Source organism: Marinobacter maritimus, assembly GCF_007671675.1.
GTDB lineage: Bacteria > Pseudomonadota > Gammaproteobacteria > Pseudomonadales > Oleiphilaceae > Marinobacter > Marinobacter maritimus.
Genome location: NZ_VCGW01000001.1, coordinates 1,091,184 through 1,148,854, shown reverse-complemented (window position 1 = coordinate 1,148,854; position 57,671 = coordinate 1,091,184). Strand labels below are relative to the sequence as shown.

General features: G+C 52.1%; 51 protein-coding genes and 1 pseudogene (1 of these 52 only partly in view). 23 read left to right on the top strand and 29 right to left on the bottom strand.

Annotated elements, in window-relative coordinates; translation table 11 throughout:
• Positions 1–128: 128 nt before the first annotated feature.
• Both FFI90_RS05225 and FFI90_RS05220 read right to left on the bottom strand, forming a co-directional pair.
• The gene (locus FFI90_RS05225) at positions 129–824 is read right to left on the bottom strand and encodes an IS3 family transposase (RefSeq protein ID WP_246123351.1); all 696 of its coding nucleotides are present in this window, start codon (positions 822–824) and stop codon (positions 129–131) included.
• 11 nt (positions 825–835) lie between these two features.
• A complete protein-coding gene (locus tag FFI90_RS05220) occupies positions 836–1,144 on the bottom strand; it encodes a transposase (protein WP_222120477.1) in 309 nt (102 codons plus the stop codon).
• A 380-nt stretch (positions 1,145–1,524) separates the two neighbouring features.
• Here FFI90_RS05220 and FFI90_RS05215 point away from each other — a divergent pair, with 380 nt between their 5' ends.
• Positions 1,525–3,159 carry a DUF2235 domain-containing protein gene (locus FFI90_RS05215; protein ID WP_144776832.1) on the top strand — a complete coding sequence of 545 codons (1,635 nt, stop codon included), beginning with the start codon at positions 1,525–1,527 and terminating at the stop codon, positions 3,157–3,159.
• Positions 3,160–3,848: 689 nt separating this feature from the next.
• On the opposite strand, the gene FFI90_RS05210 is transcribed toward FFI90_RS05215, so the two are convergent.
• The 3 genes from FFI90_RS05210 to FFI90_RS05200 form a co-directional block, all read right to left on the bottom strand.
• Positions 3,849–4,223, bottom strand: coding sequence for a hypothetical protein (locus FFI90_RS05210; RefSeq protein WP_144776831.1), 375 nt, complete (start codon positions 4,221–4,223; stop codon positions 3,849–3,851).
• 192 nt (positions 4,224–4,415) lie between these two features.
• Positions 4,416–5,261, bottom strand: a complete 846-nt coding sequence (locus tag FFI90_RS05205) for a hypothetical protein (protein ID WP_144776830.1) — start codon at positions 5,259–5,261, stop codon at positions 4,416–4,418.
• The gene (locus FFI90_RS05200) at positions 5,188–5,400 is read right to left on the bottom strand and encodes a hypothetical protein (protein WP_144776829.1); all 213 of its coding nucleotides are present in this window, start codon (positions 5,398–5,400) and stop codon (positions 5,188–5,190) included. Before FFI90_RS05200 ends, FFI90_RS05205 begins: the two co-directional genes overlap by 74 nt.
• A 147-nt stretch (positions 5,401–5,547) precedes the next feature.
• Between FFI90_RS05200 and FFI90_RS05195 the strand changes: the two genes are divergently transcribed.
• The 5 genes from FFI90_RS05195 to FFI90_RS05170 all read left to right on the top strand — a co-directional run bounded on the left by FFI90_RS05195 (position 5,548) and on the right by FFI90_RS05170 (position 15,460).
• Positions 5,548–6,045, top strand: coding sequence for a hypothetical protein (locus tag FFI90_RS05195; RefSeq protein ID WP_144776828.1), 498 nt, complete (start codon positions 5,548–5,550; stop codon positions 6,043–6,045).
• A 455-nt stretch (positions 6,046–6,500) separates the two neighbouring features.
• The gene (locus FFI90_RS05190; protein WP_144776827.1) at positions 6,501–10,538 is read left to right on the top strand and encodes an NACHT domain-containing protein; all 4,038 of its coding nucleotides are present in this window, start codon (positions 6,501–6,503) and stop codon (positions 10,536–10,538) included.
• Positions 10,539–10,634: 96 nt separating this feature from the next.
• Positions 10,635–11,165 (top strand): 3'-5' exonuclease, encoded by a 531-nt coding sequence (locus FFI90_RS05185; protein ID WP_144776826.1) that lies wholly within the window; start codon positions 10,635–10,637, stop codon positions 11,163–11,165.
• A 50-nt stretch (positions 11,166–11,215) separates the two neighbouring features.
• On the top strand, positions 11,216–14,014 hold the full coding sequence (locus tag FFI90_RS05180; RefSeq protein WP_144776825.1) for a tetratricopeptide repeat protein: 2,799 nt from the start codon (positions 11,216–11,218) through the stop codon (positions 14,012–14,014).
• Between the two features lie 283 nt (positions 14,015–14,297).
• A protein-coding gene (locus tag FFI90_RS05170; RefSeq protein ID WP_144776824.1) for an IS3 family transposase occupies positions 14,298–15,460 on the top strand; the annotation gives its coding sequence in 2 pieces (ribosomal slippage) (positions 14,298–14,553 and positions 14,553–15,460; 1,164 coding nt in all).
• Here the strand turns inward: FFI90_RS05170 and FFI90_RS05165 are convergent.
• From FFI90_RS05165 to FFI90_RS05150, 4 genes and pseudogenes are all read right to left on the bottom strand, one after another.
• Positions 15,453–15,878, bottom strand: a complete 426-nt coding sequence (locus FFI90_RS05165) for a site-specific integrase (protein ID WP_246123349.1) — start codon at positions 15,876–15,878, stop codon at positions 15,453–15,455. The two genes, FFI90_RS05170 and FFI90_RS05165, sit on opposite strands and share 8 nt — an antisense overlap.
• A gap of 27 nt (positions 15,879–15,905) precedes the next feature.
• Positions 15,906–16,648: pseudogene (gene istB / locus FFI90_RS05160) on the bottom strand (IS21-like element helper ATPase IstB).
• 9 nt (positions 16,649–16,657) lie between these two features.
• Positions 16,658–18,205, bottom strand: coding sequence for an IS21 family transposase (gene istA, locus FFI90_RS05155; RefSeq protein WP_144776823.1), 1,548 nt, complete (start codon positions 18,203–18,205; stop codon positions 16,658–16,660).
• A 200-nt stretch (positions 18,206–18,405) separates the two neighbouring features.
• Positions 18,406–18,684, bottom strand: a complete 279-nt coding sequence (locus tag FFI90_RS05150) for a hypothetical protein (protein WP_246123347.1) — start codon at positions 18,682–18,684, stop codon at positions 18,406–18,408.
• Between the two features lie 531 nt (positions 18,685–19,215).
• On the opposite strand from FFI90_RS05150, the gene FFI90_RS05145 reads away from it, so the two are divergent.
• Positions 19,216–19,893: a glutathione S-transferase family protein gene (locus FFI90_RS05145; protein ID WP_144776822.1), complete on the top strand. Its 678-nt coding sequence runs from the start codon at positions 19,216–19,218 to the stop codon at positions 19,891–19,893.
• 7 nt (positions 19,894–19,900) lie between these two features.
• Here FFI90_RS05145 and FFI90_RS20065 read toward each other — a convergent pair whose 3' ends face one another.
• Positions 19,901–20,047, bottom strand: coding sequence for a hypothetical protein (locus tag FFI90_RS20065; protein ID WP_186317911.1), 147 nt, complete (start codon positions 20,045–20,047; stop codon positions 19,901–19,903).
• A 179-nt stretch (positions 20,048–20,226) separates the two neighbouring features.
• Between FFI90_RS20065 and FFI90_RS05140 the strand changes: the two genes are divergently transcribed.
• Positions 20,227–21,630: a PepSY-associated TM helix domain-containing protein gene (locus FFI90_RS05140; protein WP_222120476.1), complete on the top strand. Its 1,404-nt coding sequence runs from the start codon at positions 20,227–20,229 to the stop codon at positions 21,628–21,630.
• Positions 21,631–21,641: 11 nt separating this feature from the next.
• On the opposite strand, the gene FFI90_RS05135 is transcribed toward FFI90_RS05140, so the two are convergent.
• From FFI90_RS05135 to FFI90_RS05125, 3 genes are all read right to left on the bottom strand, one after another.
• Positions 21,642–22,520, bottom strand: a complete 879-nt coding sequence (locus FFI90_RS05135; RefSeq protein WP_144776821.1) for a hypothetical protein — start codon at positions 22,518–22,520, stop codon at positions 21,642–21,644.
• Positions 22,521–22,570: 50 nt separating this feature from the next.
• Positions 22,571–23,593: an SGNH/GDSL hydrolase family protein gene (locus FFI90_RS05130; protein WP_144776820.1), complete on the bottom strand. Its 1,023-nt coding sequence runs from the start codon at positions 23,591–23,593 to the stop codon at positions 22,571–22,573.
• Between the two features lie 298 nt (positions 23,594–23,891).
• Positions 23,892–24,521 (bottom strand): LysE family translocator, encoded by a 630-nt coding sequence (locus FFI90_RS05125; protein ID WP_144776819.1) that lies wholly within the window; start codon positions 24,519–24,521, stop codon positions 23,892–23,894.
• 131 nt (positions 24,522–24,652) lie between these two features.
• On the opposite strand from FFI90_RS05125, the gene FFI90_RS05120 reads away from it, so the two are divergent.
• The gene (locus tag FFI90_RS05120; RefSeq protein ID WP_144776818.1) at positions 24,653–25,462 is read left to right on the top strand and encodes an alpha/beta fold hydrolase; all 810 of its coding nucleotides are present in this window, start codon (positions 24,653–24,655) and stop codon (positions 25,460–25,462) included.
• 25 nt (positions 25,463–25,487) lie between these two features.
• On the opposite strand, the gene FFI90_RS05115 is transcribed toward FFI90_RS05120, so the two are convergent.
• The 4 genes from FFI90_RS05115 to dctP all read right to left on the bottom strand — a co-directional run bounded on the left by FFI90_RS05115 (position 25,488) and on the right by dctP (position 29,748).
• Positions 25,488–26,759: a hydroxymethylglutaryl-CoA reductase, degradative gene (locus tag FFI90_RS05115; protein WP_144776817.1), complete on the bottom strand. Its 1,272-nt coding sequence runs from the start codon at positions 26,757–26,759 to the stop codon at positions 25,488–25,490.
• Between the two features lie 26 nt (positions 26,760–26,785).
• Positions 26,786–28,108, bottom strand: a complete 1,323-nt coding sequence (locus FFI90_RS05110; protein WP_144776816.1) for a TRAP transporter large permease — start codon at positions 28,106–28,108, stop codon at positions 26,786–26,788.
• The gene (locus FFI90_RS05105) at positions 28,105–28,620 is read right to left on the bottom strand and encodes a TRAP transporter small permease subunit (protein ID WP_144776815.1); all 516 of its coding nucleotides are present in this window, start codon (positions 28,618–28,620) and stop codon (positions 28,105–28,107) included. Before FFI90_RS05105 ends, FFI90_RS05110 begins: the two co-directional genes overlap by 4 nt.
• A 72-nt stretch (positions 28,621–28,692) precedes the next feature.
• Complete coding sequence (dctP, locus tag FFI90_RS05100) at positions 28,693–29,748, bottom strand: TRAP transporter substrate-binding protein DctP (RefSeq protein ID WP_144776814.1); 1,056 nt, start codon at positions 29,746–29,748, stop codon at positions 28,693–28,695.
• A 188-nt stretch (positions 29,749–29,936) separates the two neighbouring features.
• Here dctP and FFI90_RS05095 point away from each other — a divergent pair, with 188 nt between their 5' ends.
• The gene (locus FFI90_RS05095) at positions 29,937–31,313 is read left to right on the top strand and encodes an aminotransferase-like domain-containing protein (RefSeq protein ID WP_222120475.1); all 1,377 of its coding nucleotides are present in this window, start codon (positions 29,937–29,939) and stop codon (positions 31,311–31,313) included.
• A gap of 4 nt (positions 31,314–31,317) precedes the next feature.
• On the opposite strand, the gene FFI90_RS05090 is transcribed toward FFI90_RS05095, so the two are convergent.
• Together FFI90_RS05090 and FFI90_RS05085 are read right to left on the bottom strand one after the other, a co-directional pair.
• Positions 31,318–31,935, bottom strand: coding sequence for an ATP-dependent zinc protease family protein (locus FFI90_RS05090; protein ID WP_144776813.1), 618 nt, complete (start codon positions 31,933–31,935; stop codon positions 31,318–31,320).
• Positions 31,932–32,507 (bottom strand): acyl carrier protein phosphodiesterase, encoded by a 576-nt coding sequence (locus FFI90_RS05085; protein WP_144776812.1) that lies wholly within the window; start codon positions 32,505–32,507, stop codon positions 31,932–31,934. The genes FFI90_RS05090 and FFI90_RS05085 overlap by 4 nt, the downstream gene beginning before the upstream one ends.
• Positions 32,508–32,759: 252 nt before the next feature.
• Here FFI90_RS05085 and FFI90_RS05080 point away from each other — a divergent pair, with 252 nt between their 5' ends.
• A complete protein-coding gene (locus FFI90_RS05080) occupies positions 32,760–34,172 on the top strand; it encodes a TrkH family potassium uptake protein (protein WP_144777228.1) in 1,413 nt (470 codons plus the stop codon).
• A gap of 16 nt (positions 34,173–34,188) precedes the next feature.
• Here FFI90_RS05080 and FFI90_RS20395 read toward each other — a convergent pair whose 3' ends face one another.
• The 3 genes from FFI90_RS20395 to FFI90_RS05065 all read right to left on the bottom strand — a co-directional run bounded on the left by FFI90_RS20395 (position 34,189) and on the right by FFI90_RS05065 (position 37,571).
• Positions 34,189–35,493, bottom strand: a complete 1,305-nt coding sequence (locus FFI90_RS20395) for a methyl-accepting chemotaxis protein (RefSeq protein ID WP_144776811.1) — start codon at positions 35,491–35,493, stop codon at positions 34,189–34,191.
• Between the two features lie 161 nt (positions 35,494–35,654).
• Positions 35,655–36,314 carry an alpha/beta hydrolase gene (locus FFI90_RS05070; RefSeq protein WP_144776810.1) on the bottom strand — a complete coding sequence of 220 codons (660 nt, stop codon included), beginning with the start codon at positions 36,312–36,314 and terminating at the stop codon, positions 35,655–35,657.
• Between the two features lie 36 nt (positions 36,315–36,350).
• Positions 36,351–37,571, bottom strand: coding sequence for a 1-acyl-sn-glycerol-3-phosphate acyltransferase (locus FFI90_RS05065; protein WP_144776809.1), 1,221 nt, complete (start codon positions 37,569–37,571; stop codon positions 36,351–36,353).
• Between the two features lie 187 nt (positions 37,572–37,758).
• Between FFI90_RS05065 and recQ the strand changes: the two genes are divergently transcribed.
• Positions 37,759–39,627 (top strand): DNA helicase RecQ, encoded by a 1,869-nt coding sequence (gene recQ, locus FFI90_RS05060; RefSeq protein WP_144776808.1) that lies wholly within the window; start codon positions 37,759–37,761, stop codon positions 39,625–39,627.
• Positions 39,628–39,648: 21 nt separating this feature from the next.
• Here the strand turns inward: recQ and FFI90_RS05055 are convergent, their stop codons facing one another.
• Positions 39,649–40,203 (bottom strand): DUF4442 domain-containing protein, encoded by a 555-nt coding sequence (locus FFI90_RS05055; RefSeq protein ID WP_144776807.1) that lies wholly within the window; start codon positions 40,201–40,203, stop codon positions 39,649–39,651.
• A 238-nt stretch (positions 40,204–40,441) separates the two neighbouring features.
• Here FFI90_RS05055 and FFI90_RS05050 point away from each other — a divergent pair, with 238 nt between their 5' ends.
• Positions 40,442–41,452: an ABC transporter substrate-binding protein gene (locus FFI90_RS05050; protein WP_186317910.1), complete on the top strand. Its 1,011-nt coding sequence runs from the start codon at positions 40,442–40,444 to the stop codon at positions 41,450–41,452.
• A 17-nt stretch (positions 41,453–41,469) separates the two neighbouring features.
• Here the strand turns inward: FFI90_RS05050 and FFI90_RS05045 are convergent, their stop codons facing one another.
• Entirely contained in the window at positions 41,470–43,356 is a 1,887-nt protein-coding gene (locus FFI90_RS05045; RefSeq protein ID WP_144776806.1) for a methyl-accepting chemotaxis protein, read from the bottom strand.
• 114 nt (positions 43,357–43,470) lie between these two features.
• Between FFI90_RS05045 and FFI90_RS05040 the strand changes: the two genes are divergently transcribed.
• From FFI90_RS05040 to selD, 4 genes are all read left to right on the top strand, one after another.
• Positions 43,471–44,991, top strand: a complete 1,521-nt coding sequence (locus tag FFI90_RS05040) for a bifunctional GNAT family N-acetyltransferase/carbon-nitrogen hydrolase family protein (RefSeq protein ID WP_144776805.1) — start codon at positions 43,471–43,473, stop codon at positions 44,989–44,991.
• 116 nt (positions 44,992–45,107) lie between these two features.
• Positions 45,108–45,506, top strand: coding sequence for a hypothetical protein (locus FFI90_RS05035; protein ID WP_144776804.1), 399 nt, complete (start codon positions 45,108–45,110; stop codon positions 45,504–45,506).
• Positions 45,507–45,547: 41 nt separating this feature from the next.
• Positions 45,548–46,201: a helix-hairpin-helix domain-containing protein gene (locus tag FFI90_RS05030; protein WP_144776803.1), complete on the top strand. Its 654-nt coding sequence runs from the start codon at positions 45,548–45,550 to the stop codon at positions 46,199–46,201.
• Entirely contained in the window at positions 46,201–48,477 is a 2,277-nt protein-coding gene (gene selD / locus FFI90_RS05025; RefSeq protein ID WP_144776802.1) for a selenide, water dikinase SelD, read from the top strand. Before FFI90_RS05030 ends, selD begins: the two co-directional genes overlap by 1 nt.
• A gap of 2 nt (positions 48,478–48,479) precedes the next feature.
• Here the strand turns inward: selD and senB are convergent, their stop codons facing one another.
• Positions 48,480–49,454, bottom strand: a complete 975-nt coding sequence (senB, locus tag FFI90_RS05020) for a selenoneine biosynthesis selenosugar synthase SenB (protein WP_246123343.1) — start codon at positions 49,452–49,454, stop codon at positions 48,480–48,482.
• Between the two features lie 207 nt (positions 49,455–49,661).
• On the opposite strand from senB, the gene FFI90_RS05015 reads away from it, so the two are divergent.
• The 3 genes from FFI90_RS05015 to FFI90_RS05005 are packed head-to-tail and all read left to right on the top strand — an operon-like array spanning position 49,662 to position 52,671.
• Entirely contained in the window at positions 49,662–50,537 is an 876-nt protein-coding gene (locus tag FFI90_RS05015) for a putative selenate ABC transporter substrate-binding protein (protein WP_222120474.1), read from the top strand.
• A complete protein-coding gene (locus tag FFI90_RS05010) occupies positions 50,537–51,187 on the top strand; it encodes a phosphonate ABC transporter ATP-binding protein (RefSeq protein ID WP_144776800.1) in 651 nt (216 codons plus the stop codon). The genes FFI90_RS05015 and FFI90_RS05010 overlap by 1 nt, the downstream gene beginning before the upstream one ends.
• A 17-nt stretch (positions 51,188–51,204) precedes the next feature.
• Positions 51,205–52,671, top strand: coding sequence for a PhnE/PtxC family ABC transporter permease (locus tag FFI90_RS05005; protein WP_144776799.1), 1,467 nt, complete (start codon positions 51,205–51,207; stop codon positions 52,669–52,671).
• A 24-nt stretch (positions 52,672–52,695) separates the two neighbouring features.
• On the opposite strand, the gene cls is transcribed toward FFI90_RS05005, so the two are convergent.
• The 3 genes from cls to FFI90_RS04990 form a co-directional block, all read right to left on the bottom strand.
• Positions 52,696–54,126 carry a cardiolipin synthase gene (gene cls, locus FFI90_RS05000; RefSeq protein WP_144776798.1) on the bottom strand — a complete coding sequence of 477 codons (1,431 nt, stop codon included), beginning with the start codon at positions 54,124–54,126 and terminating at the stop codon, positions 52,696–52,698.
• Between the two features lie 63 nt (positions 54,127–54,189).
• Positions 54,190–54,492: a hypothetical protein gene (locus FFI90_RS04995; protein WP_144776797.1), complete on the bottom strand. Its 303-nt coding sequence runs from the start codon at positions 54,490–54,492 to the stop codon at positions 54,190–54,192.
• Positions 54,493–54,550: 58 nt separating this feature from the next.
• Positions 54,551–55,015, bottom strand: coding sequence for a hypothetical protein (locus FFI90_RS04990; protein ID WP_144776796.1), 465 nt, complete (start codon positions 55,013–55,015; stop codon positions 54,551–54,553).
• 133 nt (positions 55,016–55,148) lie between these two features.
• Between FFI90_RS04990 and FFI90_RS04985 the strand changes: the two genes are divergently transcribed.
• The 3 genes from FFI90_RS04985 to FFI90_RS04975 are packed head-to-tail and all read left to right on the top strand — an operon-like array spanning position 55,149 to position 57,349.
• Positions 55,149–56,081: an ABC transporter ATP-binding protein gene (locus tag FFI90_RS04985; RefSeq protein WP_144776795.1), complete on the top strand. Its 933-nt coding sequence runs from the start codon at positions 55,149–55,151 to the stop codon at positions 56,079–56,081.
• A gap of 12 nt (positions 56,082–56,093) precedes the next feature.
• The gene (locus tag FFI90_RS04980; protein ID WP_144776794.1) at positions 56,094–56,855 is read left to right on the top strand and encodes an ABC transporter permease; all 762 of its coding nucleotides are present in this window, start codon (positions 56,094–56,096) and stop codon (positions 56,853–56,855) included.
• On the top strand, positions 56,855–57,349 hold the full coding sequence (locus FFI90_RS04975; RefSeq protein WP_246123340.1) for a DUF192 domain-containing protein: 495 nt from the start codon (positions 56,855–56,857) through the stop codon (positions 57,347–57,349). The genes FFI90_RS04980 and FFI90_RS04975 overlap by 1 nt, the downstream gene beginning before the upstream one ends.
• Here the strand turns inward: FFI90_RS04975 and FFI90_RS04970 are convergent.
• A protein-coding gene (locus FFI90_RS04970; protein ID WP_144776793.1) for an enoyl-CoA hydratase crosses the window boundary here: on the bottom strand, positions 57,346–57,671 show its end. Its footprint extends 457 nt past the window's final position; only the last 326 of its 783 coding nucleotides appear in the window; its start codon lies off the right edge, out of view; it ends in the stop codon at positions 57,346–57,348. The two genes, FFI90_RS04975 and FFI90_RS04970, sit on opposite strands and share 4 nt — an antisense overlap.

Below are 57,671 nucleotides of genomic sequence, written 5' to 3'. Positions count from 1 at the left end.
GACAGGACACTCACGGTGCAGTACAAAGCTCCTATTAGGTCACAAGCGCTAGGCCCGGTAACTCTCGGGGAACACCAGTATTGGCCGACAGGTCAATGCAAAGGCAATTACGCCAATCCCAGCACGGGTCAGGCCAACACGATGTTCATAAGCATAGTAGATTGAGTGTCCCAACAATTTCCCTTCCGGCTCATGCTGGGTACACAGTTCCAAGAGCGCAGATAATCCTGATAGCCCGTTGAACGGTATTGAACACCTCGGTCCGAATGCACAATCAGACCGGGAACCACCTCGCGGCGTCCATAGGCCATGCTCAGTGCATCTGTGATCAGCTGTTCCGTCATGCTCGTATCCAATGACCAACCAACGATCTGACGCGAGAATAAGTCCATCACCGTCGCCAGATATAACCATCGGTCATTGACCCAGATATAGGTGATATCGGTGGTCCATTTCTGGTTTGGTCGCTCGGCAGCAAACTGACGCCACAGCAGGTTGTCAGCGACATTGTTCATCGCCTCTGACGTGCGGCTATATTTAAAAGCCTTGCCATTGCGAGCGCGAATAGACTTCTCCCGCATGATCCCGGCCACGTAATTGACCGAACAAGGAACGCCGGTTTCAGTTAATTCCCTGGCAATGCGTGGGGCTCCGTAGCGCGCCTTGAAGCTGGCATACGTTTCCATGATGGCTGACTCTATCTCCGCCCTTCGTTGATCCTTCAAGCTTGTGGGACGATGCTTCCAGCGATAATAGCCACTGGCTGAGACCTGCATCACCCTGAACATAAGCCGCACGGTATACCACTGACGAAACTGATCCATCAGCGCGTACTTCACTCTTGGGACTTCGCGAAGTACGCAGACACCTTTTTTAGAAATTCATTTTCCTTCCTCAGGGTATCCATTTCACGTCTGAGCTTGCGCATGGCTTCGCTCTCAGCCTTGGAATAATCTACTCCACCAACCGAATTGAACTGCTTGTCTGATAGTCTCTTGAACTGCTGGCGCCAGTTATAGATCTGACCGGGATGAATCTCCAGCTCGCGCGCCGCAGCCGCAGCGGTATTATCCGGTTGATCAGCTCTACGAACGGCTTCCCGGCGGAACTCTTCGGTATAGGCCTGGGTCTGTTTGCGGCTCATAAAACACCTCCGTGCTAGGGGCTACCCTAACTATAGAAGGTGTCTACTGTTCATGGGTAACTCGGGCTCTTAACGCTTCACCCCTTCATTAGGCTTTCTGAAATTATAGGAGGGCACCGCATTTTCATCACAACACCGTTCGTCCGTTGGTTGGTTAGTCTACCCAAGCATAAAGCGGTCTAGCTAATGCGAGGTGCAGCTCGTTGCTGCTTACTTCACTCAATAAATTCTTGCGCATTCCTGCATGCTTTGCTTAGCTGGTTTTAGTGTAGATCTTTCAAGATGCAGGTTTTAGGTCAGGGACTAGAGCTGAGATTTACCTAATCACGCTGTATAGGTTTCGGTGACCCGCCGCCATTAACCAACTGCGTGAGACCATCATGAAACGACTCATCCTGTGCTGCGATGGCACCTGGAATACCCCAGACATGGAAGACAATGGGGTTACCTCTCCCACGAACGTTTTTAAGTTCTATAACCTGCTGGCCAGGCGCGACAGCGATGGCATTGAACAGCGACGGTACTACCAGCCGGGTGTCGGAACAGATGGATTGGTGGACCGCAAGCTAGGCGGTGCATTAGGCATTGGCTTGGATGAAAAGATCAATGACGCTTTTCTCTGGCTTGGTCTCAATTATGAACCTGATGATGAAATCTACATTGTCGGTTTCAGTCGGGGGGCCTTTGTTGCACGCTGTCTGGCCGGTTACTTGGGAAAAGGCCTGATCGACTTCAAAAAAATGTCCGTCGACAAAATTAGAAAGACGTTGAAGACGTGCTATGAAGAGGTTTACAAAGATCGATCGGATGATCCGTGGAATGGGATAAAAGGGGTCAAACTGTTTGATCCGAGCGGCTGGGGCGATAGTCAGGTGCCCATCCGCCTCCCAGAGCGAGCGATCAAGGTCAAATTTGTCGGGGTTTGGGACACGGTTGGGTCGCTGGGAATCCCAGATGACCTTGAACTGGTCGATATGCTTCTTGAGAAAAAGGAACGCTGGGAGTTCCATGACCGTAATCTTGGCTACCATGTCGAAACCGGTCGGCACGCAATGGGTCTTGATGAAATGCGCGCCTGCTTTACCGTTACCCACTGGTCGAATACACGAGCCACCAGAGCTTTTCCTAAACATCCGGACATACTGGAGTCGTGGTTCCCGGGGGTCCACAGCGACATCGGAGGCGGGTACTCCGATGACTCGCTGTCATCAGGAACCCTGTTATGGATGATGGAACAGGCCCAGAAAAAGGAACTTGTGTTCAAAGAGGGAGCTTTGGATTCGGTGAAGGAATGCTACGCCCCCCTTGGCGAAATCCATAACTCCTTTAAAGGCCTATTTGCCTTGCTTCCCTCTCGCCCGCGTAATGTTCCGTGCTTGGAGAAGCCTTCTACCCCGACTAAGGCGACTGTTAAGGTCTCGGACGCGGTTTATCTTCGGCAAGAGATGGTTTGCCCGAAGTTTCCATCTTATCGCCACACGGTCGAACTGGCTCCAGATGAATCGTCGGAACCCGTAGACATTTTCGCTGAGCAAAGATGGAACTACACCGGCCTTTATCTCCGAAAAGGAAGATATTATTTCGAAGGGTCTGGATTATGGATGGACGGTAAAGACGTTTGCGACTGGAAAGGAACGGAAAATGACCAGCACACTTTCGGAGATGGTATTCGATGGGCCGCAGGCTTACTCGGCAAGTTGGAATCGGTCTGGAAGACGGTTACCAATGACGAAAAGGCGGATTTTGCATTTACTAAACGGTGCGAAAACGTCGACTGGTTTCGGATGGTGGGCTGCATTGCCAATGATAATGGCACTGACAAGGATAAAGTCGTGGCACATGACGGTTCACCGGAGAAGCATCAATACATTGACTTGACCGAGCATACGCGGGGAAAAAAACCTCTAGAAGTGAAACATCCTGGATATCTATATGCCTTTGCAAATGATATCTGGGCAAGGTATGAAAACAACGACGGAATCATACGACTCATCGTTCATCGGCTAAAGGTTTGACGTTGACCTGTCGGATTGAGATCACCAATACAGGAAAGCTCACAAGGTCTTTTTGAAAATAGATATGTGACCCAGGTTTCGACGGGGTGTTGGGCGTCGCGATTCGTTAAGAATTCAAACTCAAAAGCCGTCAGCTGCACAGTGTACTCTGCTCAGGGCTCCGTGCTGTTGAAATTTTAAGTTTTCAATGGGCCTAAATTCTGGATTAAGGGCAGGGCGGTTGAATTTGGACTCAAATAAAGCGAGTTAAAAGGTTTTAGTTCTACCCGGTGCCCGTGTGCCAGATTCGGAGCGATGAAGAGGGCGGGGCCCTCTCCATTTGCAGAGTAGATATAAATTATGAGTGGATATTTTCTATTGCTCGTCAATTAGTTGGACGACCACAGAAAGTGCTAAATTTCAGTGACGACAAATCAACAAATTGGATTCGTGGTTCCACGCAAAGAGCTAGAAAAAAACTTAAAGTAAATTCTAGAATAGCGAGCTGATTTCAGTTTCCACACAAAGTACTTAGTAATGTCCGGTACTGACCCTGACCCCGTTTCATTACCGCTCATTGTCAGAAAAATCCGGCTCATCCCGGGTTTTTAGTTTTAATGGTCCGAAATTCTGGGTGGGGTCATTAGGGAGTTGATCTTCGGTTTGAACCCCATCCGCTTGAGCCCTCGGTTTTTGCTCTCCGGATGCAGTTATTCGGTAACCTTAAGACCAGCCTGTTCAAGAATGGAAGTTAAAATTTGACTATGGAATAGTGTAGCATTATTTAAAGTTTCAAACTCAGCTTGATCGTAATCAACAGCGTTTCTTGATGCCTTCTGTCCTACACCATATCCATGCTCCTTTGCTGTTACACAAGGGCCTGAAAAAAATTCCAATCCAGACTCAGGAAAGCTGATGCTTATCTGTGCTCGCGCCAAATCTTCGAGCAACGACCGATCTAACGCATCGAAGTAACCTCCAATCTCGCAAAGCTCCAACCTAGTGAAGGTGTTCGAGCTCATCTCCGATTGAGCCATTGAGGCAATTGGCAGCAGTGAGAGAAAAATAAAAGCGCCGATTCTCATGGAAAACCTCATACTGTTTCAGGCCGAAATCTCTCTGTAGAAGTATTAAATCTAGGCAACAACGTCCTACTGATACCGCGGGAATCCGCGTTAATGCATGCCACAGATGACTTGCCATATCTCAGCCGATGTATATTCATCGAATTTATGCTCAGTCGATTAGGCCCGGTTGAGAAGTTCTTACTCGAGCGCTCAACCTTCGCGGCCCAGATACTGAAGCCTGTAATGCCTGATGACTATTTTCTGATCCTCTACGTTCATTCTCTCCAAGTCCAAGGGGCTTTCGCGACCCGGTGGCAGGTCAATAGCGTCGAAGTTTACTCGCTCCAACTGCATCTCGAATACACTTTGATCGTTGTTTTGATCATAGACGTTCAGCTCTTCGACGTCAGGTTTTCGCTTGTCCAGTGTCGTTCCCATTGCCATTTGCGACTTACCATCTTTCCGTTCAAGAAAGCGCACCACAGCCATTCCCTTGATCGTTTCTCCATCCACCGTTCCTGAGTAATCGTAGAAACCAACCAGCGAGTGAGGGTTGATAACAAACTGTTTTCCAAACCAGATCACTTCAGGCAAACGCGCCTTTTCGATGTCGTTCTGATAGGTGAAGCCTTCAATTTCAAACATAAAATTTTCGTCCGGCCCCGTGATTTTCAGCACGCCGAACTGACGCTCTTTCTTGAATCTCGGGAAAGATACGTACCAGCCACTGAAACCTGCATACTCGTCCTTCACACTATACTGTGAAGATGTCGAAACAGAGGGAGCCTCTTGCTCAGCTTCTTTGAACAGGTCGCTGAAAGTTAACTGTCGCTCTATCATTGGCTTGGCAACCAGTAGTGCATACCGCCAGCAACGTTTTAGCTCTCTCCCCTTGCCTGCTTTATGAAGCTCATTAGCGGTTGAGCCTCCATCGACTGCGTCCTTTCCACTTTGGGATTCCCCGGTAAGGTACTCTGTAAGATCACGGCTCAGGAAAAATGCCAATAGGTCTTGCCGCTCCCAATTGAGCAACGGTACTTGCCAATTTTTGAGCATGCAGGTCTTCTTTCATCCTGCTGGCGGCTCCGTGCCCAGAACCGTTCTTTCGGTAGGCGGCTTCCTGTAAATCGCGCAAAAGATCGGGGTCTTTCACGATCATTAAGTGCTTTTTAAACAGATCGTCGTCTTTGGTCACAGCCTCGTTCCTTGTTAGCGGCGTCGTCGGAATATCAATTGAAACTTTCGCTCCCTCAACTGACCATCTAAAGCGCCGGTTCGGCAATCATTAAGCCAGGACAAGGCAAGACGTCCTGATCCGATGAAGCCATGAAGGAGTGTAGATATGATGTATCATCTGAAAGCCCTCGTTTCCACCCTCGCCGGCCTGATGCTCGCCAGTGCCATCTCCGCCGCGGGCGTTTCCATTAACCACAAGGACGAGCACAAATTTGGCTCTAAACAATACGGCTACGGCCAGGTTTGGCGTGAAGAGGATGGCTCCGGCCAGCTCTACAGCAAATACTCGAATTGCCACCGCTGGGACGGCGACACATACTCCACAATCGCTGTGTTGATGGGTCACGACGGATCCAAGCTGGGCGCTGTGGAGATCAAGGTCGGAATGAGCGCAAAACCCTTTGGCGGTTGCAACGTGCGCGAACTCGACAAACATTTCCGGATCTCACCGGAGCTGGTCAGCCAAATCTCCCACATCGACTTGGTATTCCGGGAACTCAATACCCGAGACGACCAACTCATCGTCAGCGCAATGATCCAGATAATCGAGGAAATACTGAAAGGTGAAACACAGGAGATCAACGGCGTCCATCGCCGTGTGTAACCAGTGACTATGGAGCCGGGGCCTTACCGCCCTGGTTTTTCGTTGTTTGTCCGATGGTCCCCTCGGCTAAGCGTGACACCCCGCGCGTCAAACGGAGGCCTGTTCAAAAGCCTCTGGGCTAACGCTCCCAAGCGCGTGTGAGATCCGACCCTGTTTTTTCTGGATGCCACCGTGGCGGCCCCTATGGTCTGGTGAAACGCGGAGCATTATAGAACGTCCTTTTGCCCGGCTATTTCCAGATCTGGCTGAATCAAGAACGAGGGCAGGTCGAATACCATTCTGGAACGGACTTACTGGCTCTTCGATCACCTCATGCCAAATGCGGCAGGAAGTTTGCCCCAACTAGACGAGAAATCGCGTACTATCACCAGCAGGATGGGTTAGTTGAAGCTCTCTGACCCAAAAAAATCGTCTCCTGAGTATCTGGTGCGGGTCAACACACAATAATGTGCGCTATGAGTTCGCCTTTCTACCTTCCACGCACGCTTTCGAGCAATGACAGGATATTCACTGAAGCAGAGCTGCTGGCTGCTTCGAAATACGTCGTTGTTCTGGCCGAACCCGGCGGCGGAAAAACCGACCTCATGGGAAGCTTTGCCCAACAGATCGGTACGAATGTCATCACAGCGAGTAAATTCGGATATGTAGGGGCAAAATCAAAGTGTGCGCCCCTGGTGATAGACGCATTCGATGAGTTAGCAAAAGTCGACGCTTCCGGCATCTATAAACTTTTAAGCCAGGTTGAGGCGGCTAACCCGACCCACGTCTATATTTCGAGTCGTTCCAGTGAGTGGGACAACGCTGCTACGAGCGCATTCAACGACTTTATCGGGCGCCCACCTCTGGTCGTTAGACTATGCGAGTTCAATGAGGCGGAACAGCGGGCGATTTTTGAACATCACGTAGAAGGAGAGGATTACTCAGTATTTCAAACCGAAGTCGCTCGATTTGATTTAGACGCGCTGCTCCCAAATCCTCAGTTTCTGAAACTTTTTGCTGACGCTTATATCGAGAGCGAAAGACATTTCACTGACAAGCGATCAATCTTCGCACAAGCGGTCGAACGGCTAGCGAAGGAAGCAAACATCAATATAAGGAGACCCAGTCCGACACTTTCGACCGCCCAAAAAGTCGACATCTCGTCGGAAGTTTTCGCCAAACTCTTGTTGTCAGGTTCTGAAGGCGTTGGCACGAGCGAAGCCACTGAAGACCGGATGTATCCTTTGCTGGGGTCATTATTTGGGAGCGACACATCGACTGATGGCATTCTTGCAACTCGCCTTTTTAAGCCTGGCGACAGCGCGGATCAACATCGCCCGGTTCACAAAATCGTGGCTGAATACTGCGCGGCGGACTATCTTACCAAGCGAATCGTTGACCCAACGGACCCTCTAACGCTACCTAAGTGCATGCCTATTATCGCTCCGAACTCCACAGTGAGAGATGAACTCCGCGGGCTGCTGGGCTGGATGGCATCGCTAGGCAACATGCCTGTACAGAAAGCTGCAATCGAACTTGACCCATACGCAGTGCTTGCGAACGGCGACCCTTCCCAGCTTGAACGTTCTTCAAAGCGCCTACTTATATATCGGCTGAGAGAAATTGAGGCCCAAGACCCCCACTTCCGAAGAGGGGATTTCTGGCGCAGGTTCAGTGTTGCAGGCTTCTTCACCCAAGACGTTGTGGATGAGATTAAACCTCTTCTCGTGAATGGCGGTGAAGGACACTTGCGCGATCTGATCCTTGAACTTTTAGCGGGGTCGCCAGCAATCAAGCAGTTAAAAAATGAACTGCGTCAACTCGCTTTAACGCCGGATGAAGGCGAGAGCACTCGTTTGTTGGCAAGTAGGTGTTTGCTCGAGTCAATTGATCACAACCATCACGCCGATCTGGCTGTTCTGATTTTTGAGGCAAGCCATACATCGCTAAGGATGGTAGCTGAAGCTATCGAAACCCTAGGTCTAGAAACATTCAAGCTGACATATCTCGTAGGTTTTTTCCGGGTATGCACAAACCTTTACCCGTGCCACGAAGAGCATCGTGAGCGCACAATAGGTGCCCGCTACTTCGTAAAACGTTTCATCGCAGGTCTGGACTTGGCGACTATCGAGTGGCTCTTAAACGAACTGACCAAAGACCTAGCCTGCAAGTGCGGCAAGAAAGCTTACGAGTGCGATTGCCGAAACGGCATAAGCAAGATCGTCGGGTCAATGCTGGATCGGTACTTCGATCTGGCCAAGCCACCGTTTGATCCAATACGAGTTTGGCGATGGATCGGAAACCTGAACTTCCATGAAAACAAATCCGCTGACCAAAGCAAGACAGTCCAAGTGCTGCAAAAGGACGACGCACTACGCCAAGGAATTATTGGTCATGTATTCGGAAAGTTGACTGACCGTGACCAGATTTTTCAGACTAAGATAGATAAGTTCGACTGGCTCTCGCACTCTGGCCTTTCTTTTCACACCGAAGACTGTCAATTCATAGTGGATCTTGCATTTGAGAGCGACAACCCGGACTTGTGGGCGAGCTTTTTAGCTCACCATAAGTTCCATCGAAACAAGGAAAGTCGAGGCCCAGATAGCCTGCGGCGCCATATGCGCGAGCAAGCACTCGAGAAACCCTTATTCATGCGAGAATGGGCAAGAGCCAACAGTGCTGAAGCGCAATTCCAGCGAGAACACGGAATGATGCGTTTCAGACATTCCCGAAGGGTGAAGCGCCGTCTCAGGAAAGAAGATAATATCCGTGCAGCAAATATTAAGTATGTCCAAAACAACCGGGAGCTTGTCGAAGGTGGGCGTCATTGGCATTGCTTGGTTCGTTTTGCAGAGCTTGTGCTCATGGAGCCAGACAAAATTGAGCACGAGTTTGGCGATGAAACGATTGTTCGGAACGCGCTACGAAACTGCCTCGACTTCATCGCTCCGCACGTTCCCGATTTGCTTGGGCTCGCTAAACTACAGTGTGATTCGAAGTATCAGCACTCGGAGACGATCCTTTATGCGGCTTGCTTGGAGATCATGCGTTTTAAAGGCAACTTGAAAGACATCGATCTTCCGCTCCTGAAAGCGCTAAGAACCAACATTAGCATGGGCTACAGTGCCGTTTCCGAAGAAGACCGTGAACCGCTAAAGACCGAAATTGACCGTCTAATCTTTCCTGATACCGCGAGTGCAGAGGCTTTTCTCCGGCAGTACGTTGAGCCACAGCTGGCCCAGTCGGAATGTTCTCACCCTGAGGTTGGGCTTCTACGCTACGACGAGGCCTTCAGTCATTCGCGCGCCGCGCTATCTGTTGAATGGCTGAGGCGTTTCGATGAGCTTGCTCTTGGGCCAATAGATACGTTATTCGAGGTCGCTGCTCGGTATGGCAATCGCGAAGACCTTAAAAAGATCATCGCGGAGCGTTGCACAGAGTTCATGTCCAACTGGCCCAACCCGACTGGCAGTGAAGATATTGAACAGAAGAGAACATTCTGGCTCGTGCGCGCGTGGTACTTCCTTGACGACGCACCCGAAATATACTGGGACTGGCTCAAAGCCGATAAAAACACTGTGTTCCTTCTCCATGGGCGGTCTGGGCAAATCAACCTTAACGATTATTCCTATTGGCCCAGGCTCGCATCACGCAAGATTGAAGCCATTTTAGAGGCCCTCATTGGCCAATGGCCAAAGGTAGACCTGCCGAACCACTGGGGGACGGAAAGCCCCAAAGAGGAAAACGCATACCGCTTCTTGACCACAGTGATCTGGTCAATGAGCTCAGATGATCCGGATGATGCGATTCCGGTTCTCGACCGGCTTCTTGTCGATCTGCGTTTTTCAGACCTGCACAGGGACTTAAAGAGCATACATGCCGGTCAAGTCAGGAAGAAAGCACTGAGAGATTTCAAACCGCCTACGCCCCAGGAAATTGTAAATCGACTGGACCGCGACGAGGTAGTTACGGTGGAAGGTCTGCGTCAACTCGTGCTCCAAGAGCTCCAAGACTTCCAGAAAGCCATAGATGGTGGAGAATTCAACTCCGCAGATCGCTTTTATGCGAAAGATGATCGACTAGACGAAGTGCGATCTACTGAGATTATTGCTGAACGCCTCAATCTGAGACTTGAGCCGCAAAATATTTCTGTGACACCGGAACATCAGTTAAAGAACGCAAACCGGAGTGATTTCACGGTGTCCAAGTTGATTGGCGGTAAAAAACGACTACTGGTTACAGAGGTAAAAGGGCAGTGGCATAAAGAACTGTACACCGCCGCTTCCGCCCAACTTTACGAACGTTACTCTATCCACCCCGACGCAGAGCAACAGGGTATTTTCCTGGTCATCTGGTTTGGCGCGGAGGAAAAAGTTGCAGGTCGCAAAATACATCCTATTGAGAGCGCCTTGGAGCTCAAACACAACATCGAAGCAAAGTTGCCGCCGGAGCTCACGGGACTAATCGATGTGTTCGTTCTAGACGTTTCTCAGCCAAAACGGCTCAAACAGTGATGCTGTTTCAACTAGTTCAGAAGGTTGCGTGCGTGGTAATTGAGGCGTTTCAAGGAAGTAATGTACATAACGAAGCGGCTATCCAAGGGATAGGCAATGCATTTTGGCTCCCTTCGTCGTCAGTATCTCAATGAAGAAGAACTTGATGAGACTCTTTGGCGACCGACAGTGGTTTTGGTGATAAAAGAACTCCGGTTTGTTTTAGACGAACACGTTAATGCTAAAGGATGGCATAAACACGCAAAGTCGGTCATGGAAAGACACGTAAGTATTCCTGAGGGTGAATCGATCTCAGTGTTGCTTAAGTGGAACAAAGATCTGGAATCGGTTCTTAAACCGTTCGAAATGAATCAGTTGAGGCCGAGAACTATTCACTCGGTAAAAGGTGAGGAATTTTCAGCGGTCTGTGTGGTCACGACTGCACAGACAGTTAAGGGGGTTCTTGACTTTCTCGAGAAAGGAGAGCCCGTTAACAGAGCAGAAGATGCGAGAAAATTATATGTAGGTGCATCTAGAGCCAAGAGGCTTTTGGTTCTCGCTACGCCTAAGAGTCAGGCAAATCGTTTGGCTTCCCAGATCGGTATGTTGGGTGCCAGAACAAACATGATTGAAATTGAGAGTGATTGAAATCTACTTCCATTTCATAGTCACGAAACCAGTAAGTAAGGAGAAAATGCGTGTCCGAACTTATCCGGAAACGAGTCATTAGGGATTTGACAAATGAAATCACCGATCTTGATGCCACATCCATTGAAATTGTTGGACATAAGGTCATCGAGACTCTTGAAGGCACTAAGTTGGTTCACCATGGTATCAATAAAGACTATAAACCCGTCGGGTATACAGTCGATACATTCTCCCAAGATTTCAGCATAGTTGGTGAGTACAGTACTGAAGACGGATTCTTCGATGGTTCCAAAAATACGTCGGGAGAATACGAATTTACGAAGATTGCTAAAGATGTCCGACACGCGTTTGAGAAAGGCGGAAAACTGAGTCCATCGCGTATCTATCTAGTCTCTTCTGAGGAAGAGCCTCCATCGTTTAGGGGTAAATTCAATCAGACAGACTTGGCGAAAGCCCACGGTGGCCGATTGGTTTTCCTGGATGCGAGAGAACTCGCAAAGATCATATTCGACTCGTCTACGCAAAACTCCCAAGCTGCCGATTTTTATAGAAATTATCTACCAGATTTTTCGCAAAACCTAGATAATTACGAATACTATGGGCGCGTTCCACCTGTATGTGCAAATCATCAACCTATCCCTATTATCATTGATGCTATTGCAGACCATTTCCAATCCGATAAAAATATCTGTGTTTTACATGGTCTTAGTGGGTCAGGAAAGACCCAGGCTGCGATAGACTTCGTGCGAACAGCGCTTCCAAATTTCGGCAACTACATTTGGATTGCGGGAGATGACTGGAAGGATGGCGTACCACTAACCGCTATTAAACGCTCAAGAGGCGGCGTTCCGATAAATGTCGCCGGAGTGTTTAATGCTAGTAAAACACTCCTTGTTATTGATGATCTCTCTAGGCGTGTTTCTGAAGAATCGTTTGTTGAGTTGAGACCAGGATTCGAATTGGGCGGGAAAGTACTTTTGACATCCCAATTGGTAGATCCAACGAGCCCAAATTACCTTCAAATTCCTCAATTGCCTCAGCCGGCAGCCTACCGAATTCTCGGAGAAGATGAAGCGACCGCAAGTGAAATAGCTTCGCAGTTCATAGACAAATGTCTTTTCTGCCCGTTGATTTTGGCTGTGACTCGCAAGGTGAGCGAAATCGACGGAATTGAAAGAGATGAGCTTTATCGCGAAGTTTTAAGTATGCCCGGCGTTGCTCAAGGCGATGATGGCCGGCCGATCATGGCTCGCATCCTGGGCAAGGTGAATGATGCAGATCGAGTTGCATTGGAAAAAATCGCTAAGAGTGGGTGTACGACATTCGACGCTACTTTTCTGAGCAAATTTATCGGCCCTAGCGCAAGGGCTGGGCTACAGCGTTTGGCTATACTCAATCGAACTGCCACCTCATCGACATTGTCGGTGCATGACTTAATCTGTAGTGCAGCAAGTTCAGGTGAAAAGAATGGTCAAGAACTCGCCCAAGCGCTAGAGAAATACGTTGCAAAGAACTGCGGCGAGATGGTTCCGAGTGTGGTCCGGCAAATACATCTGTCTACCCAGCAGTTGCTCGAGGAAAACACGGCAAGAGGACGAAGAAATCCGGATTGGTTGACATATGCTCTTCTTCAGGTCGAGCGGGGGAAGAGGGCGGAATTACTCGGCGACCTGCACGAATGCGAGATTCGTTCGGACATGCCGATAGCTGAGCTATTGTGCATCATTGATAGTAAAGAGGCTTATTCTTATTCTCTATCGCAAGAGGATCGGAAAATTTACTATGAAGGGTGTGCCGAAGAATACGGTCAAGTTGCTCAAAAGACCGGTGATCCCGATATCCGAGCCGAGATGCTGCATCATCAAGGGAAAGCTCTTCGAAGGTGCGGTCAACTTGAACCCGCACTGGCGTGTTTTCAGAGTCTCCTGCGTGAAAGGCCAGAGTGGCATGCCGCTTATGGTCAAATAGCCCACTTAGGAATCCAGCGAGAAGCCGATAAACAATTGAAAACAGAGGGGGAACGGGCACTTCAATTTTTGATTGATGAATTGTTGAAAGATCTGGATTCGGTTCCACTGCGTGTTTCCTTGGCGGCTTTAAGCCGGCTGCGCTCCTATCCTTCTATTACTGATTGGCTAGTCCAACAGCCAAAATATGTTAAGCAACTCGCCGATGTAGTGACCTTATCCGCAGTGGAGGGCTTCGATCAATTCTACGAGGGATTCCTTGGACTAACCTCATTGTTCAATTACCACCATCCTGGAATCTGCCTCTCGGTCGCTGAATCATTTCCAGATATGGTGGCTATTTATCCTAACTCCGTGGAAGAGCGTCAATGGGTCAATGCTTGCGAGGCGTTATCTAACATTTTAATTACAGCCAAGAAGCAAGAACAGCATGACTTAGCGCGGAAACTAAGCGCTGCGGCAGAATCGTTCGCTACAGAACTGAGTCTTTCCGAAAACCAGAATTCTTATAAAGTACGCGTGGTTGCCAAAACCTTTCTTTCCGTTGGCGCTGGGGAAAAGGCTCTTCAAGCAATAAAAGGGATTCCCGAAGACTCTAGGGATCATTGGCTTTTATATCGCCAGTCGAAGATTGAGGCCGATTTACAGATGCTCGATGATGCCTTGGAGACAGCCGAACGGGCGCTAAAATTAGCATTGCAGGATCCTAAAGCGGAGAGAAGACTGTCGATCTACCACGATCAAATTAGTCAATGCTACGAGCGATTAGGCCAAGTTCCGAGGGCAATTGAGAGTCTAAAAGAAGCGATCGGATTAGTGACGGATGAAAAGTATGGGAATCGTCTCAGTGCTCGGCTGTCAGAGCTTGAAGCGGTCCACTAGTTGGACTTATAGGAACGTCCTACATGGTACAACGCTTCTTTGAGGGATTCCTCTGGAGCTGGAGGTTCCTCGTAAATCAAGGTCGTCGATGGTGAAACATGCCCGGCGATTTTTTGTGCCACCTTTACAGACTTTTTTTGGTTGTGAATTATATTCGTCATCAAAGTGCGGCGCCCACTATGTGAACTCGCACGTTCGATCCCGGCCCATTGCCTCTGTAGTGGTTCAATGATTCCGGACACCAACGTAGGTGGTAATATCGCCACCATAAGTGAGGTGTCTGATGACCAGGAAACGACGATCTTTTACGCCAGAATTCAAACAGGAAGCCGCCTGTCTGGTGCTTGACCAGGGCTACAGTGTTGCCGAAGCCAGCCGCTCTTTGAATGTCGGTGAGAACGCCCTAAGGCGATGGGTAAAACAGCTTTCTGAGGAACGTGGTGGTGTTACACCCAAGTCGAAAGCGTTGACGCCGGAGCAGCAGCGGATCCAAGAACTGGAAGCTCGTTGCGAGCGTCTAGAGCGGGAGAAATCGATATTAAAAAAGGCTACCGCTCTCTTGATGTCGGACGAGATGAATCGTACGCGCTGATAGACCAGTTGAGTGAGCAGGAGCCTGTAGAGATGGTCTGTAAAGCGTTTGAAGTCTCGCGGTCCAGTTATTACGACTATCGCCGCAGGCGGTCCGTGGTGGACGCCGAGCGAGTGGTTCTGCGAGCCGATGTAAACCGGATCTTTCGCAAGAGCCGAAGTTCAGCAGGAAGCCGTATGATCACCACCATGCTTAATGAGGAAGGCGTTGTGATCGGACGCTTCAAGGTTCGCCGCCTGATGAGTGAGCTGGGGCTGATCTGCAAACAACCTGGTCCACACGCTTACAAGCAGGCCTCCGTGGAAAGGCCAGACATTCCAAACCGGCTGAATCGTGAGTTCAGCGTCAGTCGCCCAGACCAGGTGTGGTGCGGTGACATCACCTACGTGTGGGCTGGTCAGCGATGGAGCTATCTGGCGGTTGTTCTGGATCTCTATGCCCGCCGGGTCGTTGGCTGGGCGCTATCAGACCGGCCTGATGCCGAGTTGGTGGTGAAGGCATTGGATCATGCGTATGAGCAGCGAGGAAAGCCGACTGGGGTTCTGTTCCACTCCGACCAGGGCAGTCAGTACGCCAGTCGATTATTCCGTCAGAGGCTCTGGCGTTACCGCATGGAGCAAAGCATGAGTCGCCGGGGAAATTGCTGGGACAATTCTCCGATGGAACGGGTCTTTCGCAGCTTGAAGAGCGAATGGATTCCGTCACTCGGTTACCGATCAATTCCGGATGCACGAAAGGATATCGGCGACTACCTGATGGACTACTACAACCGGCAGCGCCCTCATACATTCAATGACGGCATGCCACCTGTGGTCGCGGAAGAAAAACTTAAAATACTGTCCGGGATTAGTTGACCACTACACTCTGCATTAATGCCAAGTGCTCTTGAAGAGTATTTGGAGAGTAGGGACCTCCTTTCTGAGTAAGGAATAGGGGATCAGTCTTTTTCACCGAAGGGTGTGTTGCTAGACGGATTGAAAGGTAATTTTTTATAGCCGTTCTCAGCGCAACGTCATTCATCGGAAGATCGCGTGATTTACCACGATGCTTCTTTACCTCAGGATAAAAATCCTCCGGTTTGATCTCGGCGCCGGCCTTAGCCATGGCTTCAATTTGCTGAACAAGCTGGTGAAATTCGTGAACACTAAAACTGATCCGGCGACGTTGATAAGTTGATTTGGATCGCCTGAGCGCATCCGCTGCGTATTCCGGCGAACGTGAACACTCATTCCGGCTGAACGTGAACACCTTTTTTCTTAACGCATCACCCACCGAGGTTTGTACCCCGGGTGTTCACGTTCAGTCAATTTCCTGAAGTCGTTTTCTCATGGATTCTCCGTTCAGAGCCCAGCGATGGGCGTTGTGCATCAGCCGATCCAGGATAGCGTCGGCCAGGGTGTTGTCGCCGATGGTGGCGTACCACTGATCGGTGGGCAGTTGGCTGATGATCATGGTTGACTGAGTGCCGTGTCGATCATCCATGATCCCCATCAGGTCGTTTCGATGCGCCGGACTCAGGGCTTCCAGGCCCCAGTCGTCCAGGATCAGCAGGTTTATTTTGGCCAGCTGCTTCAGGGTTTTCTGGTAGGTGCCATCCGCCTTGGCCTGTGTCAGTTCCAGCATTAACCGGGAGATTCGGTAGTACCGGGCGCTGAGACCGTTCAGACAGGCTTGATGGCCGATAGCACAGCCCAGGTACGTTTTGCCGCTGCCACAAGGCCCGGTGATTAGCAGGTTCTGTCCCCGCTCCAACCAATCGGTCTGGGCCAACTGCGCCACTTGGGCTTTTTTGAGATTGCGCGAGTGCTGGTAGTCAATGTTCTGAACCGAGGCCCCCGGAGCTTGAAGCGGGCCTGGCGAACCAGGCGATCCTGTTTCCGGTGCTCCCGGGTCTGGCATTCCCGGTCGAGTAACAGTTCCAGCCGTTCAGTGAACGATAGCTCGTCATAGGTGCCCAGCTGGTTCTGTTGGTGTTCCAGGGCGGCGGCCATGCCGCCCAGCTTCAGGTCTCTCAGTCGTGTCAGGGTCTTGATCGTGCTCATAACGGTGTCCTAGTGGAAGCTCTTCGGGCCACGGATGTTCTCGTGGTGCTGGGGCAATTCTGTGTGCAAGGGCAGTTGTTCCGGCAGCTTGTCGCGGTTGCTCTGGAGAATGGCCTTGATGTGTTTCAGCCGGTTCAGGCCTTCCCGGTTGGCGATACGACAACTGGCGTTCAGCCGTGGGCTTGGGTAGGCCTTACTCAGGTTGAGCAGCCCGAGACAGACCCGGTAGGCCTGTTCCGGATGCTCCCGTTCATCCAACCGATCACTGACCCAGATCAGGGTGTCTGGCCCGATGTCTTGAGCCCAGTTCTTGAGACGTCCGGGCGACCACTGTTGTTGCTTTCGGTGGCGTGTCGGCATGTGTCCAGGCTCGGTGGTGATACCGAACTGGTGACTGCGTGGGTGGCTGGCGATCTGCCGTTGGCGGAAGTAAATCTGCACCAGACGCTCACTGGCATGGATCTCCACCCGCTCGCCTACATACTGGTGTGGTACTGAGTAATGATGCTGGCTGAACTCGATGTGGTAATCGATATTGACTCGGCAGCGTCGGATGTCCACGTACTCATAGGGGTGTTTCGGTAACGCCTTCAGAGCGGGCTGATCCAGCGTCTTGAAGGCGTCCTGACGGTTGCCCGGCAGACGCTTGAACGGTCGGCTGTTCAGATCTTCCAATAGCGATCGAATGCACTGATTCAGATCCGCCAGGGTGAAGAAGGTGTGGTGACGCAACCGAGCCAGTATCCAGCGCTCAACGATCTGCACGCCCACTTCTGCTTTGGCTTTGGATTTGTCCTTGGGCTTGTAGGGCCGCGCTGGCATCACCGCCACCTGGTAGTGGGCCGCCAGTTGCTGGTAGCTAGGGTTCAGATCCGGGTCGTACCGACAGGCTTTGTTGACGCCGCTGCGCAGATTGTCCGGCACCAGCATCTCCGGAACACCGCCGAAGAACTCAAGGGTGCGCACGTGACTCAACAGCCAGTTGTGCAACTCCTGAGTCCAGGTGGCTTCTGCATAGGTGTAATTGGAGGCACCCAGTACGGCGACAAACACCTGAGCCGTGCGGATCTCGCCGGTTTGCGGGTTGATGATGGGAACGGTGGGGCCGCAGTAATCAATGAAGCACTTTTCACCGGCCTTGTGAGTCTGACGCATGGAGCGCTTCTGCTGCTTCAGCCAGTGACGGTAGCGATCACAATATTGAGAGTAGCTGTAACACCGGTTGGGGAACCGGGCGGTGTACTCCTCCCACAGCAATTGTTTGGTCACGTCCTGGCGTTTAAGTTCCTGATACACGGTCGTCCAGTCAGGCACCTGATAGCGAGTGGATGAGGTGGGATCAGAGCGGGGATAGAACATGGCCGCCAAGCGACCGTCGTCCAGATCTTCTGACAAGGGCCAGGTTATCTGTAAGGCATCGGCCCGGGACAAAAGCTTCTGGATAGCTCCGACACTGGACTTGGTACTGGCGCTGATCTGCCGGATTGAGAGCCCGGCTTCCAGCCGCAGACGAAGGACTTCTCTGATTTTGCGCATTGGCATTCTCTTAGCTGGCATAACTCGGATCCCAAAAAAGGAATCAGAGTAGCAAACGTTTGAATAACAATGCGTTAAGAAGGATTCCGGTTGAACGTGAACATGGATTCCGGGAAGGTGAACACCGATTCCGGAAAATCACCGAAAAGTGTTCATCTTCAACCGGAATGGCTGTTCACATTGAACCAGAATAGGTGTTCACGTTCGTCCGGAATGGGCGTTCATGATGGGCCGGAATATGCATCCGCACCTTTAGTGTAGGCCGCAGGCAATGCAAGAATTTCTTTAAGCTTGAACGAGCGTTGAGCAGAGATTAGAGAGCCAAGCTCCGCTACGTCCTTAATCTGAAGAAGCGCAATCTCCTGAACACGTAAGCCGAGTTTGAAACTGATCTGTACGAGGGCCGTGTTCTTTTCCGGGTGGCGATGCTTTTGGATAACGGTCAAAAGGAGAGAGAACTGTTCTGGCGTGAGAACGCGAGCCTGGCCGGTTTTACTCATCAGAAGAACTCCAAAAACAACGACAAACAGAAGGAGAGAGGAAATCCAAAATCCGTAATAATGTTAGTTTAACGGATACTATAGTGCGCATAATGTATATTATGTTAAATACGATATTGAGTTACGTCTCCTGTAGGTAAATCCAATCAAGTCCCTCGTTACACAAAGTACTAAGCCGTCTGAACTCGTCACCACGTACGCCATTCTTTTAATGCTATTCGTAAGCGGTACCGCGATTGCCGCCACGAATGCATCAGCCCTTTTGTTACTTTTTTGCGATATTAGGTTCACTCGACGGACGAACGCCTCGCAGACTCTGTCGCAATGACAGACTACGCGCGCTGCGCCACGAAACCAACGCACGTGAGATACGGTACTGCGAACCTAAGTTGAGCAAAAAGACTCAGCGCTGCTCGTCTTGACCTTGCCTTTCTTGTGGCCCCGTTATTGTTACTCGGAACATGAATCAAACAACTTGAACGGTTGCTCAAAAAGTGATTGAATGATTGCTCAAAAATACGGGAGAGCCCCATGATTAAATTGTTTTTTCACCCTACGCCCAACCCTTTGAAAGTTGCACTCTACTTGGAGGAAACGAGCCTGCCCTATGAGTTGGTGCCGGTCGATACGCTTAAAGGTGAGCAACATTTAGCTGGGTTTCGAAGTATAAACCCCAACGGGAAAGTGCCAGCCATTGACGATAATGGCGTACGGGTGTTCGATTCCACAGCCATTTTGCTCTATTTGGCCGAGAAATCCGGACATTTGGCAGGCGCCCCCCAGGATCGCGCAGAACTGCTGTCATGGATGATGTTTATCGCCAGTGGCGTCGGCCCTTATTCCGGCCAGGCGGTTCATTTCAAGCACATGGCGCCAGAAAAACTTCCTTATGCCATCAATCGCTACGAGCGCGAAACCCAGCGGCATTATGAGGTGCTGGAAGCACATCTGGAAAACCGCCAGTACCTCGTTGGCGACAGTTTTAGCATTGCCGATATTTCTGCCTGGGGGTGGATCGATAAGGGGCCTTTCATATTGGGTGAGGAAGCCATGGCGAGCTACCCGAACCTGCAGCGCTGGTTCGATGGTATTAACAGCCGTCCTGCCGTGGCACGCGTTCGGGAACTGGGCAAGGATCTGAACTTCAAGACCGAGCGTGACGAAGCTGCCAGGCGCGAGCTGTTCCCGCAAAATTACCCGAAAACATAAGGTACTATTACCCCTCATCCCTTAGTACATCCGATGGCGGAACAACCAACCGGCCAGGGCCAATGTCACCACACCAATGAGTGCCATTGGCCAATACTGGTTGATCAGCAGCGATCGCCGTCATGATTTTTTCTTCTGCATCTTCGCCACCCATCACTGTTTCTGAGTCTGAACAGACAGTATGTATGCCGCTGGCGTGGTGAGAAAGGGAGTCCCGCTTTCATGCAGTGTGACAATTTGTCGCGCATCAATTCCGGGTCTTTTTATGTACCTCGAAACGCCTGTCTGGCTATGCTACGGCATTATTGATCCCCTTCGAAACGGAACTCAGCCATGGACAGCGCATCAGATTCTCGCGTAATTGGTCAGATACCAGAAGCTACGATGGCCAGACAACAGAATGTTGATCTCTATCGCGCCGTCTGGCGCTGGCACTTCTATTCGGGCCTCCTTGTTCTGCCTTTTCTAATCATATTGGCCGTAACCGGCGCACTGTATCTGTTTAGTGATGAAATCGATGCTGTGGTTCATGCAGATCTCATGACTGTCGAAGTGTCGCCCGGCCCTGCCATCACAGCGGAACGCCAGATTGCTACTGCACTTGAAGCTTATCCGGGCACAGTTTTCAAATATGTGCCTGCCGCGGCACCTGAGCGCAGCACTGAAGTAGATATTAAGACCGACGATGGTGAAAAGCTGGCTGTGTATATCGACCCGTCTACGGGAAATGTACTTGGCAACATGGATTATCGTGGCAGTGTCATGTGGTTCGTCCGCAAGCTGCACAGCCTTGCGAAACTCGGTCCAATCGCCAATGGAACGCTTGAAGTTGCCGCAGGGCTTTCGATTCTTCTCGTTCTGACGGGCCTGTATCTTTGGTGGCCGCGCGGTCAGTCCGGCGGCGTAGTAAGCGTGCGCGGGTCGCGTGAGAAGCGCGTTTTCTGGCGGGACCTCCACGCTGTGACCGGCTTGGGCGTTGGCGGCTTCATTGTATTTCTGGCGTTGACTGGAATGCCATGGTCGATTGTCTGGGGCGAGAAGGCGAATGAATTCGCGAATGGCCACAACTATGGCTACCCCACTGGCGTTCGAGTCGATGTCCCTATGTCAGACACACTTCTTTCAGAAAGGAATCTCACAAGCTGGTCGCTCGAACAAGCACAACTTCCAGAGTCAAACATACCAGACAGCAGCGTGAGTGTACCGTCGCCAATTGGGCTTGATCGAGCCATTTTGACGTTCAATACACTTGGGCTGGCTGCAGGCTATAGCGTGTCTATGCCAGCCTCCGCTGACGGCGTCTTTACGGGGTCAGTCTACCCTGATGACCTGAGTAAACAGCGTGTCATTCATCTTGATCAGTACTCCGGTGAAGTCCTGCTGGATATGAGCTACAGCGACTATGGGCCGGTCGGTCGCGGCCTCGAGTGGGGCATCAACGTGCATATGGGCCAGGAATTCGGCTTGGTGAACCAATTAGTCTTGTTGATCGCCTGTCTGGCCATTGTTCTCATGAGCGTTTCAGCTGGTGTAATGTGGTGGAAACGTCGCCCGACAGGGAAGCTTGGGATTCCTCCCCTGCCACAAAACCCGAAACGCCTTCGCGGGGTATTTGCGCTACTGATGATTGGCGGAGTCGTATTTCCGCTGACCGGAATGGCACTGGTTGTAATGGTCTTGATTGACGGACTGCTCCAGCGTCTCGATAAGCAGCGCGTTGAGTTAGCTCAGGCCTGACATCGGTTTTTTCAGAGGGGCTCGCTGAAGCGCTGCTGACGATAGCCAGCGGGAATCTGGTACTGGTCGCTCGAATGAAGTTCGGTTGAAGCGGATATAACTTCCATTTCCGCTTTCCGGTTAGAAAGATCAGGGCTGTTACTGATCTTTATCGCCATCATTTCAGGCCCGGACGGCAGAGCCATCAGATTGCCCATAACCGGGAATTGAATTGGCCCGGTGTCAGCATTTTTAACAATATCGGAAAAGGCTACAAGGTCAGAGAAAAACGACGTCAATACTTGGCCTTGGGAAACGAGCTGAGTTTCAGCCAGACATGCAACTCCCAATAATTTATCACCAGTGCTTTGATGTTCAACCATGTCGTGCCACTGGCAAGGAATTCCGGCAAACTCCCCTGCCCGGCCTTGTGGTAAAAATTCATCCACTTGCCTGGAAGCCCTCTGATTTGCCGGTTCAAACAATTGCTCGAAGCGTTTCATAGAAAGGGCTCGTTCATCGTCCGGTAATGACGCAATACTGGCCTCGAACTTTGCTACTTCACCGGCCAGTCTGTCGGCAAAAATCTGGACCTCTTTCCGATTAATCTGCTGGGCCAGTTGGCGTTCATGGTCCAGTAACCAGAGGTCCCCCGTCTCTGAGTTATACAGAGAGCTAAGCTTATTTGAGTCTGACAGGAAAGCGACTGAAGCGCTTCCAATGACCATTACCGTCCTGACCCGCTGCTGCCCGTATATTTGCTCGATCGTTAATCGTGTAGATGGTTGCTCAGCCATGACCGGCGTAGCCAATAAGCAAGGTAAAACCATGATCACAGAGTTTTTTAGCCAATGTCCAAGCCCTGTAGATGAACGCATTAAAACACCTTGAAATAGAAACAACAGGTTCATAGTGCGACAATCTATTTCAGGCGGCTATGGGGTGTAACCGCCCGAAAAGATCAAACCTCTGACGACTCGGAATTACCTAGGAAACGGCGTCCCCAGAGGCCGACAAGGCCCAATAATAACAAGGATACGGTCATTGGCTCGGATACTTTGACAAGAGAGTTGCCGCTTGCCAGTAGATCGAATGCCCGTTGACCCAAATAGCTGTGGGCAGCGGTTGTTGGATGGATTTCATCCCAGAAGGTATAGCTATCAGCGTTTGCGCATTCACTTTCTGAGAAGAACGTTGTCGATCGGCATTCATCCCTTGTATTGGAGAAGCCGAAAGCACCGGGGTTCATCAACAGCTCGTTAAAGAGGCCAAACACGTCAAAGTAAAAAATATCGGCGTCAGTGGTCTCGTTGAGCTCGTCAAGACCTTGTTTCAAACCCTCGTTCCAGGCAATCGATACCTCTGTCCCCGACGAGCTGTTCGGGCCCGTCCGGAATTCCGGAATATTGCCAAGGTCAGGAAGGTTCGGTACCAATAACGTTGTTACTCCGCTGTTTAGCAAGCCATCCAACATCCCAAACCAGGAATCCAACTGCGCATTGATAGCTGCAAGCGGGTCAGCATTGCCGACCAGGTCACGCATGTCATTCCCGCCTGCCCAGGCTACGTACAGAGCATCGGGATCCGAGCCAGCCCCGGCCAGACGATTGAAATATTGATCGTTTTGAGTAAGCAGCCCCGCGGATACGCCACCTGCCGTATCCACTCTGGCGCCACCATAGGCAAAGTTGTTACCACCCGCCGTAGACCTTGTCGCCCTTGAAGTGCCAAGTTCATCGGCAAGGTACTCATGCCAGACCGGGCCGTTGCTGAACCGGCCATTTGATCCGTAGCCAGCTGCGGTAGCGACCGGTCCAAAAGTACCGAAGGGTACTTGGCTCCTGGTATTTCCAGTATCAGAGAGGCTATCGCCGAAAATATAGATATCATTGAATGGAATGGCACTAACTGAAAAGCTCGCCAAAGCCAGACCGGTGGAAAAAATCAGAGAGGTGCCCAATTTCCTTGTAATTTTAAACGTCATCGATATTTACCTTTTGAATTGTTAGATTTTTTTTCTGTAAAGGTATGCCAAATGAATATAGGCAAACTAGGCGCCAGCCAAAGTAGTTACATTAGTTTTCAATGTGTTGCAGGGAAGTCCCGGAGAAAAATACAAATCTCCGGCTTCAAAGTGTAAAGATTTCCGACAAGACATAAGATCAGGGCTTAAAAATCAGAACATGTGGAACGATACTGCCCCTGTGCTCACCCCCTTTGAGGGTGAACCCGGACGCGATCCAATAGGTTGGTTGTGCAGAAGAGAATCTGAGTGTTCGCCACTAGCCCAGCGCAAGCCAAAGGCCCACCAGCATCATCAAGCTTCCGGAAATCCGATTGGCGAGGCGAACACTGCCACCTTTTCTTAACGCACGACTCAGCGTTTTGCCGCCGTGGGCGTATATCTGCAGGCAGATAAACTCAAGCGTCAGGATAATAATGACCAGCGCGCTCAGTTGTGGCGCAACAGGCAAAGAGCTATCAATAAACGGCGGTAGCAGTACGACGAAAAACGCCCAGCCTTTAGGGTTGGCAATTGCCGTAATGAACCCCTGTGCCGCTAGCTGCCAGCGCGATGCCGTATTGGGCGCTGCGTTTTCCTCGGGCATGGCCATTTTACCTCGAGAACGCCACATTTGAACGCCTAACCAGATCAAGTAAGCCCCGCCGGCATACTTGAACAGCTCAAATGCTGCCGGGTAACGCAGCATAAACGTTGCGACACCTATTGCGGAGGCGGTTGCAACTATTGCCACGCCCACCAACTCCCCTGCCATCATCCACATTGCCCGCCGCACGCCGATAGTGATACCCAGTGACAATGCCAGAGTCATACACATGCCGGGTGTGATCGAGACTATAAAAAAAGTCGGGATAAACGCTGACAACAAAGATAGGTTCAAAAACGACACGTCAGACCACTCATAAATGAATTAGGGCAGGTTTGGCAGGATCCATGGTAGTTCATCCATTCCTTCCATCCCAGCCAGTCCTGGACTATCTTGCTCCCTGATCCGCATACGCTCTGACAGGAACCAAACCCATGCCTTCAATATCAGCAAACGAACGCTACGTTTCGACCTCTGCCGGTGAGCTCTATGTTAAGAGCTGGACGCCTTCAGAAGTTTCCAATACTGAAACCACCGCGCCGATCGTGCTATTCCACGACTCGCTTGGAAGTGTGGAGCTTTGGAGGGGTTTTCCGGAACAACTGGCTCGCACTCTCGGTCGACAGGTCATCGCCTATGACCGGCCCGGGTTCGGGCATTCCTATCCCCGAACGGACATTCTGGAAGCGGACTTCATTATTAACGAAGCAACTGGCCCCTTCACAGCCATACGCGATGAACTTGGCATAGAAGATTTTATCGCCTTCGGGCATAGCGTAGGTGGCGCCATGGCAGCAGTGTGTGCCGCAACCTTCCCCGCTCACTGTGTTGCGCTGATTACAGAAGCGGCTCAGGCGTTCGTTGAAGATCTTACGGTTCAGGGTATCCGCAATGCAAAGCAGGATTTCGCGCAGGATGGCCAGATTGATCGCCTTAAAAAATACCACGGTGAAAAAGCGGACTGGGTTCTGCGCGCCTGGACGGGTACCTGGCTATCAGACAACTTTCAGCACTGGACCCTGAACGAAACACTATCCAGAGTGAGTTGCCCTGTTCTGGCCATTCATGGTGAGGACGACGAATTCGGCTCAACCGCTCATCCGGAACTTTACACCTCCCTGCCGGCAGGCCCTTGTGTTTTGGAGATGCTGAAAGAATGCGGGCATGTTCCGCACAGGGAAAAACCGGATGTTGTTGTGCGTCTGGTGAATGATTTTATTGAGAAGCACTTGGTGCCCTGTTAATCAGGGCACCAAGTGTGCCGGCTATTCAGCCTCGAAGCTTGTTCAGTATCTCCTCAGCAATATCCACCCTCACCTTCCCCAATTTGACCAGATCTTTTGCCACCGTTTCGATCTCTGCGCCAAGCGCACCTGCCATCACAGCAATGTTCTTGGCGTGCAATGCCATGTGGCCTTTCTGGATCCCCGTAGTCGCCAGGGCTTTGAGGGCGGAAAAGTTCTGAGCCAGGCCAACGGCAGCAATGGTGCGGGCCAATTGATCCGCACTTTTCACCGCCATAATGTCCAGCGCAATGCGTGCGGTGGGATGGGATTTTGTGGCGCCTCCTATGAGCCCTACCGGCATAGGCATTTCGATCATGCCGGTCAGATTGCCATCCCCGTCTACTTCCCATCGGGTCAATGAACGATAGCGACCGGTTTGTGCCGCGTACGCGTGCGCCCCGGCTTCGACTGCGCGTGTGTCGTTACCCGTGGCCAGAACCACGGCGCTGACTCCGTTCATAACACCTTTGTTGTGTGTTGCTGCACGGTACGGGTCGATGTCTGCAAAATCATAAGCGGCAAGAATGCCGTCCCTGACCGACTCACCGCCGATAGCATCGAGTGTCCAGGTTGCACGGGCTCTCGCCAGCCTGCGATCCGCGAGATTCGAGAGAATGCGCAGGTAAGTCCGTCCTCCGGTCCACTTTGCAATCAGCGGCGCTACGGCCTCTGCCATGGAGTTCACGGCATTAGCGCCCATGGCATCGCGAGTGTCGACGATGAGGTGGGTAATCACCATGGCGCCCGTGTGGCGGCCCTCCAGAACACGCACCTCCACGTCACGAAATCCGCCTCCGTGTTTAAGCAGAACCGGGTCGGTTTCATCACAAATCTGTTTGATTTCCGCTTTGTGCTCAAGAATCTGCAGGCGCGCAAACTCCGGGTTGGGCACTTCAACCAGTTGCACCTGAGCGATCATCAGCGAACCGGACATGGAAGTAATAAAGCCTCCGGAATCCCGGCACTGGCGAGCGGCGTTGCAGACTGCAGCGACCACCGACGACTCCTCTGTTGCCATCGGAATCAAGGTGTCCTGCTGATCTACCAACATGTTGGTCGCAACACCAATGGGAATATTCATGGTGCCGATGGCGTTCTCGATCATTGAATCTGCGATCTCGGCAGTCAGATTGCCGGTGTTGCCCATATGCTCGACAACATCCGGGGTCAGGCCGGCCACTTCGATGACTTTCTCCAGGCGTTCGGCCATGGAGAGGTTATGAAATCCGGAAATACGGGAATTTGAGGTAGACATGAAATGAATCTCCGCGATTTAAAGAATCAGGAAACCAGGCGTTGGGACAGCTGATTGGGCAGCCAGGTCACCAGGTCCGGGAATAACATGAACAGAATCAGCGCCATTATCTGCAGTACGAGGAACGGCAGGATTGCGCGATACACGGTCTCCATTCCTATACCTGGCGGCAGTACGCCTTTGATGTAGAAAAGGGTGTAACCGAATGGCGGCGTTATGTACGCCATTTGTGCGGTAATCAGGAACAGCACACCAAACCACACCGGATCAAAGCCAAAGGCAGAGATGATTGGCATGAACACCGGTACACACAGCAAAATGATGCCGATCTCATCCAGGAAAAGACCCAGCAGAACCAGAATGCCCATCATTGAAAGCAGCACCAGCCAACGGTTAAGTTCGAGGTTTTCGATAAACATCAGCAGTGAGTCCGCACCGCCGGTTCCGGTGAATATCGACACAAAGATCTTGGCTCCGATGGTTATCCACATGATCATCGTTGTTACGCGCAGCGTATCCATGGCGGCATCGCTGAGGTTTGCAGCGGTGAACTGGCCCTGCAGCATTGCTGATAGCATAGCCCCCACTACACCAACTGCAGCGGCTTCCGTCGGCGTGGCGATTCCGGCATAAATGCTGCCCAGAACACTGAACACAATCAGTGTCGGCAAGAACAGAGACTTCAGTGAGCCAAACATCTCGATCCAGCTTATTTCGATGTTGTCAGGGGCAGGCGCCAGGCTGGGTTTCAGCATTGTCCGGATCACTACGTAGCTGACGTAGAGACCGGATAACACCATGCCCGGCACTATCCCGGCGGCAAACATTTTGCCCACGGATATCTGCGCCGTAGCAGCGTAAACGATCGTGATGATCGAAGGTGGAATCAGGATGCCCAGAGTGCCACCGGCACAGATAACACCCAGCGCCATCTTTTCGTCATAGCCGCGGCGCAGCATGGACGGAAGAGCCAGAATCCCCATGGCGGCGACTGCAGCCCCAACGATGCCGGTCATGGCGGCCATCACGGTGCAAATGGCAATAGTCCCGACTGCAAGGCCACCGGGCAGGCGCCGGAACCAGAGTTCCATCGCTTTGTATAAAGCTTCGATAATGCCCGAACGCTGGAGAATGCTTGCCATCAGCACGTAGAGAGGAATTGCCAGCAACACGTCAGAGGTCATGACGTCGTAGGTCTGTAAAACCGTCAGCACCAGTGCGTCCAGCCCCCACAATAAAATGGTGAACAACACGGCAAGTGAGATCAGCACGAAGGCCAGGGGCATCCCGCTCAACAACAGGAGCAGGAGCGAAAAGAACATGGCGGAGAAGACAAGCGTGGAACTCATACCCCTGCCTCTTCGCGAACGCTGATACGTTGAATTGCAGTAAACAACTCCGCAATGGACTGAAGCAGCAGCAGGATGAACGCCACCGGTATCAACGTTTTCACGGGCCATATAGCCGGGTTCCAGGATGAAAACGAGGTTTCGCCGGAATCGATGGAGTTTTGAGCGATTGGAATGCTCTGATAGATAAGAATACAACTGATCACCACGATCACGGCGTAAATGCCTGTGTCTGCGATCGCTGCTATACGAGGCGACAATTTGCTATACAGAATGTCGACGTTCACATGGCCGGCGGTATGCAAAAAATAGGGCCCAGCGAGCAAAAAGTAAGGGCCGAGCAGCAGAGTTGATAACTCCAGTGCCCAGATTGTTGGCGCATCAAAAAAATAACGAGCCACAACTTCATAGGAAATAACGGCGACCATTATGAAAACCAGCGAGGACGCGGCGATGGCCAGCCAACGGTTCACCCGCGTAATAGTTTGGCAGTAGCCGTCAAGAATCTGCATACGGAAGCCTCAAATGGAGGGAGCATCAGCCCGGCTGATCCGGGCTGATCAAAGTACATCTGATCTGAAGCCCTACTGGATAAGGCCCAGTTCCTTCATGAAGTCGATCTGGCTTTGCAGTACTTTGTTGGCGAGCTCATCGTCGCCTGCGGCGTCCTTCCAAGCTTCCATGGCGGTTGGGCGGGCACTGGCTATGACAGCCGGATCAAGATGGATTATCTCAGCGCCCTGCTCCTGGAACTTTTTCAGTGCTATCGCATCCTGCGCAATAATATGCTGTCGCAGTGAACCTGAAATTTCTCGTGCGGACACTTCAAGAGCTGCTTTGTAGGAGTCTGGTAGCTTGTCGTAGGCTTTCTGGTTTGCCACGTAGCTGGTCGCGGTCGTGGGCTGATGGAAACCAGGCACAATGACATACTTGGCCACTTCGCCAAGCCCTGCTTCCAGGTTGGCTGTCAGATCACCCCGGTCGGCAAAATCGATCACACCCTTTTCCAGCGCCTGGTATACCTCGGCAGTCGGGAGTGGCGTAACAGCAACACCAAATTTGCTCATCACTGTGCTGGCGAGACCGACAAACCGGCCCTTTTTGCCTTTTACATCTTCAGGCTTGTTTATTGCGAACTTTGAGTGAATCGGCTCCTGGCCGTAAACGGTGGGCGCAATGTAGAAGAGCCCTGCTTGGGCGTAGGCTTCCCGCGCAAATTCGAGCCCGCCTTTTTCGTAGAACCAGGCTTCATACTGATCCGACTCGGGAAAGCCAAAAGGTATGGTGCTGGTAAAGGCAAATGTCGGGATGGCACCGGCTTTGTACCCGTCGAAGGTCTTCATCATCTCGAAGGCGCCGCCCCGAACTGCTTCAAACGCCTGTGCAGAGGGTGCCAGCTGGCCCCCACCAAACAAACGAATGGTGAACTTGCCGTCGGTGAGTCGGGAGACCCGCTCCACAAATTTTTTCTCGTATTCGTAGGGTGTTGTTCCGGCGTCCCAAAGGGCCTGCATGCGCCAGTTAACGGTTGGTTGTTCTGCTGCCACGGCGACCCCGGACGCCAGCGCTGCCGCTGCTATAACGCCGCATATCGTGCGTCGGATGTAACCATGAGCCTTCGGTTTGTTGTGCAGTTTCATCTCATTCTCCAACTTTGTTGTTATGTGCTCATTGGCGTTATTCGCCAAAAAATCCACCGCATTATTTTTGTTAGTGTTGCCTGTACAAACTAGGCCAGACAATTAGAATCAACAAGGGACAGTTCGGCAATGTGTACCACGGACTGTACCAGTGCAATAACTGGTACACTTTTGAGGTTGATATTAAAGTGAGCATTTCTCGCGCACAACAAATTGCGGACAGCCTGATCCGGCAAATTGAGTCTGGGCGGTTACTTCCAGGTGCCCGCTTGCCTTCCATACGTGTGGCAGCAGAAGGTCACGGAGTTTCCAAGAATACTGTTACCGACGCCTACGATCGATTGGTTGCTACAGGCTACATCCATCCTCGTAGAGGTTCCGGGTTCTATGTGCAGTCAGCCAGCCCTACCCCGTCTATTTCGCGTTCTGAACATGTAATCGAGGCGGTAGATGTGGTGTCGTTATTGCGGGAACAGCTAAACCAGCACTACGAAGTGCGTGCCGGCGACGGGCGGCTACCGGCCACCTGGATGGAAAGCTCCGAAATTGGCAGATACCTGAAGCGAACTTCCAACGCGACCGACTATTCCGATGATTTTGAATATGGCCGGCCACAGGGCCTTGAGGTGCTGCGGGAGGATGTAGCCCGGGCATTGAACGACCGATCAATCAACACCAGCCCGGACCAGGTGTTGATGACTTTTGGCGCGAATCACGCTCTGGATCTGATTGTTCGGCATTTTGTGCAGGCGGGCGATGCGGTTCTTGTCGAAACGCCTGGCTATTACCCCATGTTCAGTAAATTGAAGCTCCAGAAAGCGAAGGTTGTGGGGGTGAACCGGCAATCGGACGGACCAGACTTGGACATGCTTGAAGAGGAGATTCGTGCCCACAGGCCAAAGTTGTTTTTCGTTCAGCCGATGGCCCATAACCCAACCGGAACATCCATGTCATTGCAGAAGATGCACCGGCTGCTGACTCTGGCTGAGAAGTACGATTTGGTGATTATCGAAGATGACCCTTTTGCTGACATTCTTCCGAAAGCGACGCCGCACCTTGCGTCTCTGGACGCCCTGAATCGTGTTATCTATGTAGGGACTTTTTCAAAAACCCTGTCGGCGAGCTTGCGCTGTGGCTATATCGCCGCAAGTCCGGAGCTTATAGCGTCGCTGACCGACATTAAAATGCTGACGGTAGTGAGCAGTTCGGGTATTACCGAGCGACTGGTTCATGAAATGATTGTTCGCGGGCGTTATCGCCGACACTTGAAACGTCTCAGAGACAGAGTTGCCAACGCCAGCATTGACGCAGTGTCTGCCCTGCACGGGATAGGGTTGGATCAGGTCGAGAGCCCTACCGGAGGTTACTACATCTGGTGCCCATTGCCGGAGGGTGTGGACTCGATGGATCTTACCGTTCAGGCTGCGCGGCAAGGTATCTTCCTGGCGCCGAGCCGGCTATTTGAACTAACCCGCAGAGCCGGAAATGAAGCTCTGCGGGTCAATATCGCCCACGCAAACAATCACAAGTTTGTGAGTTTCATGAAAGGTGCGTTGGCTCTATAACCCATCAGGTAGTTTCGTCAGCTTTAACGATTTTCGCCTGATGATGCTCAACCAGTTCCTCCAGGCTCATGTACTCGCATTCCTTGCTGGCGATAAAGCTGTCCGCAGAGTCTATCAGTATGTTGTCATCCCTCATGAAGCGGCGCCCGAGCAGCACCGGATAGGAAAAGTTGCCACGATCCGTCAATGAAAACTGGGTTTTATGGCTGGTACCGGCAATGCAGAAATCCATCATCACCACGTATCGTCTTTGGGACGGTGCGCCTTTGCGCTTTATGAGAACGGTGCGCTCTACCGGTCGTTCAAGCTCAAGAATAACTTCTTCATGGTCGATGTCACCCTCAGTCGGGTGATCCTTGTGGTCAGCCAGAGGAATTTGGAACTTCACCCATTTCTGTTCATCCTTTTTGAATTCCTCCACGTTGACGGCGTGCAGAGATGAGGTTTTTGCACCTGTATCCAGTCGCGCTTTAAGCCTCAGGCCCGTGTCGTTCATCACAACCCACTCTACGAAGCCTAACGTCTCGGGAACCGAGGCCTGGTTTTCTGGCGCTGTTTCTGCCAATGCTGCTGTTGGGAAAATGAGTGCCGTAGCCAGTGAAAAAGGTAATAGAAACTTCATTCAATTCCTCCTGCAAATTCCTGTAAATCAGGAAAAAATGATAAAAAATGCGCTTCAAGTTCGGAGCGCAATGGGCGTATTTCGTGAATGATTCCTGCAAACGAATTCTGGAACCGAATGCGCGCTGCGACCCTGTCCAGCGCATAACCAATGTTGTCGAGATCGCGGTAGGATCCAAACCAATCGTGAGAAACCATGTGTCGTGTGGTTCTGCTCATATCAGGCGTCATTAATGCTTCGTTGTCCTGCAGCTCCGAGTAGACCCTGGTGATAAACATGCTTTGGTCGGCATCGGTAAATTCGGTCCAGTGCTGGAGCAGAAAATGGTCGTACAAGACATCCAGCGCAACGCCCGCGAACTTACGACGTTGGCCTGAGAATAGCCGTTTGCTGGCCAGAACATCCGGATGCTTGTCGGTGTAACTGTCTACCGCCAGATGATGGCGAACGCCCAGCCTTACGGAATATGGAAGGGCTGCGAGATCCACGCCCCGGGTAAAATCGCCCAAAAGGCTACCGACTCGCGCCTCGGGCGAGTCAGGAGCAAGAAACAGATGGGCAAGATGATTCAACGTAGAGTTCCCGGGTCGGTCAGTTTGTTTGTCATGTTTTATTGAGATTGCATTAATCTGTATCGCTTTTCCACATCCAGAACCGTGATTACGCCTTTACTGACGGTGTTTTAATGCCTGAGTAATATAGTGAAAGCCACTTGTAACCTTGCGGTTGGGGACCCCCGCAGGTATTCTGACGCCCTCTCTCAGTTCAGCTATCCCGAGCATTCATTGAGAAACCTTTATCCAGTTATCTTTATTGTAAGCATCATGTTTGTGCTGTTAAGCATATTCATGACGCTACCGATATTTCTCCTGCTTGGCTCGGAAGCGCCGAATACTGTGTCGTTTGTCGAGTCCGCTGCGATTGTTTTCGGCATTGGTGTGTTTGGTATTGTTTCCACCTACCGGAAACCCAGGGATTTGAAACCGCGCTACATGTTCGTGCTCACGGTGTCCTCCTGGTTCATTATCTCCCTGCTATCTGCACTTCCTTTTTACCTTAGCGACCATGGCATTTCTGCTGCGGATGCGTTTTTTGAGGGTGCGTCAGGTATAACAACCACAGGTGCGACGGTATTCAGTGGCCTGGATACCATGGACAGAGATTTACTCCTCTGGCGTTCTATACTGCAGTGGATCGGCGGGATCGGGATAATCGGCATGTTCGTAGCCGTGCTGCCGTTCCTGCGAGTTGGTGGTATGCGGCTATTCGCCACAGAATCATCGGAATGGACAGATAAAGCCCTCCCCAGAATGAAAACCCTGAGCCGCGGCCTACTCGTTGTGTACGTGTTTTTCTCCTTCACAGCAGTAGTAACTTACTGGTTTTCGGGAATGACGCTGTTTGATGCGTTCAATCACGGCTTGACCAGTATCGCCACCGGCGGATTCTCAACCTCTGATCAGAGCATGGGCAAGTTCAATGATCTGATCCTGGCGGAAGCTTCGTTTTTCATGATGATCGGCAGCTTGCCGTTCTTTCTCTTTGTACGCGAACTCCACGGCCAGCGTGGGGTGTTATTCAGAGACCAGCAAGTAAGACTGTTTTTAACCATCCTGCTTGTCATACCTGCGCTGCTCACGCTTTACCGCTGGGCTGTCTCCCCTGTGCCTTTTGATCCGGTTCATAACTACGTCGCCACCTTGTTTAACGTTACATCTGTTGTAACAACTACTGGTTACGCCTCTGAGGATTATTCAGCCTGGGGGCCGCTGGCGTTTGTGTTGTTTTTCTTCCTTATGTTTATCGGCGGGTGTTCCGGATCAACCTCTGGCGGCATGAAGATTTTCCGCTTTCAGCTGTCGGTGATTGTGCTTCGCGAGCAACTGATCCGTTTGCTGCACCCACGGGCCGTACTAACCCGTAACTACAACGGCCGTGCAGTCAGTGACGATATTATCGCGTCGATGATTGCCTATACCTTTATCTTCCTGCTCTGCCTGTTGTTGATCACGGTATCGCTGGCCGCCATGCAGTTGGATTTCATCACCTCTTTGTCCGGTGCACTTACTGCTCTGACGAACGTTGGGCCAGGGTTGGGTGACATCATCGGGCCGGCTGGAAACTTCGGGCCCCTGCCCGACCCTGCCAAATGGATTCTGGCGGTGGGCATGTTGATGGGGCGTTTGGAGATCCTGAGCGTGGTGATCGTACTCTCTCCGGCATTCTGGCGCAGCTGAACGCCGCAAATGGCCTCTATTGGCTGGCCTGTATAGAGGCGATGGAATCAACCACATGACGTGCTGCCGAATTGATCTTTGCGACGATTGATTTGACGCTGCTAACCTGCCCTTGCCCTTCTTTGGCCACATCAGAGACTTCTTCAATTCGCAAAAGCACCTCAGTCGACAGTTTAAGATTGTCGTGAATCACCGTTTCGATCTCAGAGGTTGCCTCACCGGTACGGCTGGCAAGCTGTCGTACCTCATCAGCGACAACAGCGAAACCGCGTCCCTGTTCGCCAGCGCGGGCCGCCTCTATAGCAGCGTTCAGCGCGAGAAGATTCGTTTGTTTGGCGATACTGGCGATTGTTCCCACAATTCGCTCGATATTCTGGGATTGGTCATTTAACTGCTCAATGACCTGCCGGGCATGTGTGACTCTTTCCCGGATCTCCTCCGATGTGGCCATTGACCTGGCGAGAGAAGCTTCGACTTCCTCAACACTTCTCGCTGTCTCTTGAGCCGTTGAGTAGGCTACACCAGCGGCTTCAGTGGTGCGCTCGCTCTGTTTAACACGATGGGTAATATCGCTGGCGAACTTGATGATCTTGAGCGTTTTCCCGTGTTCATCAATAATCGGGTTGTAGGATGCTTCCAGCCAGATAACGGTGCCGTCTGCGGCTATCCGTTTGAACTGGCCGGACTTGAAATGGCCATTGGCCAGATCTGACCAAAAAGTTGGATTGTCCGCATAGAATTCGCCCGGGCAAAGCATTTTGTGATGTTTACCTTTCAGGTCTTTAAGGCGATAGCCCACCGCGCCCAGGAAATTATCGTTGGCGGATAGAATGAAACCATCAGGACTGAATTCAATTACCGCCATGGATCGACTTATCGCATTGGACACCGCGTATTGGTCGGTAATGGTTTCATGCTCTTTGGTAACATCTGACGCGATTTTCAGAATTTTGAAAACCCGACCGTCAGCATCCTTGACGGGAAAATAGGTCGCTTCCAGCCAGATTTTGGAGCCGTCTTTGGCGATTCTTGGGAAATGACCTCTATGGCTTTTGCCACCCCGGAGCTGGGTCCAGAAGTTGAGGTATTCATTACTTTTGCAGTAACCGGCTTCGCAAAACAAGCGGTGATGCTTCCCTTCGATCTCAGAAGCATCGTAGCCGATAGTTTCAAGAAATCGACCGTTGGCGGCAAGAATTAGACCGTCAGGTGTAAACTCAATGACAGCGAGTGATTCATCGATAGCATTAAGTGTAGAGTTCAGTTCTAGGTGCTGTTTTCGGTACAGCTCGATTTCTTGCTTGTGCTTACGAAAAATCATTACATATTTGCCTTGTGGGTGATGATGTCTTGGTTAAACACCAGTGAATTGGCAAATATACGATCAGTGGATATCTCCAGTTTCAGGAGAATAGTCAAACAGTGTTAATTATTTCCATCGGATTAATTTGAACTATCGAACCTGGAATCTTATCGGCGTATTTACAGGGCGTGCTTCCGGATGAAACGCCCGATCTCCTGAACTTCCTCAAGGCACACGCTGTGCTCCATTGGGAACGTCATATACGCCGGCTCGAAGCCCATTTCTTTTAACGTCTCAACACTGCGAACGCCAAGCGCCTCCGGCACCATCGGATCAAACGTTCCGTGATAGATATTAATTGGAATGCCTGCGTTTGCTTTCGAAGGCTGCACCGTTTTCGCAGTGGCGAAGTAAGTTGAAAGCGCCAGAATCCCCGCGAGCCGTTTCGGGTATGTCAGGCCGATTTCAAATGCAACTGCCCCACCCTGAGAGAACCCGGCAATAACGATGTTTTCGGAAGGAATGCCACGTTCGATTTCCCGATCAATCAGTTTGCCAATAGCACGGGCTGAATCCATCAGTTGCTCGGTGTCTACAATCCGGTCAATATCCATCGCTTTGATGTCATACCACGCAGGCATGGTCATGCCGCCATTGATGGTCACCGGCAGGTTTGGAGCGTGGGGGAATATAAAGCGTACGGCAGCATCGCCTGGCAAACCGAGCTCCGGAACGACGGGTTCGAAATCGTGCCCACTGGCACCGAGACCGTGCAGCCAGATTACTGCGGCTGTCGGGTTGGCTCCGGTTTCCAGCTCAATATATTTAAGGTCCTGCACGCGATACCTCTTTGGTTGTGGAGTTGATTGTCCGGGTTAATCCGGAGTGTTTTGTCTGGCGATTGCGTCCAGCGCGGTCTGCACCGGGTTGGCATACATGTCCAATAGGTAGGGACGAATAGCACAATCGCAAGCCTCCAGTCGTTGTTCCATTTCCAGGCGGGCGATCTGCATGTCCTCCACCGACCAGTTTCCAGCAGTCACTACGGATTCGCGGATTGCATCCAGGTCGTTAACGTCTCGCCCAGAATCTTGCCCGGAGTCTTGCGAAAAAAGCAGTCCCCGTTTTTCATAAGATATGAGATTGGACGCGTGCAGGTGGTAATTGGCGTGCACTTCCCTGTCGATCCGCGCTGCGAGCTCTTTTGCGTTTTCGGGAGCATCAATGATGGGTGCCCCGAAGTGCACATGCACATGGCCTTTAAAGCCCATGAGCCCTTTCATGATCTGCTCTGTGTCTTCACCTTCTGCTTTCTTGTAGCTGCCAGCCCGCGCCTTGGTTTCCAGCTCGCGGGCTTTGTCGCCGTCGCACGGATCGTACTCATAGGATATGGAAACCGGAACAATGCGGAGTTTGTTCATCGCCTCACCAAAGCTGAGGCCGCTTTTTTTGCAGCTCATGTAAAACATCTTGATGATCGCAGGATCGGTGAAATCCAGGCCATCTTTGGCGCGCCCCTCACGTTGAGCGATCCAGATGTTTTCATTATTGGCAACGCTATGATTGATGAAACCTGAGAGCGTAATGTAGGCGTCACGCATTTCACGGGGGCTGGTCATGTTACGGCGAACAATAAAGCTTTTGTTCAGCCGCATCATTTCAGCAAACACCCGATTGGCAAGCAGGTTATCGCCAATGGCTATTCTTGTGGTGCGCAGGTTATTTCGGAACAGCAGGTAATTGACCACCATCGGATCAAACACAATGTCCCGGTGGTTGGATATAAACAGGTAAGCGCCCTGCTTGCTGAGATTTTCTATGCCGCTTGTGGTAACGCGCGTTGTGGTGTTTTCGATCAAATCGCCGATGTACCCGGAGAGACCAGCCTGCAGGTCATCTACCTGCGTGAAGTGACCAAAGCGGCGAGAAAGCCAGCGGCGAGTGTAAAAACGCAGGAGTGACGGCGCCCAGCGCGCAAGTGTCGGCGACTTGAAGCGCCCGACCATATCCAGAAACTCCTGATCGTTGACCAACCGTTGAATTGCGGGTCCGGTTTCTTCGTCCGAATAGGGACGGATGGCGTCAAATTCCTGCATGGAAGCCCTGTTCTTGTATGTAACGAATATGATGAGCCATGAGGCGGTGGCTAAAAGCCGCGATAGTGTATCGTTTCTTCCCCGGCTTTGCCTCCCAAAAGAGAGCCTGTGCGGCCATTCCTTGCGTTGAATCTGGTATGATCCGCTACCAGATTTCACCTCAGCTACGCGATTAACCGGTTATTCTATGTATCCCGACCAGGACTTTGAACAGCTTTCTACCCACCGACCAACCTCTTCAGGTAGAAGCCCTGAGCAGGTTTTGCATGAGGTGTTCGGGTACGAATCCTTCCGGCCGCTGCAAGGAGAGATTGTCCACGAGGTTGCATCCGGTGGTGATGCATTGGTGCTGATGCCTACGGGTGGCGGTAAATCGCTGTGTTATCAGGTTCCTGCACTCGTTCGCTCAGGTACGGCCATCGTTATTTCTCCATTGATTGCACTGATGCAGGACCAGGTTGCGGCGCTCCGTGAGCTGGGTGTTCGCGCGGCATTTTTGAACTCAACCATGGATTTTGAACAGGCTCGCGCTACTGAGTATGCCCTGAGCACAGGCGAGCTCGACCTCCTGTATTGCGCACCAGAGCGGTTGATTCAACCCCGCACCCTTGAGCTGCTGCACGATGCCTCTATCTCGTTATTTGCCATCGATGAGGCGCACTGTGTTTCCCAGTGGGGGCATGATTTCCGTTCTGATTATTTGCAGCTTGCAGTGCTGGCTAACGAATTCCCTGCGATTCCCCGGATTGCGCTGACGGCGACTGCGGACGAGCGCACCCGTAAAGAGATCGCCGAAAGACTCTCGCTCACCGAGGCAAGGCACTTTATCAGTGGCTTTGATCGCCCTAACATTCAGTACCGTATCGCACCAAAAACCAATGCAAACAATCAGTTGCTTGACTTTATCAAGGCTGAACATGAAGGCGACTGTGGCATTGTCTACTGCCTGTCCCGCAATAAGGTTGATGCCACAGCGAAGATGCTCGCGCAGAAAGGCTATATCGCACTGCCCTACCACGCCGGGCTTCCGTCTAACGATCGCGCTCACAATCAGGAGCGTTTTCTGCGGGAAGACGGGGTGATTATCGTTGCGACCATTGCTTTTGGCATGGGCATTGATAAACCCGACGTGCGTTTTGTAGCGCACCTGGATCTACCCAAAAGTCTGGAAGCCTATTACCAGGAAACCGGCCGTGCTGGCCGTGACGGCAAACCCTCAACTGCGTGGATGGTTTATGGCCTGCAGGACGTCATCAAACTGCGGCAGATGCTGGAAGCGTCCCAGGGGAACGATCACTTCAAACGGGTAGAACGGCAGAAACTGGATGCCATGCTGGGCCTGTGCGAAGTGACAAAATGCCGCCGGCAGGTTCTATTGAACTATTTTGGTGATGAGCTTGAGGTTTCCTGCGGTAACTGCGACACCTGTCTGAATCCGCCTGAAACCTGGGATGGCACGGTTGCAGTGCAAAAAGCACTGTCTTGTGTATTCCGCACTGGCCAACGGTTTGGCGTTACCTACCTGATTGATGTCTTGCGCGGCTCCGAGAACGAGCGGGTTCTGCAGTCTGGCCATCATCAGGTTTCAACCTATGGCATTGGAACAGAGCTTTCTGTTACCGAATGGAAGTCAGTGTTCCGGCAACTGGTGGCAAACGGCTACCTGCGAGCAGACCCGGAAGGCTATGGCGCTTTGCAACTGACCGAACAATGCAGGCCGTTGCTGAAAGGCCAGCATAAGGTTGAGCTGCGGAAGGACCCAGTGATTAAAAAGTCGGCTGGCCGGTCTTCAAGCGGAAGAGCCGGTAGTGCGGTCAAAGATCAGGTTACAGATCACGCAGGTTGGGAAGCATTGCGAGCTTGTCGGAAGGAACTTGCCGACAAACAAGGGGTGCCGCCTTACGTGATTTTCCACGACACCACCCTGTTCGATATGCTTGAACGCAAGCCGCAAACGCTCGACGAACTTGCCGGTGTAAGCGGCGTCGGCGCTGCCAAGCTGGAGAAATACGGGGATATTTTTCTCGCCACCATTGCCCAGCTGGATCAGGCCTGAGAAGGTGCCTGCAGCTATCATTCAAGCTGCAGGCTGAAAGCCTTTTTTGCGAACCCGATACTGCGCGATGGATGTGGCAACGTGGTTACCCTCCATGTCTCGCAACTCCCCCTCCAGAGTGAACTTTGCCCGGCCGGTGGCGTCCGCATCTACGAGAATTGCAGCAACGTCTTCCGGTGACAGGGAGAACTCCACGGTGACATCGGAATTGGCGGGCTGCAGAAACTGAAGGGTCATTTCCTTCAGGATCGGCGTGTACGCCGGGCCCAGATCAAACAGCGCTAACACCCCTCCGGGAATTTCCGCCACGAGAAAATATGCACCTGCATACAGGCTGCCAAAATGATTCTTGTTGCCTTTGAGCCGAATGCGGGCGCGTACGTAGCCGGGACGAACTTCCTCAACGCTGAACCGGTTTCGGGGTGCGAACGGAATAGACAGCCCTATGATGCGGTTGACAGCCGCATAGCCGCCCATTTTTTTTAACCACTCCACCGGTTGTGCCAGTGTCGCCTTGGGGTCGGTGGATGAAACCCACTGCCCGGTTGCCCCGATAATGCGGTCAATTAACGCCATCACTCCGCTCCTGGATTTTCGTAGAGCCGGATCATTACAACGCCCGGCCCATATCGCAACACTCTCTTACAATATTTTTGAAGGATTAACATTCATGGGATTCATTCTGATCTAAAGTAATAGGGTTTTCGAATGAACAGACAGCAATGGTGCTTTGGAATAGAGAGCGATGACCATGCAGTCATGCTGACAGGCTGCAAGAATGGATTCGGAGAAGACAGACAAAAGGATTCGGAAATTGCGATATACCGACGGCTCATTAATGTGTTTCAACACGAGTTTCAGGCCCTTGGCCTATCTGGGTTTTTTGCTCGTGTTTTTATCAGCGCCGCTATGGGGCCGCGTTGATGAGATAGATGATGCCAGCGATATCATTGAAGTGCCCTCGATACCGCAAAATTCCTCTGCCTTTCCCGTTCCGATAAATCCCCCTTCCCAGGACTATGTGCTTTGGTACCGGAATTACGACAGTCCGGCAATTCACGCCTTGGTTAGCCTTGCGCTGGAGAAAACACCCGAGTATGGAGAATTTCGCATTCTTCGAAGCGGGGAACTCAGTCAGGGGCGTGCCCTACGTGAGCTCGCGCGAAACAGCAATCGCATGGTGGATATCGCCAATGTGGCTACATCGGTAGAGCGCGAGACCTTTCTCACGTCGATACCGATTCCCGTGGATGGCGGGTTACTCGGTTTTCGTGTGTGCGTTGTTACACCTGAAAGCCTTCCATTGTTTGCTGACATTCTTTCTCTTGAGGATCTTCGCGATAGAGGCGTGAGAATTGGTCAAGGTACGCACTGGCCCGACACGTTGGTTTTGAAAGAGAACCACATCCCGGTGATAACCCATTCACGTTATGAAATTCTGTTTGGAATGTTGAGGAACCATCGTTTCGACTGCTTCGCCAGGGGCGTGAGCGAGGTTGTGAATGACCTCGCGGTGGAGAACGACTCGGAGCTGGTGATAGAGCCAAACCTGGTACTGGCTTATCCCATGCCTTCGTATCTGTTTGTGGGGCCTGATGATCATTTAACCGCCCATCGACTGCAACTGGGGATGGAGCGCGCCATCCGGGATGGCAGTTTTGGTGTTTTTCTCCAGCGATATTACGGTGCTGCGGTTGAAGCTCTGAATCTGGATAAACGCACGGTGATCGATCTGGAGAATCCTTTCCTGACGGACGAGTCCGCCAACGTCGGGCGCCAGACACTGAACAATCTGCGCAGGCGCCTTGAGTTGCTTAATCGCTGATTATCAGCCCATAAAAATCAGACCCGGAAGCGTGATACGTTACCGTCCAGGGTTTGCCCGATCTGCTCGATTTGGCAGCTGTAAACATCGTTTTCACTTGCTGCAGCCGCAGCCTCCTGGCCCAGGTCAGCAATCCGGGTAATCGAAGAATTCAGTTCTTCCGTAACCGACGTTTGCTCTTCCGATGCCGTGGCAATCTGGGATGTCATCTGGCTTATTGAGGTGATTGCGTCCGCAATCCGATTCAGCGACTCCATGGCATCCTGAGCCTTCTCCATACTGACATTGGAGACAGCAGTGGACGCTTTCATAACTTCAACGGCATCTTTGGCGCCTTTTTGCAGGCGCTCAATCATGTTATTGATTTCTTCAGTGCTGCTCTGAGTGCGTTGGGCGAGGTTTCTCACCTCGTCAGCAACAACCGCAAACCCGCGCCCGGCATCACCGGCTCGAGCTGCCTCAATCGCCGCATTCAGGGCCAGCAGATTCGTCTGCTGGGCAATGCCCTGGATGACTTCGAGCACGGACGTTATGGACGTAACATCTCTACCCAGTGTGTCGATTACCTCTGCAGCGGCACTAACTTCACGGGACAGTTTCTGGACGGCATCACGCGATGCTGCAACAGTTTCCAGAGAGGCGCGGCTGTCTTCATCAGCCGTATTCGCAGCGTCAGCTGTTTGCTGGGCGTTCTGGGCGATTTCGTTGGCAGCTGCGGACATTTCGTTAATGGCCGCAGCGACCATATCCACTTCCGCCTGCTGGCTATCAACACTGTTGCGGCTGGTTTTCGCCGTATTTCGAAGTGAAGTTACGTTTGTTGCCAGTTCTGTGCTGCCCTGCTGCACTTCAAAAACAACATCGTGAATCTTCTTTACAAACTGATTGAAACTTGCCGCAAGCTCGCCAAACTCATCACGGGCACTGTCGTCAAGCCGCTGGGTCAGGTCCGCATCGTTTGAGCCGATATCTGCCATCGCAGCATTCAGGCGTCGAACCGGGCCCATCAGAGCGCGTATGCCCAAATGAAGAACAACCAGAGACACCAAAAGCCCGATAATCGCGATAATCAGGCCCGTCATGATTGCACTGCGAACCGGGGCGTTCAGCTTGTCTTCGTTAACGAAGGTTCCCAGGTACCAATCCACACCACGAGCCTGACTGATGCGATGAAAGCTGGCGCTCCAGGGAGTGTCATCTTTCTGATAGGCATGCTCGCCCCCGTCCAGTTTCGGGGCTTGGCCGAGCAACGAGCTGATGTTTTTACCGATAAGATCCCGTTCCGGATGGTAAAGCACAGTACCCTTGCGGCTGATAAGTGCGGCATAGCCCGTGCCAGCCAGATTGATTACAGACAGCATGTCATCAATGGCTTTCAGCGTAATATCCCCACCTGCAACACCCGTATTTTCGCCGCGCGCGATGGGCGCAAGTGTGGAAATGACGATCTCACCGGTGGCTGCATCAAGGTATGGCTCGGTAAATGATGAGCGCCCGAACTCTATGGCTTTCTTGTACCATGGGCGCACTCGAGGATCGTAGTCTGATGGCAGAGAAGCCTCATCCGCTTCTGTTTTCATGAGCATGTAGCCATCGTTACGGCCGACATACACATCCTTGAAGTTACCTCCGGTTGAAATTGCCTGGAGCAAGGTGCGGGCTTGCTGATCTCCCGTCACCGTTTCCAGTGCCTTGGCTGTGGCTTCGGTCATCTTTAGCCGAGTATTGAGCCAATCGGCAATACTCGACGTATTCTGCTCCGCCGTGTTTTCAATCAAGGCATCGACATAGGTTTCAGTCGTGTTCTGCAACCTGAGATTGCCGGAAATGGTGAAGGCGGCCATCACCAGAACGAGCAGGATACTGAAGGTGACCAACAGCTTTTGACCGAAATTTAGATGCACAGTTTACTCCCGATGGTTGTTGCATTAGTTTTCGGCAGCTTGTGCGAACTCTTTAATGCCTTCTGATAAACTTGGTCGTCAATTCCATTCCCCGCCGTACAGGAGCCCCGCTGAATGGCCCATGAAGAACTGCATCTCAATCTGCGCAACCTGACACTCGATGATTACGAGCAACTTCAGGTGTTAATGGATCGTGTTTATGACGATATTGGCGGCGCCTGGCCAAAGGACACCATCAAGGCGCTGGTTGAACAGTTCCCGGATGGCCAGATCTGCATCGAGGACAAAGGCCAGCTCGTTGCCGTCGCGCTCACCGTGTCTGTTAAATATGAGCGATTCAGCAACCCTCATACTTATGACGATCTGATTAAACGGAACGAACAAATCAGGCACGATCCGAAAGGTGATTCCCTTTACGGGCTGGATGTGTTCATTCACCCGGAATACCGTGGCTACCGCTTGGGGCGGCGCTTGTATGAAGCTCGCAAAGAGCTCTGCCGGTCCATAAATTTGCGCGCTATCCTTGCTGGCGGGCGCATACCGGGTTATTTCAAGTATGCAGATCAGTGTTCCCCTGCCGAGTATATTGACCGGGTGGATCGCAGGGATATTTACGATCCCATTCTGAGCTTCCAATTGTCGAATGACTTTCAGGTCACCCGGCTGATGCACAAATACCTCCCGGAGGATGAAAAATCCCAAGGGTATGCAACCTTGCTGGAATGGCGGAACATCCTGTACACCCCGCCTTCCTCGGTTCTGAACGAAAAGAAAACGCAGGTCCGGATGGGCGCAGTTCAGTGGCAGATGCGTGAATTCGGTTCCGTTGAAGAGGTGCTGGAACAGGTTGAGTACTTCGTAGACGCGCTGTCCGATTACAAGAGTGACTTTGCGCTCTTCCCGGAATTTTTTAACGCACCTTTGATGGGCCTGACCGATCAGGTGGATCAGACTCGCGCTATCCGTTTCCTTGCCGGATTTACTCAGCAGTTCCGTGACAGAATGTCTGATATGGCGGTGAGCTATAACATCAACATCATCACCGGCTCTATGCCGCTGCTTGAGAACGACAGGGTTTATAATGTGTCTTACCTGTGCCATCGCGATGGCCGAGTGGACGAGCAACGCAAGATCCACATTACGCCCCACGAACGCCGTGACTGGGTTATCGAAGGCGGGAACAAGTTTGAAGTCTTCGATACAGATTCCGGGCGCGTTGCGATTCTCATCTGTTATGACATTGAGTTCCCTGAGCTGGGCCGAATTGCTGCGATTAATGAAGTCGACATTATTTGTGTGCCCTTCTGGACAGACACCAAAAACGGCTATTTGCGGGTTCGTCATTGCGCCCAGGCCCGGGCCATTGAAAACGAATGTTATGTAGTAATCACCGGCAGCGTCGGGAACCTGCCAAAAGTGGAAAACCTTGACGTGCAATATGCGCAATCGTCGGTGTTCTCGCCATCTGACTTCGCTTTCCCTCACGACGCCGTGATGGCAGAAACAACGCCCAATACCGAGATGATCATGTTTTCTGATATGGACCTGGAAAAGCTCACACTGGTAAGGAACGAAGGGTCAGTAACCAACCTTAAAGACCGCAGAATTGACATGTACGAAATTATCACCCGTTAGGTGTTGAAGAACCGCCTCAAAGGTTTATCGTATGGCACTGATGGCGTTGCAAAACCTTTGGCCAGTGTCTATTGTTTAATCAATATCAAGTCAGCCTTTGCAGAGACTCAGCATTCATGAAAGAAGCGTTGCCCGATCTTGTCGCCCGTTTCAGAATCCGGCAGGGCCTGTTCCGCAAGGAGCAGGTCGAGGCCGCGCTTTTTGAATTGGACGCTTACGGTTGCGTTATGAAGACGGACAAGATGTTCAATCCCGGCGATACCGTTGTGCTTGATCTGATTATGGACATGCCGTTTGATAAAATTCGTGCTGAAAATATTACAGGTTTAATTACCGAGCGTAGAAAGCACTGCAGCAACTTCTTCTATTCTATTGATTTTGTTGAGTTAAAGTCTGATGGCGGCACGGCACTTGAAGAAAAGCTGCGCCGTATCAGAGAAGTACTTTCAAAAAAGCAGTCGTTGAAATCACGTCGTTCTTCAGGTTCCATGCCCGGTTTCCGGCAGATGGCCTGATCACTATTGTTCGTTCTACCTGCCTGCAAGGAGACAATCTCATGGCGAAGAAAGCCAAAGCGAGTGTTGAAAAGATCGTAAAAAAAGTTAACAAGGAATTTGAGAAAACCTCATCCCAGATCGAAGGTCTGGTCAGCGATGCGATGAAGCAGCTCGATACACTGCAACATCAGGTTCAGGATCCGATTCGCAAACTTCTTAAAGAAGTTGATGAAGTGCGCGAGCGGGAAATGAAACGTTTTAATGACGAATTCGAGCGTCGTCTGGACGAGTTCCACGAACTGCAAACCAACATTCTTGAACGTCTGGGCGTTGCTTCGAAAGAAGACATCCGCAAGGCTGAAAAAGAAAGTAAAAAAGACAGCAACAAAGCGAAAGCGGCTAAGGCAAGCACCTCTGCCAATAAGCCCGCAGCGAAAAAAGCAACGCCTAAAAAAGCGCCGGCCAAAAAGCCTGCTGCAAAGAAAGCACCTGCGAAAGCACCTGCTGCCAAGACTCCAAAGCCGGTGGATAAAAGCGATCTCACGCTGGTGAAGGGCGTCGGACCGGCGACCGCCAAAAAGATGAAAGAAGCCGGAATCACATCCATCGATCAGATTGCCAACCCATCGACGGCTGATCAGGAAAAGCTGAATGCTTTCTCGAATATCAAAGGATTTGATCAACTCAGTGCCGAAGCCAAGAAAATTAACTGATGCGAACGCCTGACCAGCCTGTTTTACGGGACATTGTCCTGATTGGCGGCGGGCACAGCCACGTCGGGGTACTCAAACGGTTTGCAATGAAACCGGTTCCCGGCGTTCGGCTGACCCTCATTTGCCGCGATACCCACACGCCCTACTCCGGAATGCTGCCTGGCTACGTGGCAGGACACTACAGCTACGACGATGTACACATCGATCTTAGCCGCCTGGCAGAGTATGCAGGTGCACGCTTTTACCGGGCCGAAGCCTCTGGTATTGATCGCTCCAGCAAGCGGGTAATCTGTAAAGGCCGGCCTGATGTGCCTTACGACATACTGTCGATCAATATCGGTTCATCCCCCAGAGTGAATGAAGTGGAAGGGGCGTCGCAGTACGCGGTGCCGGTCAAGCCAATTACAGGTTTCAATAACCGCTGGCTCGCCCTTCTTTCACGCATAGAAAATCATGAAGGGCCGCTCACGATTGGTATTGTGGGCGCGGGTGCTGGTGGTGTTGAGCTGACGCTGGCAATGCAGTACCGACTCAGAAACGAGTTGGAACAGCGTGGCCGGGATCCCGGCCAGCTGCATTTCCACTTATTTGATGCTGCCAATGAAATTCTCCCCACTCACAATGAAAAAGTGCGCGAGATCTTTCGGAAGACCCTCTCCGAACGTGGGGTAAAGTTACATCTCGGCTCACCAGTAGAAAAAGTCAGTGAAGGGTTTTTACGCACGGCCGCTGGCGAATCCTTGCAGACAGACGAAGTTCTCTGGGTAACTCGAGCCGGCGGCCCGACCTGGTTGGAGGAAACCGGTCTGGCGCTGGATGACGGGCTGTTCCTCAGGGTGCGGGACACCCTGCAGGTTGAAAATGATGACAACATATTCGCTGCGGGCGATATTGCCAATGTCGTCAATCACCCCCGCGAAAAAGCCGGTGTGTTTGCAGTGCGCCAGGGCCCGCCTCTGGCAGATAACCTGAAACGCATGGCTTTGGGCCAAACGCCGAAAGATTTTCACCCTCAGAAAAAGTGGTTGGCTCTGATCAGCACGGGGGACAAATACGCTGTCGCCTCTCGCGGTGACATGCAGTTTGATGGCGCTTTGGTTTGGCGCTGGAAGGACTGGATAGACCGTCGCTTCATGCAGAAGTTTACAGACCTCCCGGATATGGATGAAGGGGGTGTTCTGCCCGATACCGCTGCAGCGCAAAATCCCGAGGAAGCCTCCCAGGCGATATCCGCGGTTGCCATGCGTTGTGGGGGTTGTGGGGCCAAGGTTGGCAGTACGGTGCTTTCAAGAGCGCTGGGTGAACTCCGACCTATTGAGCGAGACGACATTCTGATTGGCCTGCACGCGCCGGATGACGCAGCCGTTCTACGGGTTCCACCCGGCAAAGCGGTAGTACATACCGTGGATTTCTTCCGCGCCTTTATTGATGACCCTTACACGTTTGGTCGCGTTGCTGCCAACCACGCCCTGGGTGACGTTTTTGCCATGGGTGCTGAAGCCCAGAGTGCGACTGCGGTGGCCACGGTGCCTTACGGTATTGAGTCCAAAGTGGAAGACGTGGTTTTCCAGATGATGTCTGGTGCTGTGGATGTGTTGAATGAAGCCGGTTGTGCGTTGGTTGGCGGCCACACGGGTGAAGGCCGCGAGCTTGCTCTGGGTTTCGCTGTTAATGGTCTGATTGATCCAGATGAAGTGATGAGCAAAGGTGGCTTGCGGGCCGGTGATATTCTGATCCTCACCAAACCCATTGGCACAGGGACTTTGTTTGCCGCTCACGCACGCTTGGCCGCGAAAGGTCGTTGGATTGATTCGGCCCTCGCCTCCATGGTGCAGTCGAACAAGAAAGCCGCAGATTGTCTGCGCAGCTTCGGCTCAAAAGCCTGTACAGATGTAACCGGCTTCGGCTTGCTGGGCCACTTGGTTGAAATGACTCGACCCTCAGGCGTGGACGCCGAGCTGGATCTCTCGGCAATCCCCATTCTGCCAGGTGCGGAGGAAACGGCAGCAGCCGGCATTCTCAGCTCCCTGCAGCCAGCCAATATACGGCTGCGCCGTGGTATCCGGGATCAGGAAAAGTGGGTCAAACACCCACGCTATGCGCTGATCTTTGATCCACAGACTGCCGGTGGCTTGCTGGCAAGTGTCTCGGCCGACAAGGCGGAAGATTGTGTCCGGGAGCTCAAAGCCCTGGGTTACCCACACACCGCAGTCATCGGGCGGGTTTTGCCTCAGGATGAAAGCGGGCCGATCGAGCCCATCACACTAAAAGAATGAGTTTAAAGGCTTCTTCCGGAGCTGTGCCGTACCGCAAGGGACAGCGCTTGCTCCAGGGATTCCTGCTCTTTTTCCGGCGTAAACAGGCTGGCAAGCTGGCCAACCTGTTTGCGCAATTTCTCCAAAAACTCCGTATCACCTTCCGCACGCACGAGTATTTCGGCAAGCGCTTGCGTATCCCCTACCGGATAGTAACCTGCGTAATCCTCTCCAAGCAGCCCGATATTCCCCGAAATATCCGAGGCAATAACTGGCAGGCCGTTACGGCAGGCTTCTGACACAACGTTCGCCCCACCTTCCATGACTGAACTCATCACCAGTAATTGGCTATCGGCCATCAACTTGGCTGTCTGCCCTTTTTCCAGCTCTCCGAGCCATCTGAAGCGGGGGTTCTCCTGCGTTTCCTGTTTCGCAAGATTTTCCCAATTCGCATCGTGGGGCTTGCCGGCGCAGAAAACGCGAACTCGCGATTCGAAGGGTAACAGCCGGGATGCCAGAGCAGCCCGAAGGGAATCTTTCTCATCCCGAAGGTGGCCGATAACGCACACATCAAAGTGAAACGAATCGGAAGCAGCTCCTACAGTCAGGTCGCCAGGCTGTTCGGCTGACTGAAACAGCGTAACGAGTTTGTTCCTGACACTCTCTGGAATATCGTGACCAACCAGTGCATGCAAGCCGATCAGCGCGTCAGCCGTTTGCATGGAATAGAGGGTTTGCTCGGGATGCTCGTACTGGTACCGGTAGATATCTGTTCCAGTCAGTGCTACAACCAAAGGCTTGCCGGGCCAGGTGTCCCTGAAAAGGCGAACGGCCTCATGGCTGCGCCAGGCGTGCAGAGCAATGAAAAGATCACAAGCCTCACCGTTGTAAGCGGTAACAACAGAGACTTTATGCCCCGCTTGTTCCAGCAACGTCTGCCAACGCTCTGCTGTTGCTCTGTTGCCGGCTTTCGAGCCCGGGCCTGCTGGTGTGATCATGATGATATCCATAGCGCCCTTTGGTATAACGAGACCCTTTCAGGGCCGGGATGGAAATTTGATAGACTTGCATGGAAAGTCGTAAGAATAGTGCCCGGATGCTTGACCCATTTAAACCCTTAATCCGTATAGCTGTTCAGGGTTGAGGGGAATAAGAGTATCCTGCACCTCCGCTTTATCAATCACATAACCGATCAAGGATTTCAAATGGCTTTGAATCTTATACGGAAGTTGATGGTTTCCAGCTTGTTCTGTTTCACCGCTGCTGCGGCAACGGCTGAAACGTTCGTATTCACTGCGATCCCCGATGAAGACGAAACGAAACTCGTAGAGCGATTCCGCGGTGTGGCGGATTATCTCTCTGAGCAACTGAATGTGGATGTACGATACATTCCGGTCAAATCCTATGCGGCGGCAGTTTCAGCGTTCCGTAACAATCAGGTCCAGCTGGCATGGTTCGGTGGCCTTTCAGGTGTGCAGGCGCGCAGGCTGGTGCCGGGCTCTGAAGCCATCGCCCAAGGTGTGGAAGACGAAGCCTTCGAGACCTACTTTATAGCCAATACCAATACAGGCATCGAGTCAGCCGACGAGCTTTCCGAGCTGAAGGACCAGCTGCAGGGTAAAACCTTTACCTTTGGCTCCAAGGGCTCAACATCTGGTCGACTCATGCCGGAATTCTACGTGCGCGACACCTTTGGTGAGAACCCTGAAGACTTCTTCTCGCGCGTTGGCTTCAGTGGTAACCACACCCGCACCCTTCGTCTGGTCGAAGCCGGAACCTATGATGTAGGCGCACTTAACTTCCAGGTTTGGGAAAAAGAACTGAGCGACGGAAACATCGATACCGATGCTGTCCAGGTCATCTGGAGAACTCCTGCCTACCCGGACTATCAGTGGACAATCCGTGGTGATGTGGATGACCGGTTTGGTGAGGGCTTCAAGCAGCGCGTTACCGAAGCGCTGTTGAATCTCGACGACCCGGAGCTTCTGGAGAGCTTTCCGCGTTCAGGCTTTATTCCTGCCTCCAACGACGATTACGAGCCGATCCGTAAAACAGCTGAAGAGATTGGAATCCTCGATTGATGTCAGGTTTCGATCTTTCCGGCCTTACGGCCTCATTCAGCGGCAAACGGGTCATTGGCCCGCTGTCGCTGAACGTTAATCCGGGCGACAGGATTGCGCTCGTGGGTAAAAGCGGTGCGGGAAAATCTACGCTTATCCGGCTGATTCACGAGCGGGTTGACCGGGCTTCCTCTCTGATCCCGCAGGATCTGGGGCTGGTGAACGCTCTTTCGGTATTCCATAACGTATTTATGGGGCAGCTGGACAAGCACTCAACCTGGTACAACACCATAACGCTCGCCCGCCCGTTCGCGAAAGATCGTTCTGAGGTGCACTCACTGTTGCAGTCCCTCGGAATGACCGAGAAGCTATGGACGCCCACAGCTTCGCTTTCCGGTGGCCAACGACAGCGCGTAGCCATTGCTCGGGCCCTCTATAGGAACGCGCCGGTACTGCTTGCCGATGAGCCGGTTTCCGCTCTTGATGGCCCCATGGCTAACTCAGTCATGACACATCTTCGGGATCGCTTCTCAACCAGCATTATTGCGCTACACGATGTAGAGTTGGCCCTTAGCTATTGCACAAGGATCGTTGGCATACACGACGGTCAAATTGCCTTGGACCGGCCTAGCGAAAAGCTTGCAGCTTCAGACATCATGTCTCTTTACTAGGTAACACGGCCCGTTTCATGCTCTCTTCCCCAACGGTTCGTACCAGCCTTATTTTCCTCGCCATTGCTTTGGTGGGTTTGCTGTTCGCGGATATTGCCATCACCGCATCAAACCCATGGCGGGATCTGGGTAACTTTTTCCTTGGCGTCATAACGCCCAATTTTTTCAGTAGTGAAGGTCTGATGACCGCGCTGTTGAGAACAGTAGCCTTCGCGTTTGTGGGGGTTGCTCTTGGTAGCGTCTGCGGGTTCCTGCTGGCGCTGGTTTATAAATCGTTACCCGTGCGGATTTTCTCCGCCTTTGTTCGCGCCATTCACGAGCTCTTCTGGGCGCTGATCTTCCTGCAATTTTTCGGATTTCATCCACTCACAGGCGTGCTGGCGATTGCCATTCCTTACGCCGGCATATTTGCCAAGGTCTACTCCGAGATTCTGGAAGAAGCCGATCCGGAGCCGGGTCGTGTACTGCCTCCTGGCACAGGAAATATCACAGCGTTTCTCTACACGCGTATTCCGGATTGCTGGGTAAAAATGCGCACCTATACCTCCTACCGGTTGGAGTGCGGCCTGCGCTCAAGTGCGATACTTGGCTTCGTAGGTCTGCCAACACTCGGCTTTTATCTGGAGGCGTCGTTCTCCCAGGGTTTGTATTCCGACGCCGGTGCCATGCTGATTCTGTTTTATGTGTTGATCGCCACCATGCCATTCTGGGTGCGGCCAAAGCTTCTGCCGGTGTACGTATTGGGGGCCCCCTTCTTTCTGGGCGAGGGCCTTCCGATTGTGTGGGGCAACGTAGAACGCTTTTTCACCGAAGACATTGTGCCCGCGCCGCTGCGAAACGGCGAAGGTTTGACGGGGCTTATGCCCTGGCTGAATGATCTGATGATCAACGAGGCCATGCCGGGAATCTGGAACACCATTGTGCTCACCCAGATTGCGTTGGTGGCTACGGGGATTCTCTCGTTGTTGGCCTTTCCTCTGATTTCCAACCACTTCGGAGGGCCTTTGCGGCGTAACGCAGGGCATGTCGCTCTGGTGATTGCCCGATCTACGCCGGAGTATATTCTTGCGTACATTCTGCTGCAGCTTTGGGGCCCCTCAATGCTGCCTGCGGTCGTTGCGCTGGCGCTGCACAACGGCGGGATTATCGGCCATCTGATTGGCCGGCAAACCAATTCCATCAAGCTCCGCGCCGATGCCGCAACCGGGTTTAACCGGTATAGCTGGGAGTTGGTGCCTCGTGTGTACCGCTCGTTTCTGGCGTTTCTGTTCTACCGCTGGGAAATTATCATGCGGGAAACGGCCATTCTGGGCATTCTGGGCATTTACACACTCGGGTTCTATGTCGACAGTGCCATACAGAACATCCGGTTTGATCGCGCTATGGTGCTGATTCTGGTAACCGCCCTGCTCAACATCGGTGTTGATACGCTTGGTCGATATATCCGTCGCAAGCTGGCACTGCAAACCATGCCGACCTGCTGAAACCCGTTCCCGGCGGCCCTGGTTTTAAAGAACCGGGCCGATGGTTGCGATAACGTTGTGCCATATTCTTTGGTGGTAGTGCCAGGCAAGAACCGTTGGCAAGGTGACCACTTCAGAACGGCTGACGTAAGTCTGCTGCCGTTCTTCAATTGCCAGCGTCGTGGCCTCGTCCTGCAGAAGAATGTTGTTTTCATAATTCAGATCAAAGCTGCGCAAATCGAGATTTGAAGACCCGATCAGACTGATCTTCCCATCGATCGTGAGGGTTTTCGCATGAAGGAGTCCGCCCTTGAACTCATGGATAATGCAACCTGCATCGAGTAGCCGGTGGTAGTAACTGCGACTGGCGGCAGCGACAATCAAACTGTCATTTACCTTAGGGAATATTAGCGTAACCGACACACCCCGATAGGCGGTTGCGCACAGAGCTTCAAGAACTGTTGCATCAGGAACAAAATACGGCGTGGTCAGTGTCAGCCTGTTCTGGGCGCAGGCGATCAGGTTTGCAAAGAGTTGGGGCGTGGCTCCGTGGCGTTCTGTTGGTCCCACGCCCATGACTTGCGCAGGGAACCCTCCCTCGGTGGGGCCTTGAGACAAGGTAATGCCATCCAGGGATTCGTTGGTGGCCTGCATCCAGTCGCTGGCAAACAGCAGCTGATTCTGAACCACGACCGGTCCGGTAAAGCGGAGCATAATATCAACCCAGGGCGCGTATTTCGCTTTAACCAGAAATTCCGGGTCAGCAGAATTTCGGCTGCCGCAATAAGTGATGCGTGAATCAATTACTGTGATCTTGCGGTGGTTACGAAGGTCCAGCCGGCTGGTCAGGATGGTGCGGATCGGGTGCTTCAACGATAGCGCGACAGCAAGATGGACGCCTGCCTCTCTCATCCGCTGCCAGAGCGCAGAGTTAATCATCGCACGTGACCCCAGGCCGTCCGCCATAGCGCGGCATGCAATGCCTCTGTGGGCTGCGCGTATCAACGCCTCGGCGATGGCATGGCCGGTATTGTCATCAAGCCATATGTAATACAGCACGTGCACGTGATCAATGGCGGCATCAATGTCGGCGACCATCCGGGTAAGGGTTTCGTTGCCGTCAGCCATCAGTTCGGCGGCATTTCCCATGGAGGGATGAAAGCCATTAATCGAGCCCGCATACTGGAATGCCGAGAGGTAAACCGGGTCGATCAGTTTCTCTGTGCTGGTCGCCTCTCCCATAAACCAGGAGGCTTTGGCTCTTATTTCTTCGAAGATTTCTTTGTGTCGCTTATCCGCACGGTTGCCAAGGTCAGTTTCGCCAAAGAGGAAATACATTGCACTACCGAAATAGGGCAAAAGGTTAAGTATGACGAACCAGGCCAACCTTCCCGGGGGCGAAAGGTCATCGCGGAGAAGAATCCGGGTAGTGAATAAAATGACCAGGCATGTGTGGAGTAAAAGAATAGCGCCCATCAGGCTTCCTTTGAGGATACAAAACCCGAACAACGGTCAAATTCCCCGTCCAGGGCATTCTCGTCAATCTTGGCGGCTCTGCTCCAGAGTCCAATCAGTTCCAAGCTCGGTCGCCTCTGCCTGATCCGGTGAGACTGCAGAAACTCCAGCCACCCTTGGGCGTGTGAACCCGCCCTCTTCTGTTGTTGCCATGGACTCCACATCAACTGACAGAACGAGATACGGAATGCCACCTGAAACAACCCGGGCCCGATGAGTAAGGCCGAAAACAAAGCGGCAGTAGTCCAGCTTTAACTGAGCAAGATCCTGTTCCGCTTTTCGGATTTTCCGCAAAAGCACCTTTTGTACACTTTCCCCGTAATCCATCACGATTTCTCTGAAGTTGGCTTCACGTCCGGCAGGATTCTACACCTTCCCGCCAGCATTAGTGATCCCCTGCCCGGAAGATCAGCTTTAGTGGAGCAGTTTCTGGAAGTGGCTGTTGGCCTTGTTGCAGATCTACACGCCAGACCATCTCGGAGCCCGTTGTGCAAAGTGGCGCAGCAAACTGCGCGGAATACTGGCCATCGTCTTCACGTCGCAGTGGTACCGGGTATTCTCCCATGTACATGGATTCGCCGCGCAATACCGCCAGAAACCGCTCCGGCGCTTTCGGTGCGTGTACGGTTAGCCGGTATTCTTTGCCCTGTTCGCCTTCGACCATAACGTCGAGATCGACTTTCCAGAGCCCGGTTTCCGTTTGCCACTCACAAGGCCCGGCCAGCAGATCACAAACAGCCTTGCCGGCACCGGGGGCTTCGTTTTGTGCGGTTTGCAGCCACCGGAAGCCAAACAGACCCAATAAAATTATGCTTACAATGATACCCGCAACCACTATTGCTCGTAACATACCCACGCCCAATTGAATCCGATGAGGCATTATGGACACTATCGACCTCAAGGCAAAATTTCTAAACCGGCGCCAGACATGAGAAAATGCTGCGCTTTCATATCCGACCCACTTTCACGAACAGGATACACCCGTGCAACCGGATATTTCGGTCAAGAACCTCAACAAGGTTTATGAGGGCGGCTTCCAGGCCCTCAAAAATATCAATCTGGACATAAACCGGGGCGAGATTTTTGCCCTGCTCGGCCCCAACGGGGCGGGCAAAACCACAATGATCAGCATCATTTGCGGCATTACCAACTTGTCTTCCGGAGAAGTGAGAGCTGCTGGCCACGATATTGTAAAAGACTACCGAAAAGCCCGCGGGTCCATTGGATTGGTGCCACAGGAGCTGAATACCGATTCGTTTGAAACGGTCTGGAACGCCGTGTCATTCAGTCGGGGCCTGTTCGGCAAAGCCCCCAATCCTGCACACATTGAAAAAGTGCTCAGGGACCTGTCTCTGTGGGAAAAACGCAATAATCGCATCATGACCCTTTCGGGCGGTATGAAGCGCCGCCTGATGATCGCCAAGGCCCTCTCTCATGAACCCCGGATACTGTTCCTGGACGAGCCCACCGCAGGCGTCGACGTAGAGCTGCGCCGGGATATGTGGGAGATGGTTCGAAAGCTACGGGAAGACGGCGTAACCATCATTCTTACGACCCACTACATCGAAGAAGCCGAAGAAATGGCAGATCGTATCGGGGTTATTCGCCAGGGCGAGATCATTCTGGTGGAGGATAAGGATCAGCTGATGAGCAAGCTGGGGAAGAAAGAGCTTCGCCTGCACCTGCAAAACAAACTCGACAAGGTGCCGGGAGAGCTCATCCTGGAGCCCGTGGAACTGTCCGAAGATGGCTACGAGTTGATCTACACGTTCGATTCCCAGCAAGAACAGGCCGGCGTGGCCCGTTTGCTGCGCACCCTCGGGGATATTGGTATTGAATACCGTGATCTGCGCACCCGGGAAAGTTCCCTGGAAGAGATTTTTGTCGGCCTGGTGCATGAACAAGCCGCGGGTTAACTGGAGAAACGCATGAATTTTTACGGTGTAAAAGCCATCTACAACTTTGAAATGTCGCGCATGCGCCGCACACTTATGCAAAGCGTGCTCTCGCCCGTTATCTCTACTTGCCTGTATTTTGTCGTCTTCGGATCGGCCATTGGCTCGCGCATGGGCAATATCGATAACATCGAATACGCCGCGTACATCATTCCCGGGCTGGTTATGCTTTCCCTGTTGATGCAAAGCATCTCCAACGCTTCATTTGGCATTTATATGCCGAAATTCTCCGGCACGATTTACGAAGTTTTGTCTGCTCCTGTGTCATACGTTGAGGTAGTGCTGGGCTATGTGGGCGCTGCGGCAACCAAGTCGGTGATACTGGGGCTAATCATCCTGGCCACAGCAAGGCTGTTTGTGGATTACAGCGTTCTGCACCCGTTCTGGATGCTGTCCTTCCTGATACTGACAGCTGTAACCTTCAGCATGTTCGGATTCATCATCGGTATATGGGCCGACGGCTTCGAAAAGCTTCAGATTGTGCCCATGATGATTGTAACTCCACTGACCTTCCTTGGCGGCACCTTCTATTCCATCGATATGCTTCCTGAAATCTGGCAGACCATTAGCCTTTTCAATCCGGTGGTGTACCTGATAAGCGGATTTCGCTGGGCATTTTACGGCGTTTCAGACGTGCACGTGGGAATCAGCGTAGGTATGACCCTGCTGTTTCTACTCGCTTGCATGAGCGGTATCTGGTGGATATTCAAAACCGGATACAGGTTGCGTACCTGATGCGTGCCAACTGCGCCCTGCTCTGTCTTTCAGCCATGCTGGCAGGATGTTCTGCTGGCACCGGGGCCGAAGAGCAAGCAACCGGATTGCCGGTTGCCGCAGGGTGCTTCGTGACCGGATCCCGCGCTGTCAATGTCAACCTTGAGCTCGCAAAGGCTCCCCGGGAAAGACAGAAAGGGTTGATGGGCAGAGAATTCCTCGCCGCCAATTCAGGCATGCTGTTTCAGTACCAGGAGCGGCAAGGCCCAGATCATGGCTTCTGGATGTTCCAGACCCTCATCCCCCTTGATATTGCTTACCTTGATAGGAACGGCGTAATCGGCAACATTCGTAATATGCCGCCATGTGCATCGTCCAATGGTGCCAGATGCCCGAGCTATCCGGCCGGCGTTGAATTTGTCTCCGCTGTCGAAATGAATGCCGGTTTTTTCAAGGCGCACGGAATTGCTGCCGGGGACCGACTCGAGCTCAGCGCGAATAACTGCACTCCCTAGCTGTCTCTCCACTCAGGCTTGCGCTTATCCAGAAATGCACAGATACCCTCACGCGCATCGTCTGCACGCATGTTTTCCGCCATGACTTTCGCCGTATAGTCGTAAGCCTCCGCCAGCGGCATTTCCACCTGCCGGTAGAAAGCCCCTTTGCCAATCTTCAGTGTATGTCCGGATTTTTCGGCAATCGTGCGGGCCATTGTGTAGACCGTTTCATCCAGCAACGACTCATCTACAATCCGGTTTACCAGCCCAAGCTGTTCCGCTCTAGCGGCGCTTATCATCTCACCGGTGAGCAACATTTCCATCGCATGCTTGCGAGACA

Bases quoted from the DNA above. Each gene is read 5' to 3' on its own strand.
- FFI90_RS05005 (WP_144776799.1), top strand. From the start codon at position 51,205: ATGCTCTCTTCCCCAACGGTTCGTACCAGCCTTATTTTCCTCGCCATT.
- selD (WP_144776802.1), top strand. From the start codon at position 46,201: ATGCGAACGCCTGACCAGCCTGTTTTACGGGACATTGTCCTGATTGGC.
- istA (WP_144776823.1), bottom strand. From the start codon at position 18,205: ATGCCAGCTAAGAGAATGCCAATGCGCAAAATCAGAGAAGTCCTTCGT.
- FFI90_RS05195 (WP_144776828.1), top strand. From the start codon at position 5,548: ATGATGTATCATCTGAAAGCCCTCGTTTCCACCCTCGCCGGCCTGATG.
- FFI90_RS05130 (WP_144776820.1), bottom strand. From the start codon at position 23,593: ATGACGTTTAAAATTACAAGGAAATTGGGCACCTCTCTGATTTTTTCC.
- FFI90_RS05210 (WP_144776831.1), bottom strand. From the start codon at position 4,223: ATGAGAATCGGCGCTTTTATTTTTCTCTCACTGCTGCCAATTGCCTCA.
- FFI90_RS05145 (WP_144776822.1), top strand. From the start codon at position 19,216: ATGATTAAATTGTTTTTTCACCCTACGCCCAACCCTTTGAAAGTTGCA.
- FFI90_RS04975 (WP_246123340.1), top strand. From the start codon at position 56,855: ATGCGTGCCAACTGCGCCCTGCTCTGTCTTTCAGCCATGCTGGCAGGA.
- FFI90_RS05205 (WP_144776830.1), bottom strand. From the start codon at position 5,261: ATGCTCAAAAATTGGCAAGTACCGTTGCTCAATTGGGAGCGGCAAGAC.
- FFI90_RS05215 (WP_144776832.1), top strand. From the start codon at position 1,525: ATGAAACGACTCATCCTGTGCTGCGATGGCACCTGGAATACCCCAGAC.
- FFI90_RS05120 (WP_144776818.1), top strand. From the start codon at position 24,653: ATGCCTTCAATATCAGCAAACGAACGCTACGTTTCGACCTCTGCCGGT.
- FFI90_RS05110 (WP_144776816.1), bottom strand. From the start codon at position 28,108: ATGAGTTCCACGCTTGTCTTCTCCGCCATGTTCTTTTCGCTCCTGCTC.
- FFI90_RS20395 (WP_144776811.1), bottom strand. From the start codon at position 35,493: ATGATTTTTCGTAAGCACAAGCAAGAAATCGAGCTGTACCGAAAACAG.
- recQ (WP_144776808.1), top strand. From the start codon at position 37,759: ATGTATCCCGACCAGGACTTTGAACAGCTTTCTACCCACCGACCAACC.
- FFI90_RS05150 (WP_246123347.1), bottom strand. From the start codon at position 18,684: ATGAGTAAAACCGGCCAGGCTCGCGTTCTCACGCCAGAACAGTTCTCT.
- FFI90_RS04995 (WP_144776797.1), bottom strand. From the start codon at position 54,492: ATGGATTACGGGGAAAGTGTACAAAAGGTGCTTTTGCGGAAAATCCGA.
- FFI90_RS04990 (WP_144776796.1), bottom strand. From the start codon at position 55,015: ATGTTACGAGCAATAGTGGTTGCGGGTATCATTGTAAGCATAATTTTA.
- FFI90_RS05030 (WP_144776803.1), top strand. From the start codon at position 45,548: ATGGCGAAGAAAGCCAAAGCGAGTGTTGAAAAGATCGTAAAAAAAGTT.
- FFI90_RS04980 (WP_144776794.1), top strand. From the start codon at position 56,094: ATGAATTTTTACGGTGTAAAAGCCATCTACAACTTTGAAATGTCGCGC.
- FFI90_RS05010 (WP_144776800.1), top strand. From the start codon at position 50,537: ATGTCAGGTTTCGATCTTTCCGGCCTTACGGCCTCATTCAGCGGCAAA.
- FFI90_RS05090 (WP_144776813.1), bottom strand. From the start codon at position 31,935: ATGAAGTTTCTATTACCTTTTTCACTGGCTACGGCACTCATTTTCCCA.
- FFI90_RS05055 (WP_144776807.1), bottom strand. From the start codon at position 40,203: ATGGCGTTAATTGACCGCATTATCGGGGCAACCGGGCAGTGGGTTTCA.
- FFI90_RS05185 (WP_144776826.1), top strand. From the start codon at position 10,635: ATGCATTTTGGCTCCCTTCGTCGTCAGTATCTCAATGAAGAAGAACTT.
- cls (WP_144776798.1), bottom strand. From the start codon at position 54,126: ATGGGCGCTATTCTTTTACTCCACACATGCCTGGTCATTTTATTCACT.
- FFI90_RS05035 (WP_144776804.1), top strand. From the start codon at position 45,108: ATGAAAGAAGCGTTGCCCGATCTTGTCGCCCGTTTCAGAATCCGGCAG.
- FFI90_RS05115 (WP_144776817.1), bottom strand. From the start codon at position 26,759: ATGTCTACCTCAAATTCCCGTATTTCCGGATTTCATAACCTCTCCATG.
- FFI90_RS05065 (WP_144776809.1), bottom strand. From the start codon at position 37,571: ATGCAGGAATTTGACGCCATCCGTCCCTATTCGGACGAAGAAACCGGA.
- FFI90_RS05040 (WP_144776805.1), top strand. From the start codon at position 43,471: ATGGCCCATGAAGAACTGCATCTCAATCTGCGCAACCTGACACTCGAT.
- FFI90_RS05105 (WP_144776815.1), bottom strand. From the start codon at position 28,620: ATGCAGATTCTTGACGGCTACTGCCAAACTATTACGCGGGTGAACCGT.
- FFI90_RS05220 (WP_222120477.1), bottom strand. From the start codon at position 1,144: ATGAGCCGCAAACAGACCCAGGCCTATACCGAAGAGTTCCGCCGGGAA.
- FFI90_RS05140 (WP_222120476.1), top strand. From the start codon at position 20,227: ATGGACAGCGCATCAGATTCTCGCGTAATTGGTCAGATACCAGAAGCT.
- FFI90_RS05225 (WP_246123351.1), bottom strand. From the start codon at position 824: ATGGATCAGTTTCGTCAGTGGTATACCGTGCGGCTTATGTTCAGGGTG.
- FFI90_RS05015 (WP_222120474.1), top strand. From the start codon at position 49,662: ATGGCTTTGAATCTTATACGGAAGTTGATGGTTTCCAGCTTGTTCTGT.
- senB (WP_246123343.1), bottom strand. From the start codon at position 49,454: ATGATCACACCAGCAGGCCCGGGCTCGAAAGCCGGCAACAGAGCAACA.
- FFI90_RS05135 (WP_144776821.1), bottom strand. From the start codon at position 22,520: ATGAACCTGTTGTTTCTATTTCAAGGTGTTTTAATGCGTTCATCTACA.
- FFI90_RS20065 (WP_186317911.1), bottom strand. From the start codon at position 20,047: ATGGGTGGCGAAGATGCAGAAGAAAAAATCATGACGGCGATCGCTGCT.
- dctP (WP_144776814.1), bottom strand. From the start codon at position 29,748: ATGAAACTGCACAACAAACCGAAGGCTCATGGTTACATCCGACGCACG.
- FFI90_RS05190 (WP_144776827.1), top strand. From the start codon at position 6,501: ATGAGTTCGCCTTTCTACCTTCCACGCACGCTTTCGAGCAATGACAGG.
- FFI90_RS05080 (WP_144777228.1), top strand. From the start codon at position 32,760: ATGTTTGTGCTGTTAAGCATATTCATGACGCTACCGATATTTCTCCTG.